Annotated in this window: 52 protein-coding genes and 2 tRNA genes; 41 read left to right on the top strand and 13 right to left on the bottom strand. The window is 73.3% G+C overall.

What is annotated here, in order from left to right; translation table 11 throughout:
- Positions 1-144: 144 nt before the first annotated feature.
- The 16 genes from EDD54_RS20535 (at position 145) to EDD54_RS20460 (ending at position 13,683) form a co-directional block, all read left to right on the top strand.
- On the top strand, positions 145-582 hold the full coding sequence (locus EDD54_RS20535) for a hypothetical protein (protein WP_126540460.1): 438 nt from the start codon (positions 145-147) through the stop codon (positions 580-582).
- A 293-nt stretch (positions 583-875) separates the two neighbouring features.
- Positions 876-1,190: a 50S ribosomal protein L21 gene (gene rplU / locus EDD54_RS20530; protein WP_126540459.1), complete on the top strand. Its 315-nt coding sequence runs from the start codon at positions 876-878 to the stop codon at positions 1,188-1,190.
- A gap of 128 nt (positions 1,191-1,318) precedes the next feature.
- Positions 1,319-1,597 (top strand): 50S ribosomal protein L27, encoded by a 279-nt coding sequence (rpmA, locus tag EDD54_RS20525; RefSeq protein WP_126540458.1) that lies wholly within the window; start codon positions 1,319-1,321, stop codon positions 1,595-1,597.
- A gap of 142 nt (positions 1,598-1,739) precedes the next feature.
- Positions 1,740-2,438, top strand: a complete 699-nt coding sequence (locus tag EDD54_RS20520; protein ID WP_165644694.1) for a GNAT family N-acetyltransferase — start codon at positions 1,740-1,742, stop codon at positions 2,436-2,438.
- A gap of 26 nt (positions 2,439-2,464) precedes the next feature.
- Entirely contained in the window at positions 2,465-3,067 is a 603-nt protein-coding gene (locus tag EDD54_RS20515) for a GNAT family N-acetyltransferase (RefSeq protein WP_165644695.1), read from the top strand.
- A gap of 145 nt (positions 3,068-3,212) precedes the next feature.
- Positions 3,213-4,256 carry a GTPase ObgE gene (gene obgE / locus EDD54_RS20510; RefSeq protein WP_126540455.1) on the top strand — a complete coding sequence of 348 codons (1,044 nt, stop codon included), beginning with the start codon at positions 3,213-3,215 and terminating at the stop codon, positions 4,254-4,256.
- On the top strand, positions 4,253-5,422 hold the full coding sequence (proB, locus tag EDD54_RS20505) for a glutamate 5-kinase (RefSeq protein ID WP_126540454.1): 1,170 nt from the start codon (positions 4,253-4,255) through the stop codon (positions 5,420-5,422). Before obgE ends, proB begins: the two co-directional genes overlap by 4 nt.
- Before the next feature lie 43 nt (positions 5,423-5,465).
- On the top strand, positions 5,466-6,752 hold the full coding sequence (locus EDD54_RS20500; RefSeq protein WP_126540453.1) for a glutamate-5-semialdehyde dehydrogenase: 1,287 nt from the start codon (positions 5,466-5,468) through the stop codon (positions 6,750-6,752).
- Positions 6,749-7,387, top strand: a complete 639-nt coding sequence (locus tag EDD54_RS20495; protein ID WP_126540452.1) for a nicotinate-nucleotide adenylyltransferase — start codon at positions 6,749-6,751, stop codon at positions 7,385-7,387. Before EDD54_RS20500 ends, EDD54_RS20495 begins: the two co-directional genes overlap by 4 nt.
- A 146-nt stretch (positions 7,388-7,533) precedes the next feature.
- A complete protein-coding gene (gene rsfS / locus EDD54_RS20490; protein ID WP_126540451.1) occupies positions 7,534-7,959 on the top strand; it encodes a ribosome silencing factor in 426 nt (141 codons plus the stop codon).
- 81 nt (positions 7,960-8,040) lie between these two features.
- Positions 8,041-8,523 (top strand): 23S rRNA (pseudouridine(1915)-N(3))-methyltransferase RlmH, encoded by a 483-nt coding sequence (gene rlmH, locus EDD54_RS20485; protein WP_126540450.1) that lies wholly within the window; start codon positions 8,041-8,043, stop codon positions 8,521-8,523.
- 62 nt (positions 8,524-8,585) lie between these two features.
- Entirely contained in the window at positions 8,586-9,965 is a 1,380-nt protein-coding gene (locus EDD54_RS23705; protein WP_126540449.1) for a murein hydrolase activator EnvC family protein, read from the top strand.
- The gene (locus EDD54_RS20475; RefSeq protein WP_207620413.1) at positions 9,962-11,299 is read left to right on the top strand and encodes a S41 family peptidase; all 1,338 of its coding nucleotides are present in this window, start codon (positions 9,962-9,964) and stop codon (positions 11,297-11,299) included. Before EDD54_RS23705 ends, EDD54_RS20475 begins: the two co-directional genes overlap by 4 nt.
- A gap of 131 nt (positions 11,300-11,430) precedes the next feature.
- Positions 11,431-12,576 carry a divergent polysaccharide deacetylase family protein gene (locus tag EDD54_RS20470; RefSeq protein ID WP_126540448.1) on the top strand — a complete coding sequence of 382 codons (1,146 nt, stop codon included), beginning with the start codon at positions 11,431-11,433 and terminating at the stop codon, positions 12,574-12,576.
- Between the two features lie 31 nt (positions 12,577-12,607).
- The gene (locus EDD54_RS20465) at positions 12,608-13,114 is read left to right on the top strand and encodes an RNA pyrophosphohydrolase (RefSeq protein WP_126540447.1); all 507 of its coding nucleotides are present in this window, start codon (positions 12,608-12,610) and stop codon (positions 13,112-13,114) included.
- A complete protein-coding gene (locus EDD54_RS20460; protein ID WP_245515835.1) occupies positions 13,111-13,683 on the top strand; it encodes an RNA pyrophosphohydrolase in 573 nt (190 codons plus the stop codon). The genes EDD54_RS20465 and EDD54_RS20460 overlap by 4 nt, the downstream gene beginning before the upstream one ends.
- 28 nt (positions 13,684-13,711) lie before the next feature.
- Here EDD54_RS20460 and EDD54_RS20455 read toward each other — a convergent pair whose 3' ends face one another.
- The 7 genes from EDD54_RS20455 to EDD54_RS20425 form a co-directional block, all read right to left on the bottom strand.
- Positions 13,712-14,161, bottom strand: a complete 450-nt coding sequence (locus tag EDD54_RS20455; RefSeq protein ID WP_126540446.1) for a hypothetical protein — start codon at positions 14,159-14,161, stop codon at positions 13,712-13,714.
- A 286-nt stretch (positions 14,162-14,447) separates the two neighbouring features.
- Complete coding sequence (locus EDD54_RS20450; RefSeq protein WP_126540445.1) at positions 14,448-14,843, bottom strand: F0F1 ATP synthase subunit epsilon; 396 nt, start codon at positions 14,841-14,843, stop codon at positions 14,448-14,450.
- A 130-nt stretch (positions 14,844-14,973) separates the two neighbouring features.
- Positions 14,974-16,407: a F0F1 ATP synthase subunit beta gene (atpD, locus tag EDD54_RS20445; RefSeq protein ID WP_126540444.1), complete on the bottom strand. Its 1,434-nt coding sequence runs from the start codon at positions 16,405-16,407 to the stop codon at positions 14,974-14,976.
- Positions 16,408-16,437: 30 nt separating this feature from the next.
- On the bottom strand, positions 16,438-17,313 hold the full coding sequence (locus tag EDD54_RS20440; protein ID WP_126540443.1) for a F0F1 ATP synthase subunit gamma: 876 nt from the start codon (positions 17,311-17,313) through the stop codon (positions 16,438-16,440).
- 138 nt (positions 17,314-17,451) lie between these two features.
- Positions 17,452-18,981, bottom strand: coding sequence for a F0F1 ATP synthase subunit alpha (gene atpA, locus EDD54_RS20435; protein ID WP_126540442.1), 1,530 nt, complete (start codon positions 18,979-18,981; stop codon positions 17,452-17,454).
- On the bottom strand, positions 18,981-19,541 hold the full coding sequence (locus tag EDD54_RS20430; RefSeq protein WP_126540441.1) for a F0F1 ATP synthase subunit delta: 561 nt from the start codon (positions 19,539-19,541) through the stop codon (positions 18,981-18,983). Before EDD54_RS20430 ends, atpA begins: the two co-directional genes overlap by 1 nt.
- Positions 19,542-19,885: 344 nt before the next feature.
- Positions 19,886-22,123 carry a primosomal protein N' gene (locus EDD54_RS20425; protein ID WP_126540440.1) on the bottom strand — a complete coding sequence of 746 codons (2,238 nt, stop codon included), beginning with the start codon at positions 22,121-22,123 and terminating at the stop codon, positions 19,886-19,888.
- Positions 22,124-22,222: 99 nt separating this feature from the next.
- Between EDD54_RS20425 and pdxY the strand changes: the two genes are divergently transcribed.
- The 4 genes from pdxY (at position 22,223) to leuB (ending at position 25,862) form a co-directional block, all read left to right on the top strand.
- Complete coding sequence (gene pdxY / locus EDD54_RS20420) at positions 22,223-23,089, top strand: pyridoxal kinase (RefSeq protein ID WP_126540439.1); 867 nt, start codon at positions 22,223-22,225, stop codon at positions 23,087-23,089.
- Complete coding sequence (locus EDD54_RS20415; protein ID WP_126540438.1) at positions 23,086-23,805, top strand: DUF429 domain-containing protein; 720 nt, start codon at positions 23,086-23,088, stop codon at positions 23,803-23,805. Before pdxY ends, EDD54_RS20415 begins: the two co-directional genes overlap by 4 nt.
- A gap of 115 nt (positions 23,806-23,920) precedes the next feature.
- The gene (locus tag EDD54_RS20410) at positions 23,921-24,625 is read left to right on the top strand and encodes a carbonic anhydrase (protein WP_126540437.1); all 705 of its coding nucleotides are present in this window, start codon (positions 23,921-23,923) and stop codon (positions 24,623-24,625) included.
- Positions 24,626-24,749: 124 nt separating this feature from the next.
- Positions 24,750-25,862 carry a 3-isopropylmalate dehydrogenase gene (gene leuB, locus EDD54_RS20405; RefSeq protein WP_126540436.1) on the top strand — a complete coding sequence of 371 codons (1,113 nt, stop codon included), beginning with the start codon at positions 24,750-24,752 and terminating at the stop codon, positions 25,860-25,862.
- A gap of 385 nt (positions 25,863-26,247) precedes the next feature.
- On the opposite strand, the gene EDD54_RS20395 is transcribed toward leuB, so the two are convergent.
- Positions 26,248-26,817, bottom strand: a complete 570-nt coding sequence (locus tag EDD54_RS20395) for a Uma2 family endonuclease (RefSeq protein ID WP_126540435.1) — start codon at positions 26,815-26,817, stop codon at positions 26,248-26,250.
- An 84-nt stretch (positions 26,818-26,901) separates the two neighbouring features.
- On the opposite strand from EDD54_RS20395, the gene EDD54_RS23700 reads away from it, so the two are divergent.
- The 6 genes from EDD54_RS23700 to EDD54_RS20370 all read left to right on the top strand — a co-directional run bounded on the left by EDD54_RS23700 (position 26,902) and on the right by EDD54_RS20370 (position 36,338).
- Positions 26,902-27,027, top strand: a complete 126-nt coding sequence (locus tag EDD54_RS23700) for a hypothetical protein (protein WP_281010218.1) — start codon at positions 26,902-26,904, stop codon at positions 27,025-27,027.
- 102 nt (positions 27,028-27,129) lie between these two features.
- On the top strand, positions 27,130-28,539 hold the full coding sequence (leuC, locus tag EDD54_RS20390; protein WP_126540434.1) for a 3-isopropylmalate dehydratase large subunit: 1,410 nt from the start codon (positions 27,130-27,132) through the stop codon (positions 28,537-28,539).
- A 157-nt stretch (positions 28,540-28,696) separates the two neighbouring features.
- Positions 28,697-29,170 (top strand): GNAT family N-acetyltransferase, encoded by a 474-nt coding sequence (locus EDD54_RS20385; RefSeq protein ID WP_126540433.1) that lies wholly within the window; start codon positions 28,697-28,699, stop codon positions 29,168-29,170.
- 139 nt (positions 29,171-29,309) lie between these two features.
- Positions 29,310-32,621 carry a transglutaminase family protein gene (locus tag EDD54_RS20380; RefSeq protein WP_126540432.1) on the top strand — a complete coding sequence of 1,104 codons (3,312 nt, stop codon included), beginning with the start codon at positions 29,310-29,312 and terminating at the stop codon, positions 32,619-32,621.
- 163 nt (positions 32,622-32,784) lie between these two features.
- Positions 32,785-35,328: a circularly permuted type 2 ATP-grasp protein gene (locus EDD54_RS20375; RefSeq protein ID WP_126540431.1), complete on the top strand. Its 2,544-nt coding sequence runs from the start codon at positions 32,785-32,787 to the stop codon at positions 35,326-35,328.
- Complete coding sequence (locus EDD54_RS20370; RefSeq protein WP_126540430.1) at positions 35,325-36,338, top strand: transglutaminase family protein; 1,014 nt, start codon at positions 35,325-35,327, stop codon at positions 36,336-36,338. The genes EDD54_RS20375 and EDD54_RS20370 overlap by 4 nt, the downstream gene beginning before the upstream one ends.
- A gap of 125 nt (positions 36,339-36,463) precedes the next feature.
- On the opposite strand, the gene EDD54_RS20365 is transcribed toward EDD54_RS20370, so the two are convergent.
- On the bottom strand, positions 36,464-37,459 hold the full coding sequence (locus tag EDD54_RS20365; protein WP_126540429.1) for an NAD(P)H-dependent glycerol-3-phosphate dehydrogenase: 996 nt from the start codon (positions 37,457-37,459) through the stop codon (positions 36,464-36,466).
- A 47-nt stretch (positions 37,460-37,506) separates the two neighbouring features.
- Entirely contained in the window at positions 37,507-38,592 is a 1,086-nt protein-coding gene (tsaD, locus tag EDD54_RS20360; protein ID WP_126540428.1) for a tRNA (adenosine(37)-N6)-threonylcarbamoyltransferase complex transferase subunit TsaD, read from the bottom strand.
- Between the two features lie 103 nt (positions 38,593-38,695).
- Here tsaD and hemC point away from each other — a divergent pair, with 103 nt between their 5' ends.
- The 5 genes from hemC (at position 38,696) to EDD54_RS20335 (ending at position 44,230) form a co-directional block, all read left to right on the top strand.
- Complete coding sequence (hemC, locus tag EDD54_RS20355; RefSeq protein WP_126540427.1) at positions 38,696-39,622, top strand: hydroxymethylbilane synthase; 927 nt, start codon at positions 38,696-38,698, stop codon at positions 39,620-39,622.
- Between the two features lie 7 nt (positions 39,623-39,629).
- Positions 39,630-40,370 carry a uroporphyrinogen-III synthase gene (locus tag EDD54_RS20350; RefSeq protein ID WP_126540426.1) on the top strand — a complete coding sequence of 247 codons (741 nt, stop codon included), beginning with the start codon at positions 39,630-39,632 and terminating at the stop codon, positions 40,368-40,370.
- Between the two features lie 88 nt (positions 40,371-40,458).
- On the top strand, positions 40,459-42,342 hold the full coding sequence (locus EDD54_RS20345; protein WP_126540425.1) for a COG4223 family protein: 1,884 nt from the start codon (positions 40,459-40,461) through the stop codon (positions 42,340-42,342).
- 46 nt (positions 42,343-42,388) lie between these two features.
- Positions 42,389-44,011, top strand: a complete 1,623-nt coding sequence (locus EDD54_RS20340; RefSeq protein WP_126540424.1) for a heme biosynthesis protein HemY — start codon at positions 42,389-42,391, stop codon at positions 44,009-44,011.
- A gap of 143 nt (positions 44,012-44,154) precedes the next feature.
- Positions 44,155-44,230 (top strand) — tRNA-Thr (locus EDD54_RS20335).
- A 73-nt stretch (positions 44,231-44,303) separates the two neighbouring features.
- On the opposite strand, the gene EDD54_RS20330 is transcribed toward EDD54_RS20335, so the two are convergent.
- From EDD54_RS20330 to EDD54_RS20320, 3 genes are all read right to left on the bottom strand, one after another.
- Positions 44,304-45,221 (bottom strand): N-carbamoyl-D-amino-acid hydrolase, encoded by a 918-nt coding sequence (locus EDD54_RS20330; RefSeq protein WP_126540423.1) that lies wholly within the window; start codon positions 45,219-45,221, stop codon positions 44,304-44,306.
- The gene (locus EDD54_RS20325) at positions 45,218-46,483 is read right to left on the bottom strand and encodes a diaminopropionate ammonia-lyase (protein ID WP_208112247.1); all 1,266 of its coding nucleotides are present in this window, start codon (positions 46,481-46,483) and stop codon (positions 45,218-45,220) included. Before EDD54_RS20325 ends, EDD54_RS20330 begins: the two co-directional genes overlap by 4 nt.
- 98 nt (positions 46,484-46,581) lie before the next feature.
- A complete protein-coding gene (locus EDD54_RS20320; protein WP_207620416.1) occupies positions 46,582-47,523 on the bottom strand; it encodes a LysR family transcriptional regulator in 942 nt (313 codons plus the stop codon).
- A 119-nt stretch (positions 47,524-47,642) separates the two neighbouring features.
- On the opposite strand from EDD54_RS20320, the gene EDD54_RS20315 reads away from it, so the two are divergent.
- From EDD54_RS20315 to EDD54_RS20270, 10 genes are all read left to right on the top strand, one after another.
- Positions 47,643-48,518 carry a dimethylarginine dimethylaminohydrolase family protein gene (locus EDD54_RS20315; RefSeq protein ID WP_126541879.1) on the top strand — a complete coding sequence of 292 codons (876 nt, stop codon included), beginning with the start codon at positions 47,643-47,645 and terminating at the stop codon, positions 48,516-48,518.
- An 82-nt stretch (positions 48,519-48,600) separates the two neighbouring features.
- Positions 48,601-49,764 carry an aminotransferase gene (locus EDD54_RS20310; RefSeq protein ID WP_207620418.1) on the top strand — a complete coding sequence of 388 codons (1,164 nt, stop codon included), beginning with the start codon at positions 48,601-48,603 and terminating at the stop codon, positions 49,762-49,764.
- 45 nt (positions 49,765-49,809) lie between these two features.
- Positions 49,810-50,895: an ABC transporter substrate-binding protein gene (locus EDD54_RS20305; RefSeq protein ID WP_126540422.1), complete on the top strand. Its 1,086-nt coding sequence runs from the start codon at positions 49,810-49,812 to the stop codon at positions 50,893-50,895.
- 104 nt (positions 50,896-50,999) lie between these two features.
- Positions 51,000-52,028 carry an ABC transporter ATP-binding protein gene (locus tag EDD54_RS20300; protein WP_126540421.1) on the top strand — a complete coding sequence of 343 codons (1,029 nt, stop codon included), beginning with the start codon at positions 51,000-51,002 and terminating at the stop codon, positions 52,026-52,028.
- The gene (locus EDD54_RS20295; protein WP_126540420.1) at positions 52,025-52,882 is read left to right on the top strand and encodes an ABC transporter permease; all 858 of its coding nucleotides are present in this window, start codon (positions 52,025-52,027) and stop codon (positions 52,880-52,882) included. The genes EDD54_RS20300 and EDD54_RS20295 overlap by 4 nt, the downstream gene beginning before the upstream one ends.
- Entirely contained in the window at positions 52,879-53,691 is an 813-nt protein-coding gene (locus EDD54_RS20290) for an ABC transporter permease (protein ID WP_126540419.1), read from the top strand. Before EDD54_RS20295 ends, EDD54_RS20290 begins: the two co-directional genes overlap by 4 nt.
- 11 nt (positions 53,692-53,702) lie before the next feature.
- Positions 53,703-54,494, top strand: coding sequence for a nitrilase-related carbon-nitrogen hydrolase (locus EDD54_RS20285; protein ID WP_126540418.1), 792 nt, complete (start codon positions 53,703-53,705; stop codon positions 54,492-54,494).
- 144 nt (positions 54,495-54,638) lie between these two features.
- Positions 54,639-54,713, top strand: a tRNA-Gly gene (locus tag EDD54_RS20280).
- Between the two features lie 131 nt (positions 54,714-54,844).
- Positions 54,845-55,690: a 3-deoxy-8-phosphooctulonate synthase gene (kdsA, locus tag EDD54_RS20275; RefSeq protein ID WP_126540417.1), complete on the top strand. Its 846-nt coding sequence runs from the start codon at positions 54,845-54,847 to the stop codon at positions 55,688-55,690.
- 231 nt (positions 55,691-55,921) lie between these two features.
- The coding region (locus EDD54_RS20270; RefSeq protein ID WP_483466550.1) for a KpsE/RkpR family capsule polysaccharide export protein at positions 55,922-57,042 on the top strand (1,121 nt) is incomplete at its 3' end.

Genomic DNA, 57,042 nt, shown 5'->3' with positions numbered 1-57,042 from the left:
GCGGGCAGGGCCGTCGCTCGCTGACGAAATGCTGACCAAGGAGAACAGTCTGGCGTCACCGGCATCCGGGTAGACCCGTATGCGGCGGCGGAGAGGGTCCGTCGCCGACCCGGCCGACGGCCGCACCACACCGAGGAGACGACCATGATCGCCAAGACCATCCGCGCCGCCGGCCTCTCCGGCGCCCTCGCCGCCGGCCTCGCGCTCGCGGCCGTTCCTGCCGAGGCCGCCGGCACCGCGCGCACGCTGACCTGTGCCGGCGCCGACGGCCTCTTCACCATCGCCTCCCGCTACGTCGAGCGGACCAAGAAGACGGGCGTCCGCCGGCAGTTCAAGGCCGAGTTCGAGGTCGATCACGCCGTCGCCGGCTTCGGCGTCGGCCGCACCGTGGTGTTCGAGGTCGCCGACGTGGTGGTCGCCCGCCGGGCGCTGAAGCGGCAGGCCGACGGCTCGCTCGCCGCCGAGGTCCAGTTCGACGACGAGCGTGGCGCCCTGCCCGCCACCTTCCCGGCGATCGCCAAGGGGACCACGGTGGAGGCCGTCGTCGGCGGCCGGACCGTGCTCGCCTGCGCCCTGCGCTGACCGCGCTCCGCGACCGCGCCGGCCCGCCCCGGAACGGGGGCGCGCCGGCGGCGAAAATCCGCCGGCCGGGCGCGATCCTTCGTTGACTTCGCCCCGCCCGCGCGTGTATCCAACGCCCTGTCGTGCGAGAGAGGCTCACTCTCTCTTCGCGCGGGAGGGCGTTTTGTTTCGCGGATCCGTCTCCGACGGCCGCGCCGAGCACCCACAACCCCACGCGACCAACGACCACGACCCGCTGCGACGGCTCGATCCGTACGCGGCCAAGAACGAACCGAAGAAGGACTGGCGAGACCATGTTCGCAGTGATCAAGACGGGCGGCAAGCAGTACAAGGTCGCCGCCGACGACGTGCTGGAAATCGAGAAGCTCGACGCCGAAGCCGGCGCGACCGTCACCTTCGAGGAGGTGCTCATGGTCGGTGGCGAGGCGGGCGTGACGGTCGGCACCCCCGTGGTGAACGGCGCCGTCGTGACCGCCGAGGTTGTCGAGCAGACCCGTGGCCCGAAGGTGATCTCCTTCAAGAAGCGCCGCCGGCAGAACTCGAAGCGCAAGCGCGGTCATCGGCAGCTCCTGACGGTGGTGAAGATCACCGGCATCACCGCGGCCTGACACGAATTCGAAGGGTCGCCGGACGGGTTCCCCGGCGGCGGCCCACCCCAGGAACGCAATCCGCGGTCCGTCGCGTCAGAGCGTCTCGAAGCCGCTCCGCGGGACTGCTGACAGGAAGGAGTAATCCCATGGCTCACAAGAAGGCAGGCGGTTCGTCCCGCAACGGCCGCGATTCCGACGGCCGTCGCCTCGGCGTCAAGAAGTTCGGCGGCGAAGCCGTCATTCCCGGCAACATCATCGTGCGCCAGCGCGGCACCAAGTGGCATCCCGGCACCAACGTAGGCCTCGGTGTCGACCACACGATCTATGCGCTCACCGAAGGCAAGGTGGCCTTCGCGACCAAGGCGAACGGCAAGGTCTACGTGTCCGTTCGACCGACGACGATGACGGCGGAAGCAGCAGAGTAAGCCGGATGGTCCCTGTTGCGACTGCCGGCGTCCCACGGACCCTGGCAGATCGCTCCGAAGACCGGACGAGCGCTTGCGAGGGGAGGTGGGTCGCCACCTCCCCTCTTCGCTTTTCCGGACCGAGGAAACGACCATGCCCCCCGTGGAAAGATCGGAACGCGAGCTGCTCGAGAGCATAATCGGCGAGGCCGGAGACCGGGGGCACGCACGCCCCGGCGAAGGCCTCGCCATCGAGACGCGGCGCCTGCTGCTCCGGGCGCCGACGGCGGCCGACGCCGCCGTGATCGCCGAACTCGCGGACAATCCCCGCGTCGCCCAGAACCTGCTCGGCATGCCCCACCCCTACCGCATCGGCGACGCCCTCGCCTGGATCGCGGAGCCGGCGCCGGCCAACGGCCAGAAGCACCTCGTCTGCGTCCGCGCCCGCGACGCCGCGCCGGTGCCGATCGGCGCCGTCACCCTCGACCATCGCCGCGGCGCCCGCCTGCCGACGCTCGGCTGCTGGCTCGGCGAGGCCTTCTGGGGGCGCGGCTATTCGACAGAGGCGTGCCACGCCGTGATCGACTACGCTTTCCTGCACCAGGGCCACGAGCGCCTGTCGTTCCACTGCCGCGTCACCAACGCGGCGGGCCGGCGGGTGATCGAGAAATGCGGCTTCCAGTGGGCCGGCCAGGAACTCCAGGCCTCCGTCTTCCACGGCACCGTGGTGGCGGTGGACCGGTTCCAGATCGACCGGCGCACCTGGGAGAGCCTGAGGCGCTGGGAGCCGCTGCGCTTCGTCGAGGACGACGGCGACGCGGCCTGGCCGCTGCAGGGTGGACGGCGGCCCGCGGAGGTGTGATCCTCCCGGGCGGCGAGGGTACGGGGATGACGATGCCTCTCGGCTCCACGCGACGAACCGTCGTGGCGATCCGGCCACTGGACGAGGTCCGGCTGACGACGGCGCGGCTCGCGCTGCGTCCGCTGACGTCGGCCGACGCGCCGGCGCTGCAGCGCCACCTGTCCGACCATCAGGTGTCGCGCTGGCTGGCCCGGGTGCCCTACCCCTACGGCCTCGCCGACGCCTTCGCCTTCGTCGACCACGTCCGCCTCGCCGCGATCGCCGGCTCGGCGGTGACGCTCGGCGTGACCCGGCGCGCCGCCGGCGACGACGTCGTCGGCGTCGTCGCCCTGCACGGGCTCGACGGCCTGCCGGAGTTCGGCTACTGGCTCGGCCGCGCCCACTGGGGCCAGGGGCTGATGACGGAGGCGGCCGGCGCCCTGCTCGCCCACGCCTACGGCACGCTGCCGATCGACGAGATCGTCTCCGGCGCCTTCGCCGGCAACGACGCCTCGCTGGCGATCCAGGCCCGCTACGGCTTCGTCCACGAGGGCCGCAGCCGCCGGCAGTGCCTCGCCCGCGGCGGGTTGGTCGACCACGTCGACACCCGCCTCGACCGCGCCGGCTTCCGACCACCGCCGGCCGGCTGAACCCGGCGCCCCGAACCCGGCACACGCGCGGCGTTCCGCCGTTGCACCCGCGGCCGTTCTGCCCCATAGCTCACGGCCACGAAGAACCCGCGATCGACAGACGAGAAACGGCGCTCCAGAGCGGGTGCCGACGAAGAGTTTTCCCATGAAGTTCCTGGATCAGGCGAAGGTGTACGTGCGGTCCGGCGACGGTGGCGCCGGCAGCGTCTCCTTCCGCCGCGAGAAATTCATCGAATTCGGCGGCCCCGACGGCGGCGACGGCGGCCGCGGCGGCGACGTCTGGATCGAGTGCGTCGACGGTCTCAACACGCTGATCGACTATCGCTACCAGCAGCATTTCAAGGCCCGCACCGGCGGCCACGGCATGGGCCGCAACCGGGCCGGCGGCAAGGGCGAGGACGTCACGCTGCGCGTGCCCGAGGGCACCGAGATCCTCGAGGAGGACGGCGAGACCCTGATCGCCGACCTGACCGAGGTCGGCCAGCGCGTGCTGCTTTGCAAGGGCGGCAACGGCGGCTTCGGCAATGCCTATTTCAAGACCTCCACCAACCAGGCGCCGCGCCGGGCCAACCCGGGCCTGCCCGGCGAGGAGAAGTGGATCTGGCTGCGGCTGAAGCTGATCGCCGACGCCGGCCTCGTCGGCCTGCCCAACGCCGGCAAGTCGACCTTCCTCGCCCGCACCACCGCGGCCAAGCCGAAGATCGCCGACTATCCCTTCACCACGCTGCACCCCGGCCTCGGCGTCGTGCGCGTCGGCACCCGCGAATTCGTGCTCGCCGACATCCCCGGCCTGATCGAGGGCGCCCACGAGGGCACCGGTCTCGGCGACCGCTTCCTCGGCCACGTCGAGCGCTGCGGCGTGCTGCTGCACCTCGTCGACGCCTCCAACGAGGACGTGGTCGAGGCCTACCGCATCGTCCGCGGCGAGCTCGAGGCCTACGGCGGCGGCCTCGACGAGAAGCCGGAGATCGTGGCGCTCTCCAAGTGCGAGCTGGTGCCCGAGGACGAGCTGAAGAAGAAGCTGCAGAAGCTGAAGCGCGCAGCCAAGAAAACGCCGATCGTGCTCTCGGCGGCCACCGGCCAAGGCGTCGACGACGCGCTGAAGCTGATGTGGCGCACCGTCGAGGACAGCCGCGCCGAGGACGACGAGGTCCACCCGAAGGACGCCGAGGAGGACTGGCGGCCATGACCGCGCTCGAACGCCCCGCCGCCGCGGCCCCCTTCGCCGGCCGGCTCGCCGGCTATCGCCGCATCGTCGTCAAGATCGGCTCGGCGCTGCTCGTCGAGGGCCGCTCCGGCGTGCTCCGGCGCGCCTGGATGGAGGCGGTCGCCACCGACGTCGCCCGTCTCGCCGCCGGCGGCGCCGACGTGCTGCTGGTCTCCTCCGGCGCCATCGCCATGGGCCGCGGCGTGCTCGGCCTCCCAGCCGGCAAGCTCCGCCTCGAGGAGAGCCAGGCCGCCGCCGCGGTCGGGCAGATCGCGCTGGCGCGCGCCTGGGCCGAGGTGCTCGGCACCCACGGCATCACCGCCGGACAGATCCTGCTCACCCTCGGCGACACCGAGGAGCGCCGCCGCTACCTCAACGGCCGCGCCACCATCGGCACCCTGCTCGAGAAGCGCGCCGTGCCGGTCATCAACGAGAACGACACCGTCGCCACCACCGAGATCCGCTACGGCGACAACGACCGCCTCGCCGCCCGCGTCGCCACCATGATGGGTGCCGACCTGCTGGTCCTGCTCTCCGACATCGACGGCCTCTACACCGCCCCGCCGAAGGACGACCCGAACGCCACGCTGATCCCGGTGGTCGAGCGCATCACCCCAGAGATCGAGGCGATGGCCGGCGCCGCCGGCTCGGAGCTGTCGCGCGGCGGCATGAAGACCAAGATCGAGGCCGGCAAGATGGCGACCGTCGCCGGCACCGCCATGATCATCGCCTCCGGCAAGGTGGCGAGCCCGCTGGCCCTGATCGACGCCGGCGGCACCCACACCCTGTTCCGCGCCGAGGCCAACCCGGTCACCGCCCGCAAGGCGTGGATCGCCGGCCACCTCGAGCCGCGCGGCACGCTGACCGTCGACGCCGGCGCCGTCCGCGCCCTCGGTCAGGGCCGCAGCCTGCTGCCGGCCGGCGTCACCGCGGTTTCGGGTCGCTTCGGCCGCGGCGACGCCGTACGGGTGGTCGACGCCGCCGGCATCGAGGTCGCGCGCGGCCTCGTCGCCTACGACGACGGCGACGCCGACCGCATCCGCGGCCGCAACTCCGCGGCGATCGAGGACATCCTCGGCATCGCCGGCCGCACCGAGATGATCCACCGCGACGACCTCGTCCTGAAGGGCGAGGTCGGCGGGACCTGACGGCCCCGCCGGGCTGCCCCCGACCACACCGGACCGACGCGCCATGCTGCACACCGCCGCCCCCACCGCCGACGACCTCGCGCACGAGATGCTCGCCCTCGGCCGGCGCGCCCGCGCCGCCGCCCGGCGGCTCGCGACGGCGACCGCCGCCGAGAAGCGCGCCGCGCTCGCCGCCATGGCCGCCGCGGTGCGCGCCCACGTCGCCGAGATCCTCGCCGCCAACGCCATCGACGTCGCCGAGATGAAGGTCAACGGCCAGACCGCCGCCTTCCTCGACCGCGGCACCCTGACCGAGCCGCGCGTCGAGGCGATCGCCGCCGCCCTCGACGAGATCGCCGCCCTGCCCGATCCGGTCGGCAAGGTGCTCGCCGCCTGGGACCGCCCCAACGGCCTGCACATCGAGCGGGTGGCGACGCCGCTCGGCGTGATCGGCATCATCTACGAGAGCCGGCCCAACGTGACCGCCGACGCCGGCGCGCTCGCGCTGATGGCCGGCAACGCCGCGATCCTGCGCTGCGGCTCCGACAGCTACGCCTCCTCCGAGGCGATCCTGACCGCGCTGCGCGAAGGTCTCTCCGCCGCCGGCCTGCCCGAGGACGCGATCCAGCTGGTGCCGACCCGCGACCGCGCCGCCGTCGGCATGCTGCTCGGCGGCCTCGGCGGCACCGTCGACGTGATCGTGCCGCGCGGCGGCAAGAGCCTGGTCGCGCGCGTGCAGGCCGAGGCGCGGGTGCCGGTGTTCGCCCATCTCGAGGGCATCTGCCACGTCTACGTCGACAAGGCCGCCGACCTCGACATGGCGATCGCCATCGCCGTCAACGCCAAGCTGCGCCGCACCGGCGTCTGCGGCTCGGCCGAGACGCTGCTGGTCGACCGCGCGGTCGCCGCCACCCACCTCGCACCGATCCTCGACGCCCTCGCCGCCCGCGGTTGCGCCATCCGCGGCAGCGACGAGGTGGTCGCGCTCTGGCCCGCCGCGACGCCGGCGAGCGAGGAGGACTGGCGCACCGAGTATCTCGACGCGATCATCTCGGTGACGCTGGTCGACGGTGTCGAGGCGGCGATCGAACACGTCGAGACCTACGGCTCGCACCACACCGAGGCGATCGTCACCGCCGACCCCGACACCGCCGAGCGCTTCCTGAACGGCATCGATTCGGCGATCGTGCTCCACAACGCCTCGACCCAGTTCGCCGACGGCGGCGAGTTCGGCATGGGCGCCGAGATCGGCATCGCCACCGGCAAGATGCACGCGCGCGGGCCGGTCGGCGTCGAGCAACTGACCTCGTTCAAGTACCGCGTCCGCGGCAACGGCCAGCTGCGTCCGTGACGTCGGCCCGTCCGCGACTGCCGCCGGCCTTCCCCGGCGAGACGGTCGGACTGTTCGGCGGATCCTTCGACCCGCCGCACGCCGGCCACCGCCACGCGGCCGACATGGCGCTCGCCCGGCTCGGGCTCGACCGGATCTGGTGGTTGGTCACCCCCGGCAACCCGCTGAAGGACACCGGCGCGCTGCCGCCGATCGCCGAGCGGCTCGCCGCCGTCGTCAAGGTCGCCGGCCGCGGCCGCGCCGTCGTCACCGACCTCGAGGCCCGTCTCGGCACCCGCTACACCGTCGACCTCCTGCGCCGGCTGACCCGGCTCTATCCCGCCGTCCGCTTCGTGCTGGTGATCGGTGCCGACAACTGGGCCGGCTTCCACCGCTGGGGCGGCTGGCGCGAGATCGCCGCCCTGGTGCCGGTGGCGGTGATCGACCGGCCCGGCTCGACCTTCCGGGCGCTGTCGGGCCGGGCGGCGCGCAGCTTCGCCGCCGCCCGCCTGCGCGAACGCGACGCCGCCCGGCTCGCCCGGCACGCGCCGCCGGCCTGGGTGTTCCTCACCGGAGCACGCGTGCCGCTGTCCTCGACCATGCTGCGTGCACGCCTTGCGCGATTCGCGGCCCTCCCGCGCGAGGACGCGTCTTGAAAACGTCGCCCGACGGGCCCAATGTAGTCTGGCGGGGCGAAGTCCCCGCGGCATCGGGGACGCTGCAGGATTCCACCGCCGGCTACCGGCACCCGGAAGCGCATGACGACCGACACCGGACCGAACACGAGGTATTCCCCCTGAACATGGCACTCTCTTCCGAGGGCGCGGCCTTCCGCGCTCCTCAGTCCCCGGCCGTGACCGGCGTCGACGCCGCCGCGGCGGGTGATCCGGCCGCCCGGCTCGCCGCGGTGCTCGCGAGCCTGGACAACGCCAAGGCCGAGGACGTCGTCTCGATCGACATCGCCGGCAAGACGCCCATCGCCGACTACATGGTGGTCTGCGCCGGTCGCTCGCAGCGGCACGTCGGCGCCATCGCGGACCATCTGCTGAAGGACCTCAAGGACGCCGGCTTCGGCACGGCCGCCACCGAGGGCCAGCCGGCTTGCGACTGGGTGCTGATCGACGCCGGCGACGTGATCGTCCACGTCTTCCGCCCCGAGGTCCGGCAGTTCTACAACATCGAGAAGATGTGGTCGGTGGACGCCGTCCCGGTGCGCGTCAACGGCTGACGGCGGCCGGGTCCTCCACCGGGCCGTCGGCGTCCGTGCACGGCCTTGCGGCGCAGCCGCGGGCCGGTGCACAAGGTTCGGATGCAGATCGCCATCCACGCCGTCGGCCGCCTGAAGGCCGGTCCCGAGCGCGAGCTCGCCGACCGTTACATCGACCGTGCCCGCAAGGCCGGACCCGCCATCGGGATCACCGGGGTCGCGGTGCGCGAGATCGTCGAGAGCCGCGCCCGCGAGGCCGCGGCACGCAAGGACGAGGAGGCGGCGGCGCTCGTCGCCGACCTGCCGCTCGGCGCCCTGCTGATCGCGCTCGACGAACGCGGCGACCTGCCGACCAGCGAGCGATTCGCCGCCATGATCGGCGAGGCGCGCGACCGCGGCACGCCCTCGGCGATCCTGCTGATCGGCGGTCCCGACGGCCACGGCCCGGCGGTGCTGTCGCGGGCGGGCCACCGGATCTCCTTCGGCCGGCTGACGTGGCCGCACCAGCTCGTCCGCATTCTCGCCGCAGAACAGGTCTATCGGGCGGTGACCATCCTGTCCGGCCACCCCTACCACCGGTCCTGATCCGGCCGGACGAATCGACGGCCCCGAGGCGGGAACCGAACCTGGGCGCGAACGAACCCGAGATGCCGCCGACCCGCTCCCGGACCCCGACCGCCGCCGCGCTCGCCGCGGCCGCCGCCGTCGTCGCCGGATGCTGGGCCGGGTGCTGGGCGGCCGGCGCGGCCCGTGCCGAGGAGCCCGGTGCCACGGCCTACGCCCCCGCCACCGTGCCGGACCTCGCCGCCGGTGCCGGCCGCGACCCCGCCGCCCTTGAGGCCGAGCGGGCGCTGAAGGAGGCCGAACTCGACAAGGTCCGCGGCGACCTCGCCGTCTCCTCCGACCGTCAGGCCGAGATCGCCGCCGAGATCGCCGCCCTCGACAAGGATCAGGCGACGCTGAACGACCGCCTGCTCGCCGCCACCGCCCGCGCCGGCGACCTCGAACAGGCGATCGCCGACAGCGAACGCCGGCTCGTCCGCCACGCCGATAACGAGAAGGCGATCCGCGTCTCGCTCGACGGTCGGCGCGCCGTGTTGATCGACGTGCTCGCCGCCGCCCAGCGGATCGGCCGCCGGCCGCCGCCGGCGCTGGTGGTCGAGCCGGCGGACGCCCTCGGCGCGGTGCGCTCCGCGATCCTGCTCGGCGCGGTGCTGCCCGAGGTCCGCGTCGAGGCCGACGCGCTCGCCTCCGACCTCGCCGCGCTGGTCGCCGTGCGCCGCGACGCCGAGGCCGAGCGCGACCGCCTGCGCGCCGACGCCAAGGCGCTCGGCGAGGAGGAGACCCGGGTCACCCTCCTGATCGCCGAGAAGAGGAAGACCGCGGCGACCCGTGCCGACGACCTCGCCGCCGAGAAGGTCCGCGCCGCCGAACTCGCCGCCAAGGCGAAGTCGCTCGAGGAACTGATGGCGGCGATGGAGCGCGAACTCGGCTCCGTGCGCGGCGCCGCCGCGGCCGCGGCCGCCGCCGAGGCGGCCCGCCGCCCCGCGCCCGGCGACGCCGGCCGTCTCGCCCCGGCGATCGCCTTCACCGCCGCCAAGGGCCTCTTGCAACTCCCCGTCCGCGGCGTCGCGATCCAGGGCTTCGGCGACGACAACGGCCTCGGCGGCATCGCCCAGGGCCTCTCGGTCGCCACCCGCGCCGGCGCCCGCGTGGTCGCCCCCGCCGACGGCTGGGTCGTCTACGCCGGGCCGTTCCGCTCCTACGGCCAACTCTTGATCCTGAACGTCGGCGACGGGTATCATGTTGTCCTCGCCGGTATGGAGAGGATCGACGTGGAGCTCGGCAGGTTCGTGCTCACGGGTGAGCCGGTCGGCGCGATGGGGAGTCGGCGGCTGGCCAGTGCCACCGCACCGGGTGCGAGCCTTTCGCAACCCGTGCTCTATATCGAATTCCGCAAGGATGGCGCTTCGATCGACCCGGCTCCCTGGTGGGTCGCGTCGCAGGATCGGAAGGTTCGAGGATGATCAGGAAACTTTCGCTACTCGCGGCCGGAGCCTCTCTCGGCGCCGTCCTCACCTTCGTCGGCATGGGTGGGCAGATCCCCGGCCTCAGCCCCGCGATCGCCGCGGGCGCGGACACCTATCGCCAGCTCAACCTGTTCGGCGACGTGTTCGAGCGCATCCGCGCCGACTACGTCGAGGAGCCGGACGAGGGCGCCCTGATCGAGGCCGCCGTCAACGGCATGCTGACCTCGCTCGACCCGCACTCGAGCTACATGAACGCCAAGTCCTTCCAGGACATGCAGGTCCAGACCCGCGGCGAGTTCGGCGGCCTCGGCATCGAGGTGACGCTGGAGGACGGCCTCGTCAAGGTCGTGACCCCGATCGACGACACCCCGGCGTCCAAGGCCGGCGTGCTCGCCGGCGACCTGATCGTCGCCCTCGACGGCGTCCAGGTCCAGGGCCTCAGCCTGCAGGAGGCCGTCGACAAGATGCGCGGCCCGGTCAACACGCCGATCGTGCTGACGGTCCAGCGCAAGGGCCAGGAGAAGCCGGTCGACATCAAGGTGACGCGCGACGTCATCAAGATCCAGTCGGTGCGCAGCCGCGTCGAGGGCGACGTCGGCTACATCCGAATCACCCAGTTCACCGAGCAGACCTTCGAGGGTCTGAAGAACGCGATCGCCAAGATCGAGAAGGACGTGCCGGCCGACAAGCTCAAGGGCTTCGTCGTCGACCTGCGCAACAACCCGGGCGGCCTGCTCGATCAGGCGATCTCGGTGTCCGACGCCTTCCTCGACAAGGGCGAGATCGTCTCGACCCGCGGCCGCCACGAGAGCGAGACCCGGCGCTACTCCGCCAAGGACGGCGACCTCTCCGACCACAAGCCGGTGATCGTGCTGATCAACGGCGGCTCGGCCTCGGCCTCGGAGATCGTCTCGGGCGCCCTGCAGGACCACCGCCGGGCCACCATCGTCGGCACCCGGTCCTTCGGCAAGGGCTCGGTCCAGACCATCATCCCGCTCGGCTCGAACGGGGCGATCCGCCTGACGACGGCGCGCTACTACACCCCGTCCGGCACCTCGATCCAGGCCAAGGGCATCACCCCGGACATCGAGGTCAAGCAGGACCTGCCGCCGGAGCTGCAGCCGGACCAGGTCGAGACCAAGGGCGAGGCGAGCCTGAAGGGCCACCTCGTCAACAGCGGCATCGACAAGGAGGAGTCCGGTTCGCAGGCCTACGTGCCGCCGGATCCGAAGGACGACAAGCAGCTCAACTACGCGCTCGACCTCTTGCGCGGCCTCCAGGCCAACGCCGCCTTCCCGCCCAAGCAGGACGCCGCCCCGGTTCCCAACTGACCGGGCCGCGAACGCCGACGCCCCGGACGGCCGGACCCTCGCGGGTCCGGCCGTTCGCGTTTCCGCCGTGCCCGCCGAGGGCGTAGAATCGCCGGCGCGAATCAGGCGATCCCGCCTGCCGGAACCGATCGATGAGCGATCTGACGACGCCGCTCGGCTTCAAGCCGCCCGGAGAAGAGCGCCGGAAGATCCCGGTCGGCTTCCTGCTCGGCCTCGGCGCCGTCACCGTCGCGGCGCTCCTGACCCTCTGGCTCGTGATGGTCGACGACCCGCTCGGCGGCGAACCGGTGGCGCGGTCCAGGATCGCCACCACGCAGGAGACGGTCGACCGCGGCGAGATCGCGACGGTGGGCGTCAAGTCCGGCACCGGCGCGCTGCTGCCGCCGCCCAAGGCCGACGACGGCGCCGGCGACGCCGACGCGATCGCCGCCGTCGGCACTCCGGAACAGGCCGCCGATCCCGCCGCCGAGACGAAGAAGATGCCGGTCGGCGCCGATCCCGGTCTGCTGGTCGACGGCCCCTACGGCCGACTGCCGCGCATCGCCGAGGACGGCCGCCGCCCGCTCGACGTCTACGCCCGCCCGACGCCGGGCATGGTGGCGAGCGCCCCGAAGATCGCCGTGATCGTCGGCGGCATCGGCCTCAGCCAGACCGGCACCCAGGAGGCGCTGCGCCAGCTGCCGCCCGACGTCACGCTCGCCTTCGCGCCCTACGGGTCCGACCTCGGGCGCTGGGTGACCAAGGCCCGCCAGGACGGCCACGAACTGCTGCTGCAGGTGCCGTTGGAGCCCTTCGACTACCCCGACAACGACCCCGGCCCGCACACGCTGCTGACCAGCCTCGACGCCGACAAGAACATCGACCGGTTGCACTGGCTGATGACCCGTGTCGAGGCCTATGTCGGCGTGATGACCTACATGGGCGCGCGCTTCACCGCCGACGGTCAGGCGCTCGACCCGGTGCTCGCCGACGTCGCGGGGCGCGGGCTGCTGTTCGTGGACGAGGGCACCTCGTCGCGCTCGCTGGTCGGCGACGGTGCCAAGACCCGACAGGCGCCCTACGCCCGCGGCGACGTGCTGATCGACGCGGTCGCCACCGAACAGGAGATCGACAGCCGGCTCGCGCAGCTGGAGCAGATCGCCCGCAGCCGCGGCATCGCCGTCGGCACCGCCAGCGCGCTGCCGATCTCGGTGCGCCGCATCGCCGCCTGGGCCGCCGCCCTCGAGGCGCGCGGCATCACGTTGGTGCCGATCTCCGCCACGCAGCGCGCCCGCTGACGCCCTTGCCACCCAGGAATCCGCCCGCCCGATGTCCCACGACCGCGACGACCTGCCCTACCGCCCCTGTGTCGGCGTCATGCTCTTCAACGCCGCCGGCCTCGTCTTCGTCGGCAACCGCCGCGACCGTGCCGGCGACGGCGACGATGCTTGGCAGATGCCGCAGGGCGGTCTCGACGACGGCGAGGATCCGCTGACGGCGGCCCGCCGCGAGCTCGCCGAGGAGACCAACGTCACCTCCGCGGCGCTGATCGCCGAAGCGCCGGACTGGTATTCCTACGACGTGCCGGACGACCTCGCCTCGGGCCGCTTCAGGCGCAAGTGGCGCGGCCAGACCCAGAAGTGGTTCGCGATGCGCTTCACCGGCGACGACGCCGAGATCGACATCGAGCGCCCGCTCGGCGGCGCCCATCCGCCCGAGTTCGACGCGTGGCGCTGGGAGCGGCTCGACCGCCTCGCCGGCCTGATCGTACCGTTCAAGCGGCCGGTCTACGAGAAGGTCTGCGCCGCCTTCGCCCATCTGGCGGCGACGCCGTGAGCGGCCGTGCGCCGGTCTCGTCCGTTCCGCCCGCGCCCGGCGAGCGCGAGGCGCTCGACCCGGCCCTGCCCTACCGGCCCAACGTCGGGATCTGCCTGTTCGACAGCCGGGGCCTCGTCTTCGCGGGGCGCGTCTTCCCCAATCCGCACGGCTGGCCCGATCCGGAGATCTTCGACGTCGGCGCCGATTGGGGCCTGCCCCAGGGCGGCATCGATCCCGGCGAGGACGTCGAAGCCGCGGCGCGGCGCGAACTCTGGGAGGAGACCGGCGTCCGCTCGGCCGACCTCCTGGCGGTAACCCCGGACTGGTGGGCCTACGACTTCCCGGTCCGCGGTGCGCCGGGCCACAAGCTGCACCCCTTCCGCGGCCAGCGCCAGCGCTGGGCCGCCTTCCGCTTCACAGGCGGGGACGACGAGATCACGCTGAGCGCCGACCATACCCACGAACCCGCCGAGTTCGCCGAATGGGGCTGGCGACCGCTCGCCGATCTGGTCGACTGCGGCGCGCTGCACCGCCGTGCGACCTACGCGCGCGTGCTGGCCTGGGCGCGGGAGATGGGGTTCGGCTGACCGATCCCGGGAGCGGCGACGTCTTCGTTCAAGCCGCCACCGTCACGGCCGCCGGACGGCGGCGGCTGCGGGCGACCCGGGCGAGTTCGCCGCATTCGCGCTCGAGATCGGCGAGCGCGCCGGCGGCGTCGGCCGACAGCGGCCGATCGGGTTCGGGCGGCCAGGATTCCGGAACCGGGTCGTGCTCCATCGACGCCCGCGGCTGCGACGCGGCCGACACAGGCGGCGGACGCAACCGCGTCGGGCGGGCGCGCAGGGCGGGCGCCGGCAGGGTGGCGTGGACGGCGAGGCCGCCGAACAGCACCGCGGTCGCCGCGACACCGGACGCCAGGACACCGTGGGCGCCGACACCGCCCGCCATCGCGAAGAAGCCAGAGGCACCCGCGAGGAGGGCACATGCCCAGGAGGAAGCCACCGCGGACGCCCTGCTGGCGCGTGCGGATCCGTAGCCGCCGACGATCGCTCTGGCCCGACGCATCGCGCACCTCCGTTCCGAGGGGAGTTGCCTGGATCCGGCTCCTGCCTGTTCCCTCGCCGTGCCCATCCGTGCGGCATCGGCGTAAGTGACATTACGGTCTGCCGCGGGCGACTTGTAAAGCCCGCATGCTGCCCGACGTGTAACTTCGCCGCGAGGATTCCGATCCCTCCCTTGCGCGACCGGCGCGCGAAGCGCCGCGAGCGCCCCGCGCCGGCAGGCCGAAACGGCGAGGGCCCCGGACGTCGCCGTCCGGGGCCCTCGCAAGAACGGGATCGGGCCGGCCGGCTCAGGTGAGCGCGGCGGCGACCTCGCGCAGCTGCGCCAGCTTGGTCTCGGCGGCGTGACGGGCGTCGGCGGTCTTGGCGTCCGCGACGTCCTCTTCGGCGTCGCGGATCTCGCCGGCGATCTCGTCGGGCTTCAGCTCGGCCACCGGCACCGCCTTCTCGGCGAGCACGGTGAGGCCGGAGACGTTGACGTCGGCGAAGCCGCCACGCACGAAGATCTTCGTGCGCGCGCCGCCGGCGGTCACGGTGACGACACCGGGGCGCAGGGTCGACAGGAAGGGCGCGTGGCCGGCGCCGACGCCGAAGTCGCCCTCGCTGCCGGGCAGGTCGACCTGATCGGCTTCCGTGGAGAGCACCAGACGCTCGGGGCTGACCAGTTCGAACTTGAAGGTTGCCATCTCGGGGGCTCCGGGGCGGCGCCGTGCGGCGCGGCCGTTCGATCGAATGGGACCGGGCGGACGCCTGCCGCCCCGTCGGGTCTCGGAAGCACCCGGGCGCGCGGGACGCGCCCGGGAACCGGCGCGCGGATCAGGCCGCGGCGGCGAGCTTCTGGGCCTTCTCGATCGCCTCTTCGATGGTGCCGACCATGTAGAAGGCGGCCTCCGGGAGGTGGTCGTACTTGCCCTCGACCAGACCCTTGAAGCCCTTGATCGTGTCCTCGAGGGCGACGAGCTTGCCCGGCGAACCGGTGAAGACCTCGGCCACGAAGAAGGGCTGCGACAGGAAGCGCTCGATCTTGCGGGCGCGGGCCACGGCCAGACGATCCTCTTCCGAGAGCTCGTCCATGCCGAGGATCGCGATGATGTCCTGGAGCGCCTTGTAGCGCTGCAGCACTTCCTGGACCCGGCGCGCGACGGCGTAGTGCTCCTCGCCGATGATGGCGGCGTCGAGCATGCGCGAGGTCGAGTCGAGCGGGTCCACCGCCGGGTAGATGCCCTTCTCGGCGATCGAGCGCGACAGCACGGTGGTGGCGTCGAGGTGGGCGAACGAGGCGGCCGGCGCCGGGTCGGTCAGGTCGTCGGCCGGCACGTAGATCGCCTGCACCGAGGTGATCGAGCCCTTGGTGGTGGTGGTGATGCGCTCCTGCAGGGCGCCCATGTCGGTCGCCAGCGTCGGCTGGTAGCCCACCGCCGACGGGATGCGGCCGAGCAGCGCCGACACTTCCGAACCCGCCTGGGTGAAGCGGAAGATGTTGTCGACGAAGAACAGCACGTCCTGGCCCTTGTCGCGGAAGTGCTCGGCGACGGTGAGGCCGGTCAGCGCGACGCGGGCGCGGGCCCCCGGCGGCTCGTTCATCTGGCCGTAGACGAGGGCGCACTTGGAACCGTCGGTGGAGCCGTGCTCCTTCGGGTTCCGGTTCACGCCGGACTCGATCATCTCGTGGTAGAGGTCGTTGCCCTCTCGGGTCCGCTCACCGACGCCGGCGAACACGGAATAGCCGCCGTGCGCCTTGGCGATGTTGTTGATGAGCTCCATGATCAGCACGGTCTTGCCGACGCCGGCGCCGCCGAACAGGCCGATCTTGCCGCCCTTGGCGTAAGGCGCCAGGAGGTCGACGACCTTGATGCCGGTGACCAGGATCTCGGCCTCGGTCGACTGCTCGACGTAGGACGGCGCCTGCTGGTGGATCGCGCGGGTGGTCTCGCCGACGACCGGACCGGCCTCGTCGACCGGCTCGCCGATCACGTTGATGATGCGGCCGAGGCAGGCGTCGCCCACGGGCACGGAGATCGGGGCGCCGCTGTCGACCACCTGCTGGCCGCGGACGAGGCCCTCGGAGGTGTCCATGGCGATGGTGCGGACCGTGTTCTCGCCGAGGTGCTGGGCGACCTCGAGCACCAGGCGGGTGCCGCCGTTGGTGGTCTCGAGGGCGTTCAGGATCGCCGGCAGGTGATCGTCGAACTTGACGTCGACGACGGCGCCGATGACCTGGGTGATGCGTCCGACCTTGTTGTCAGCCATCGTTCTCGTCCTTGCCTACCCGTGTGTCGGTCAGAGCGCCTCGGCGCCCGAAATGATCTCGATGAGTTCCTTGGTGATCATCGCCTGCCGCGAGCGGTTGTACTGCAGCGACAGCCTGTTGATCATGTCGCCGGCGTTCCGCGTCGCGTTGTCCATCGCGGACATGCGCGCGCCCTGCTCCGACGCGGCGTTCTCGAGGAGCGCCGTGTAGATCTCCATGGTGATCGCCCGCGGCAGCAGATCCTCGAGGATCGCGGCCTCGTCAGGCTCGTATTCGTAGACGGCGTCCGACGCCGCGGCAGCACCGCCCTCGACCACCACCGGCAGGATCTGACGGGCGGTCGGGATCTGCGCGATCACCGAGCGGAAGCGCGAGTAGAACAGCGTGCAGACGTCGAACTCGCCCGCCTCGAACAGCGCCATGATCTTCGCCTGGATCACCGCCGCGTTGACGAAGCCGATCGTCTTGACGCTGCGCAGCTCGACGCGGTCGATGATCCGGGCGCCGTAGTCGCGGCGGAGCGCGTCGGCGCCCTTCTTGCCCACGGTCAGGATCTTGACCTCCTTGCCCTCGGCGAGGAGACGGTTGGCGTGCTCGCGGGCGAGGCGGACGATCTGGGCGTTGAAGCCGCCGCACAGGCCGCGCTCGGCCGTGCAGACGACGAGCAGGTGGACCTTGTCGCGGCCAGTACCGGTCATCAGCAGCGGCGCGTCGTCGCGGCCGGCGAAGCCGGCGGCGAGGTTGCCGAGCACCTGGGCGAGCCGGGTCGCGTAGGGACGCGCGGCCTCGGCGGCCTCCTGGGCACGGCGCAGCTTCGCCGCGGCGACCATCTGCATCGCCTTGGTGATCTTCTGCGTCGCCTTCACCGAGGCGATGCGGTTCTTGAGGTCCTTCAAGCTCGGCATGGCGGCTCGCTCACTGGGGTCCCGGCCGTTCGACCGGGAGGATCGCAAGGTTCGTGACGAAGACGGCGCGCCGGATGGGCCGGCGCACCGCGGGCGACGCCGGCGGCACTGGGCCGCCGGCGCCGGCTACCGCCGAACTCAGGCGAAGGACTTGGCGAAGGCCGCGATCGCGTCCTTCAGCTTGGCGCGCAGGCCGTCGGTCAGCGCCTTCTCGGCCCAGATGCCGTCGAGGATGTCGGCGTGCTTCTCGCGCAGGAAGCGCAGCAGCCCCGCCTCGAAGGCACGCACCTTGCCGACCGGCAGCGGATCCAGGTAGCCGTTCACGCCGGCGAAGATCACCGCGACCTGCTCCTGGGTCTTCAGGGGCGAGAACTGCGGCTGCTTCAGCAGCTCGACGAGGCGGGCGCCGCGGTTGAGCAGCTTCTGCGTGGCGGCGTCGAGGTCCGAACCGAACTGCGCGAAGGCGGCCATCTCGCGATACTGCGCGAGCTCGCCCTTGATCGTGCCGGCGACCTGCTTCATCGCCTTGATCTGGGCGGCCGAGCCGACGCGCGACACCGAGAGACCGACGTTCACCGCCGGGCGGATGCCCTGGTAGAACAGGTTGGTCTCGAGGAAGATCTGGCCGTCGGTGATCGAGATCACGTTGGTCGGGATGTAGGCCGAGACGTCGTTGGCCTGCGTCTCGATCACCGGCAGGGCGGTCAGCGAGCCGGCGCCGTTGGCGTCGTTCAGCTTGGCCGCGCGCTCCAGGAGACGGGAGTGCAGGTAGAACACGTCGCCCGGGTAGGCCTCGCGGCCCGGCGGACGGCGCAGCAGCAGCGACATCTGACGGTAGGCGACGGCCTGCTTGGAGAGGTCGTCGTAGGCGATCAGGGCGTGCATGCCGTTGTCGCGGAAGTACTCGCCCATGGCGCAGCCGGTGAACGGCGCCAGGAACTGCATCGGCGCCGCGTCCGAGGCGGTGGCGGCGATGACGATCGAGTACGGCAGCGCGCCGGCGTCCTCGAGCTTCTTGACGAACTGCGCGACGGTCGAGCGCTTCTGGCCGATCGCGACGTAGACGCAGTAGAGCTTGATCTTCTCGTCGGTGCCCTCGTTCAGCGGCTTCTGATTGAGGAACGTGTCGAGGATGATCGCGGTCTTGCCGGTCTGGCGGTCGCCGATGACGAGCTCGCGCTGGCCGCGGCCGACGGGGATCATCGCGTCGATGGCCTTGAGGCCGGTCGACATCGGCTCGTGCACCGACTTGCGCGGGATGATGCCCGGCGCCTTGACGTCGACGCGACGACGCTCGGTGTACTCGATCGGGCCCTTGCCGTCGATCGGGTTGCCGAGCGCGTCGACGACGCGGCCGAGCAGACCCTTGCCGACCGGCACGTCCACGATCGAGCCCGTGCGCTTGACGACGTCGCCTTCCTTGATGTCGCGGTCGGAGCCGAAGATCACGACGCCGACGTTGTCGGACTCGAGGTTCAGCGCCATGCCGCGGATGCCGCCCGGGAACTCGACCATCTCGCCCGCCTGGACGTTGTCGAGACCGTGGACGCGGGCGATGCCGTCACCGACGGAGAGAACCTGGCCGACTTCGGAGACCTCGGCCTCCTGGCCGAAGTTCTTGATCTGCTCCTTGAGGATTGCGGAAATTTCCGCGGCGCGGATGTCCATCAGCCGACCTCTTTCAGGGCTATCTTGAGCGCGTTGAGCTTCGTCTTGAGCGACGTGTCGATCATGCGGGAGCCGAGCTTGACCACCAGCCCGCCGATCAGCGAGGGGTCGACCGCGGCGTTGACGCGGATGTCGCGGCCGGTCACCGACGTCAGCGCCGCCTTCAGGTCCCCTACCTGGGCGGCCGACAGCGTCTCGGCCGAGACGACGTCGGCGGTGGTCTCGCCACGGTGGTGCGCGAGCAGCTTGCGGTAGGCGCGGAACATCTCCGGCACCGCGAAGAGCCGGCGGTTGCGCGCCGCGAGCTTGACGAAATTGGCGGCGAGCCCGCCGATGCCGGCGCGGAACATCACCTCGGAGACGGCCCTGAGCTGGTCGTCCGGCGTGAACACCGGCGAGCGGATCAGGCGGACGAGGTCCGCGCTCTCGGCGAGCAGGGCGTCGAAGCGGTCGATGTCGGCGGCGATGCCGTCGAGCTGGCCGGTTTCGACGCCGAGCTCGAACAGCGCGTTGGCGTAGCGTTCCGCGACGCCGGAGACGACCGTTGCCGTTTCGCTCACCCGGGGCTCCCCCTCTGTCACGCCGGGACCCTGGCCCTTCCTGTGGAAAGCCTTGGAACCCCTGCCGTTTTCGCTGGATCGACGGGGGCCGCGCATGTCGACCCGTCGGAAAATCCGGCCCCGTCTATCATATGGCTTCGGCCCGCGCAACCGGACCGGCCGATTCGAAAAACCGCGGAATTCCGCGTCTTTCGTCCGTCGCAAAGGCCGGTTCCGGGGCGGTCGGGGCGATTCGCCGCCGCCCCGGCGGACTTGATCGTTTTAGGCGGCGGATCCGCGAGCGGAGTCTTTCGTCTTAGTTCTCCCGTTGGCCACCGCCACAGCTGCCCGGCCCGCGCATGGCGTCAGAGGAAGCTCTGCGGATCGACGTCGACCTGGACCTCGACCCCGGCCGGCGGCTTGCCGGCGGCGGCGAGCCAGGCCCTGAGCCAGGCCGAGAGGTCGTGGTCGCGCGGGGCGGCGGCGAGGAGGCGGAGCCGGTGCCGGCCGCGGATCAGGGCGAGCGGCGCCTCCGCCGGCCCCAGTACTTCGACCGGCCCGCCGGCCGGCGCGGCACGGGCGAGCGCGCGGGCGTGGTCCTCGGCGCGCTCGCGCTGCGGCGCCGACACGATCACCGCCGCGAGCCGGCCGAACGGCGGCATCCGCCCGCGTTCGCGCTCGGCGATTTCGACCGCGTAGAAGCGCTCGGGATCGCCGGAGACCAGCGCGGCGATCACCGGGCTCTCCGGCGCGTAGGTCTGCATGACGCCGATGCCGCGCCCGCACAGCCGACCGGCACGGCCGGTCACCTGGGCGAGCAGCTGGAAGGTGCGCTCGGCCGCCCGCGGATCGCCCGAGCCGAGGCCGAGGTCGGCGTCGACCACGCCGACCAGGGTTAGCTTGGGGAAGGTGTGGCCCTTGGCGACCAGCTGGGTGCCGACCACGATGTCGCACTCGCCGCGCGCCACCGCGTCGAACTCGGCCCGCATGCGCTGGACGGAGCCGAGCACGTCCGACGACAGCACCACGGTGCGCCGCTCCGGCAGCAGCGTCGCCAGTTCCTCGGCGATGCGCTCGACGCCGGGGCCGCAGGGCACCAGCGCGTCTAGGGTGCCGCAGGACGGGCACGCCTCGGGCCGCGGTTCGGTATGGCCGCAGTGGTGGCAGGCGAGCCGGCCGCGGAAGCGGTGGTCGACCAGCCAGGACGAGCAGTTCGGGCACTGGAAGCGGTGGCCGCAGGCCCGGCACAGCGTCAGCGGCGCGTAGCCGCGCCGGTTCAGGAACAGGAGCGCCTGCTCGCCGCGCGCGGTCGTCTCGGCGATCGCCGAGACGAGCCCCGGCGCCAGGAAACGGCCGCGCGGCGGGCCGGCCCGGCGCATGTCGATCGCCATCAGCGTCGGCATCGCCGCGCCCGTGGCGCGCTCGGAGAGCACCACGTGCCGGTAGCGGCCGCGGTCGGCGTTGACACGGCTCTCGATCGAGGGCGTCGCCGAGGCGAGCACCACCGGGATCCGCTCGATCCGCCCGCGCACCACCGCCATGTCGCGGGCGTGGTAGGTCGCCCACTCCTCCTGCTTGTAGGCGGGATCGTGCTCCTCGTCGACGACGATCAGCCCGAGGTCGCGGAACGGCAGGAACAGCGCCGAGCGCGCGCCGACCACGACGCCGACGCCGCCCTCCGCGACGCCGCGCCACACCCGCGCCCGCGTCTTCGGTCCGACGTCGGAGTGCCATTCCGCCGGCAGGGCGCCGAAGCGGGCGGCGAAGCGGTCGAGGAAGGCCTTGGTGAGCGCGATCTCCGGCACCAGCACCAGCGCCTGCCGGCCCTGGCGCAGCGCCTCGGCGACCGCCTCCAGGTAGACCTCGGTCTTGCCCGAGCCGGTGACGCCGTCGAGGAGCGTCACGCTCGCCCCGGCGCCGACGCGGCCGACGAGTTCGTCGGCGGCGCGGCGCTGCTCGCCGGTGAGATCGCGCGGATCGAAGTCCGGTTCGGCGCGGCGGAACGGCGGGCCGGCGGGCACCTCGACCTCGGCGAGCGTGCCGGCGGCGATCAGACCGTCGACGACGCCCGGCGACACGCCGGCGGCGTGGGCGAGGCCGGAGCGCGTCCACGCCATGCCCTCGTTCTCGGCGGTGAGGGCGAGCACGCGGCGCCGCGCGTCGGTCAGGCGCTCCGGCGGCTCGCCGGCGCGCACGACGGCGCGCACCGGCGGCTCGGGGTCGAGCGCCTCGGGGGCACGGAGCAGCATGCGCACCACCATGCCGCGCGGCGTCAGGGTGTAGCGGGCCACCCAGTCGGCGAAGGCCACGAGGTCGGCCGAGAGCGGGGGGACGTCGAAAACCTTTTCGATCGCGCGCAGCCGGTTCGACGAGGCGGCGAGCGTCGGCGTCTCCGCGGTGACGACGCCGACCACCTTGCGCGGGCCGAGCGGCACCTGGACGATCGACCCCGGCACCACCACGCCGTCGTCGGGCAGGCGGTAGGTCCAGCTGTCGTCGAGCGCCACCGGCGTCAGCACCTGCACGACGCCGCCGGCGCGCGGACCCTCGGCCGGCGGCGAGCCGAACAGGTCGGAGGCGGAGGGCGCGGCACGACGGGTCATCGAAAGCGGACACGGGCTGTGGTAGCGGTGGCGAACCGCGGGAATCGACGGGCGAGCCTACCCCCTCCCGCGCCCGGAACGCGAGGCCGCAGGTCACCGATGTCCCTTCCCGAGGTGCTGGTCGTCTCTTCCCACGTGGTGCGCGGCTCGGTCGGCTCGCGCGCCGGCTTCGCGCTGGAGCGCCTCGGCCACCGGACCTGGACGCTGCCGACCGTCGTGCTGCCCTGGCATCCCGGCCACGGCCGCGCCCACCGTCTGGTGCCCGCCGCCGCCGACTTCGCCGCCCTCTGCGACGACCTCTGCCGCGCCCCCTGGCTCGGGCGGATCGGCGCGGTGATGACCGGCTACCTCGGCGCCGCCGACCAGGCCGAGCCGCTGGCGCGGCTGATCCGCGCCGTCAAGGCCGCCAACCCCGCCGCGCTGGCGGTGATCGACCCGGTCTCGGGCGACGACGGCGCCACCTACGTGCCGGCCGACGTGGTCCTCGCCAACCGCGACGTGCTGATGCCGCTCTCCGACCTGACGACGCCGAACTACTTCGAGCTCGCCCTGCTCACCGGCCGCAAGGTCGAGACCATGGCCGACGTGGTCGAGGCCGCGCGCGCCCTGTCCACGGGCACCGTGGTGGTGACCTCGGTGCCGGCGATGATGCGCGGCAAGATCGCCACCGTCGCGGTCACCGCCGACGACGTGCTGGTCGCCGAGAACCAGCGCGTGCCCGGTGCCCACGCCGGCACCGGCGACCTGTTCGCCGCCACGCTGGTGTCGCGCCTGCTGTCGGGTGCCGGCATGGAGGCCGCGCTCGCCGGCGCCGCCGCGACCACCTTCGAGATGGTCGCCCGCACCGTGAAGGCCGACGCCGACGAACTCCTCCTCGCCGAGGAGCAGGCCGCGATCCAGCGCCCGACCGCCATGGTCGACGTCCGCCGCTGGGCCGCGCCACGCCGCCCCGCCGGGACGCCGTGACCGTCGTCGCCGGCGTCGACGGCTGCCCGGCCGGCTGGATCGCCGTGCTTCGCGACCTCGCCGATGGCACCGCGACGGTCCGCGTCGTCGCCCGCCTCGCCGACCTGATCGCGACCGACGACCCGGCGATGATCGCGGTCGACATGCCGATCGGCCTGCCCGACGTCGTCGGCCCCGGCGGCCGGGCGCCGGAGCGCCTCGTGCGGCCGAAGCTCGGAATGCGGCAGTCGAGCGTGTTCTCGGTGCCGGCCCGGGCGGCCGTCTACGCCGAGGATTACCCGGCCGCCTGCGCCGCCGCGCTCGCCCGATCCGACCCGCCGCGGCGGGTCTCCAAGCAGTGCTTCCATCTCTTCCCGAAGATGCGCGAGCTCGACGGGCTGCTGCGCGCCCGCCCGGACCTCGTCGAGCGCGTCCGCGAGAGCCACCCGGAGGTCGCCTTCGCGGTGCTCGCCGGCGCGCCGGTGACGCTGCCGAAGAAGGTGAAGAGCCGGCCGAACCCCGACGGTCTCGACGAGCGGCGCCGCTTCCTCGCCGGCCGCGGCTACGCCTGGGACTTCCTCGCCGCGCCGCCGCCGCGCGGGGCCGGGCCGGACGACCTCCTCGACGCCGCCGTGTGCGCCCTCGTCGCCGAACGCGTCCTCGCGGGCGACGCGGTGTCGCATCCCGCCCCGCCCGAGCGCGACGGCGCCGGACTGCCGATCGCCATCTGGACCTGACGCCGGGCCCGCCCGGCCGCTACGACCTTGGTCCTTGCGGCGCTCCGCCGCTTGTTTTGCGGTGCAACACGGCCTAATTCGTCGGCTGATGTACCCGGACACATGGGGATCGCCGATGACCGACGCCTCCGTTTCCGCCGATCCGCGCCCGCCGCTGCCGGACGCCTTTCCCGAGCGCCTCGTCGAGGGCTACCGCGCCTTCCGCTCCGGCCGCTACCCGACCGAGGAGGAGCGCTACCGCCGCCTCGCCGAGGCCGGGCAGAAGCCGCAGATCATGATCATCGGCTGCTGCGACAGCCGGGTCGCGCCGGAGGTGATCTTCGACGCCGGCCCGGGCGAGATCTTCGTCGTCCGCAACGTCGCCAACCTCGTGCCGCCCTACACGCCCGACGGCGAGCTGCACGGCACCTCGGCCGCGCTCGAATTCGCGGTCGTCGCCCTCAAGGTCAAGCACATCGTGGTGATGGGCCACGGCCGCTGCGGCGGCATCGCGGCCGCCCTCGCCGAAGAGGGCGAGCCGCTGACCCCCGGCGACTTCATCGGCCGCTGGATGGCGCAGATCGACCCGATCGCCGCCAAGGTCCGCGGCGATGGCGCCGTGCCGCACGAGCACAAGCAGCGCGCCCTCGAGCACGAGGGCGTCCGGCTGTCGATCCACAACCTGACGACCTTCCCCTGCGTCGCCCAGCGCGTCGCCAAGGGCTCGCTGCGCCTGCACGGCGCCTGGTTCGACGTCTCCGAGGGCGAGCTCCACATGCTCGATCCGACCACCCGCCGCTTCGGCGTGGTGCGCGACGGCGGGTCCTTCGTCTGCGACTGAGCGCGCGGAACGGGCGATCCGCGGCTTGAAAGCCGGCCTTGCGGTCTGTACTGCGGTGTCGCTCCCTTCGAGGAGGCCGCGGGCGGTCCCGCGCGGCCGCCTCCCCACCTGCCCCGAGGATCCCATGGCCACGAACACGCTCCTCCTCCTGCCCGGCGACGGCATCGGTCCCGAGATCATGGCGGAAGTGAAGGAGATCATCGCCCTCCTCAACGGCCGCGGCCTGACCGACTTCGCCACCGACGAGGGCCTCGTCGGCGGCTCGGCCTACGACGCCCACGGCGCGGCGATCTCCGAAGCCGACATGGCGAAGGCGCTTTCCGCCGACGCGGTGCTGTTCGGCGCCGTCGGCGGCCCGAAGTGGGACGGCGTGCCCTACGACGTCCGCCCCGAGGCGGGCCTGCTGCGCCTGCGCAAGGACCTCGGCCTGTTCGCCAATCTGCGTCCGGCGATCTGCTACCCGGCGCTCGCCGACGCCTCCAGCCTCAAGCGCGAGGTGGTCGAGGGTCTCGACATCCTGATCGTCCGCGAGCTCACCGGCGGCGTCTACTTCGGCGAGCCGAAGGAGATCGTGACGCTGGAGAACGGCCAGAAGCGCGCCGTCGACACCCAGCTCTACACCACCTCGGAGATCGAGCGGATCGCCCGCGTCGCCTTCGACCTCGCCCGGGCCCGCGGCCGCAAGGTCGCCTCGGCCGAGAAGCGCAACGTCATGAAGTCCGGCGTGCTCTGGAACCAGGTCGTGACGAAGATCGGCAAGGAGGAATACGCCGACGTCGCGCTCGAGCACGTGCTCGCCGACAACTGCGCCATGCAGCTCGTCCGCTGGCCCAAGCAGTACGACGTCATCGTCTGCGACAACCTGTTCGGCGACATCCTCTCCGACGTCGCGGCCATGCTGACCGGCTCGCTCGGCATGCTGCCGTCGGCCTCGCTCGGCGCCCCCGACGCCGCCACCGGCAAGCGCAAGGCGCTCTACGAGCCGGTGCACGGCTCGGCCCCCGACATCGCCGGCAAGGGCATCGCCAACCCGATCGCCATGATCGCGTCCTTCGCCATGGCGCTGCGCTACTCCTTCGGCCTGATCGACCTCTCCGACAAGCTCGACGCCGCCATCGCCGCGGTGCTCGGCAAGGGTCTGCGCACCCGCGACATCGGCAAGGACGGCGACACGCTGGTCTCCACGAAGGAGATGGGCGCGGCGATCCGCGAGGAATTCGCGGCGCTGCTCGGGTGATCGGGTAGGCAGTGGGCAGTCGGCAGTCGGCAGTCGGCAGTCGGCAGTCGGCAGTCGGCAGTCGGAAGGTCGCGCGTCCACGGCCGGCCGGCAAGGCGCCGGGCGAGCGACTTCCACCGCCCCGACTGCCGACTGCCGAAGCCCGACTGCCTCTCCCCTCACTTTCCGCTCACGCGATCGTCAACGCCCGCGTTCTTGCGGCCCGCCGCGGCCTTCCCATCTCTCGGTCATGGCGGCGCCGCCCTTCTTCGGTAGTGCCCCCCGTCTTGCCGACGGCGGCCCCGCCCGCTGGCGATCCCTCCCAGCGACGCGTCCTGACCGACGCCGCGCCCCAGTCTCCCCCGGGACTGGGGCGCTTCTTTTTCGGGCGTGACGTTCTGCTGTGTCAGGGTGCGCCGGGAGCCGGAATGTTCGCGTCGTAGACGACGGCGAGCGGCAGCGTCAGGCCGACCTCGGGCAGGTCCACCACGTCCTCCGCACCCTCGAGGACGGCCTCGAGTTCGAGGAGATCGCCGACGCGTCGGAGCACGGTGACCTGGCGGTCCTCCTGCGAGACGATCAGGTAGGTGGTGATCGAGGGCACCGTGCCGTAGTCGCGCACCTTGGCCATGTAGTCGGTGGCGCGCGAGGACGGCGACACCACCTCGACGACCACGGTCGGGCGTGATGCCCGGACGTCCCTGGGCAGGGTCGGGCCGCAGTCGATCTGGACGTCGGGATAGCGGACGTTGGCGTTGCCGCAGACGACCTTGAGGTCGAGATGCGCACGGCAGGGCCGCCCGCGCAGGCCCTGCTTGAAGTGGGCGCAGATGTTGAAGCGCAGGTCGCCGTGGGCGGCCGTGCCGCCGGTCATCATGACGGGGCGGCCGTCGACGAGCTCGTATTTCGGCTCCTGACGGTCCTCCCAGTGGAGGAATTCCTCGACCGTCATGCGCTGGAACGCCGTATCGCTCATGGCGGAACCCCGTTGGGCGGCGAGCCCGATGCTACCACGACGCCGAGATTGCCTGAAACCCCGGCTTTCCGTATATGGAGCGCCATGACGATCCGCTCACGAGGCCCGCGCACGCCGACCACGGAGGAGTTCTCCCCCGTGAGCGACCACGCGCGGCTGCCCTGGCGCTTCTTCGCGCGGCTGACCGCCGACGGCCGACTCGTCGGCTGACGTCTCCGCCGGCGGACAGGCCGGCCTTCGCTCGAGGACCACACGGACCATCCGGCCCGCACCCCCGCGACGGGGCGGCCACAGACACCGGGGCATCCCGCCATGACCACCAAGCCGCGCACCCTCTACGACAAGATCTGGGACGACCACCTCGTCGACATCCAGCCCGACGGCACCGCCCTGCTCTACATCGACCGCCACCTCGTGCACGAGGTGACCAGCCCGCAGGCCTTCGAGGGCCTGCGCGCCACCGGTCGCAAGGTGCACCAGCCGGCGAAGACGCTGGCCGTGGTCGACCACAACGTGCCGACGACCGACCGCAGCCTCGGCATCGAGGATCCCGAGAGCCGCGAGCAGGTCGCCCAGCTGGCGATCAACGCCGCCGAGTTCGGCGTCGAGTATTTCAACGAGCTCGACCGCCGCCAAGGCATCGTCCACGTGGTCGGCCCCGAGCAGGGCTTCACCCTGCCCGGCATGACCATCGTCTGCGGTGACAGCCACACCTCGACCCACGGCGCCTTCGGCGCGCTCGCCCACGGCATCGGCACCTCGGAGGTCGAGCACGTGCTCGCCACCCAGACGCTGATCCAGAAGAAGGCGAAGAACATGCGGATCACCGTCGACGGGCAGCTGCCCGAAGGCGTGACCGCCAAAGACATCATCCTCGCCATCATCGGCGAGATCGGCACCGCCGGCGGCACCGGCTACGTCATGGAATACGCCGGCGAGGCGATCCGCTCGCTGTCGATGGAAGGCCGCATGACGGTCTGCAACATGTCGATCGAGGGCGGCGCCCGCGCCGGCCTGATCGCGCCGGACGAGAAGACCTTCGCCTACGTCCAGGGCCGCCCGCGCGCGCCGAAGGGCGAGGCCCTCGAGGCCGCGCTCGCCTACTGGAAGACGCTGTTCTCCGACGAGGGCGCCCATTTCGACCGCGAGGTCCGTCTCGACGCCGCCAACCTGCCGCCGATCGTCTCTTGGGGCTCCTCGCCCGAGGACGTCGTCTCGGTGACCGGCGTGGTGCCGAACCCCGACGACATCGCCGACGAGACCAAGCGCACCTCCAAGTGGCGCGCGCTCGAGTACATGGGCCTCGTGCCGGGCACGAAGATCACCGACATCGCCCTCGACAAGGTGTTCATCGGCTCCTGCACCAACGGCCGCATCGAGGACCTGCGCGCCGCCGCCGCCGTGGTGAAGGACCGCAAGATCGCCCCGACCGTGTCGGCGATGGTGGTGCCGGGCTCCGGCCTCGTGAAGATGCAGGCCGAGGCCGAAGGCCTCGACAAGGTCTTCCTCGAGGCGGGCTTCGAGTGGCGCGAGCCGGGCTGCTCCATGTGCCTCGCCATGAACGCCGACAAGCTGAAGCCGGGCGAGCGCTGCGCCTCGACCTCGAACCGCAACTTCGAAGGCCGCCAGGGCTTCAAGGGCCGCACGCACCTCGTCTCGCCGGCCATGGCCGGCGCCGCCGCGATCGCCGGCCGCTTCGTCGACATCCGCGACTGGAAGTGACCCCGCGCCCGGGGCGGGCCGGCCCTGCGGGGTCGGCCCGCCCCGGGTCGGGAGCGCTACGGAGGGGCGGCGTATCCTCCCTCCGTACGCTTGTCCTCGGCTCCCGGCTGGTGCATATCCCGAACGGAACCGTCGTTTCCCGGGGGAACACACCAGGATGACCGTCACCGTCAAGGCGCTCGGCCAGAAGGACGCCCACAAGCTCGCGCCGCTGATCGCGGCCTACGCCCAGGCGATGAGGCGCGGCGCGCCGCGGCGGCCCGACGAATATTATGCCGAACTCCTCACCACCGACCGCACCGCCGAGGTGATCGGCGCGTTCGAGGAGGAAGAGCTCGTCGGCTTCGCGGTCTTCTTCGACCTGCCCGAGACGATCACCGGCTTCCGCGCCGGCCAGCTCGAGGACATCTACGTCCTGCCGGCGCACCGCAACCGCGGCATCGGCCGGCGCTTCGTCGAGACGCTGCGCATCGAGGGCCAGAGCCGCGGCTGGAGCCGGATCCGCTGGATCATCCCGCGCCCGGTCGACAGCGCCGCCACCGGCCTGCCAGAGGAGGCCGCGCTCTACGAGGAACTCGCCCGCCCGTCGGTGCAGCGCCTCTACGAGATCGTGATCGACCCTCTCGCCTGACCCCCGCGGCGCCCTTCGCATGGGCGCCGCCACCGCCTGCCCAATCCTTCGCCAGGGATGCCCGTTCCTCGGGCTTTGCCGGCGGGCCGATCTGCCCTTAAATGCGGCAGTCATTTGCCGCCCGCCGCACGGAGTCCCGATGGCGATCCTGACGAAGCTCGTCCACGTCACCCGCTACCGCTACGACCGGCCGGTGCAGCTGTCGCCGCAGGTGATCCGGCTCCGGCCCGCGCCGCACAGCCGCACCAAGGTGCCGGCCTACGCGCTGAAGGTCGAGCCGGCGAACCACTTCGTCAACTGGCAGCAGGACCCCCACGGCAACTGGCTCGCCCGCTACGTCTTCCCGGAGCCGACCACCGAATTCGCGGTGTCGGTCGACCTCCTCGCCGAGCACGCGGTCTACAATCCGTTCGACTTTTTCGTCGAGGACTACGCCCGCGAGTTCCCTTTCGCCTACACGCCCGAACTCGGCATCGAGCTCGAGCCCTATCTCCAGCGCGAGCACGAGGGCGCGCTGTTCGAGGCCTACCTGAAGGGCATCGACCGGGCGCTGACCGGCACGGTCGACTTCGTCGTCGGCCTCAACCGCCAGCTCCAACAGGACATCGCCTACGAGATCCGCATGGAGCCCGGCGTGCAGACGCCGGACGAGACGCTGTCGCGCCGGGCGGGCTCCTGCCGCGATTCGGGTTGGCTGCTGGTCCAGCTGCTGCGCCACCTCGGCCTCGCCGCCCGCTTCGTCTCCGGCTACCTGATCCAGCTCCGCCCCGACGTGAAGAGCCTCGACGGCCCGTCGGGCACCGACGTCGACTTCACCGACCTGCACGCCTGGTGCGAGGTCTACCTGCCGGGCGCCGGCTGGATCGGCCTCGACCCGACCTCGGGCCTGCTCTGCGGCGAGGGCCACGTGCCGCTGGCGGCGACGCCGCACTACCGCTCGGCTGCGCCGATCACCGGCTCCTTCGCCGGCCATCCCGAGACGAAGACCGAATTCGAGTTCGAGATGCGCGTCGAGCGTATCGACGAGCGCCCGCGCGTCACGCTGCCCTTCTCCGACGAGGCCTGGGACCGCCTCGTCGCCCTCGGCGACAAGGTCGACGCCGAGCTCGCCGCCGGCGACGTCCGCCTGACCATGGGCGGCGAGCCGACCTTCGTCTCGATCGACGACTATCAGGCCGCCGAGTGGAACACCGCCGCGGTCGGCCCGACCAAGCGCGGCCTCGCCGACGACCTGATCCGCCGTCTCGCCGCCCGCTTCGCCCCCGGCGGCTTCCTGCACTACGGCCAGGGCAAGTGGTATCCCGGCGAGAGCCTGCCGCGCTGGACCTTCTCGCTCTACTGGCGCAAGGACGGCAAGCCGATCTGGCGCAACCTCGACTCCGTCGCTCGCGAGGGCGTCAGGACCCCCGCCGACCACGTCACCGCCGGCGCCCTCGTCGCCGGCGTCGCCCGCCGGCTGACCATCCCGGCCGAGTTCGCCGTCCCCGCCTACGAGGATCCCGGCCACTGGATCCTCAAGGAGCAGGGGCTGCCGGAGAACGTCACCACCGACGACAGCAAGCTCGAGAGCGCCGAGGAGCGCAGCCGTATCGCCCGGGTGTTCGACCGCGGCCTCGGCGCGCCGACCGGCTGGGTGCTGCCGGTGCAGCGCTGGAACAGCCGCGCCGGCACCGGCTGGGTCTCGGAGAAGTGGAGCTTCCGCCGCGGTCGGCTCTACCTGATCCCCGGCGATTCGCCGGTCGGATACCGCCTGCCGCTCGCGGCCCTGCCCTGGATCGCGCCGTCCGCCTATCCCTTCGTGATGGAGCGCGACACCTTCCTGCAGCACGCCCCGCTGCCGGACCCGGACGAGTTCCACACCGTCCACGCTCGCTCGGTCGAGGTGACGCCGGACGATCCCCGCGTGCAGCAGTGGGTCACCGGCGGCGGCGCGGTCCGCACGGCGCTGTCGGTCGAGCCGCGCGACGGCCGGCTCTGCGTGTTCATGCCGCCGGTCGAGGCGATCGAGGACTATCTCGAGCTGCTCGCCGCGGTCGAGAACACCGCCGAGGAGCTGTCGCTGCCCGTCCACATCGAGGGTTACGCGCCGCCGTTCGACCCGCGCATCGGCGTGATCCGCGTCGCCCCGGACCCGGGCGTGATCGAGGTCAACGTCCATCCCGCCGCGAACTGGCGCGAGGCGGTGGAGATCACCACCGCCGTCTACCACGAGGCCCGGCTGTCGCGGCTCGGCACCGACAAGTTCATGATCGACGGCCGCCACACCGGCACGGGCGGCGGCAACCACGTCGTCATGGGCGGCATGACCCCGTCGGACAGCCCGTTCCTGCGCCGGCCCGACCTCCTGAAGAGCCTCGTGCTCTACTGGCAGCGCCACCCGTCGCTGTCCTACCTGTTCTCCGGCCTCTTCATCGGCCCGACCTCGCAGGCCCCGCGCGTCGACGAGGCCCGCCACGACGGGCTCTACGAGCTCGAGATCGCGCTCGCCCAGGTGCCCGCGCCGGGCGAGGGCCTGCCGCCGCTGCCCTGGCTGACCGACCGCCTGTTCCGCAACCTGCTGGTCGACGTCTCCGGCAACACCCACCGCTCCGAGATCTGCATCGACAAGCTGTTCTCGCCGGACGGACCGACCGGCCGGCTCGGCCTCGTCGAGTTCCGCTCCTTCGAGATGCCGCCGGACGCGCGGATGTCGCTCGCCCAGCAGCTGCTCCTGCGCGCGCTGATCGCGTGGTTCTGGAAGGAGCCGCAGTCCGGCGGCTTCACCCGCTGGGGCACCGACCTCCACGACCGCTTCATGCTGGAGCATTTCGTCTGGGCCGACTTCCTCGACGTGCTCGCCGACCTCCGCCGCGCCGGCTTCGACGTCGACCCGATCTGGTTCGAGGCCCAGCGCGAATTCCGCTTCCCCTACTACGGCACCGTCGAGCACGCCGGGGTGCGCCTCGAGCTGCGGCAGGCGCTGGAACCCTGGCACGTCACCGGCGAGGAGGGCTCCGTCGGCGGCACGGTGCGCTACGTCGACAGCTCGGTCGAGCGCCTGCAGGTCAAGGTCGAGGGCTTCGACCCCGCCCGCCACGTGGTCGCCTGCAACGGCCGGCGCGTGCCGATGCTCTCCACCGGCGTGCGCGGCCGCTTCGTCGGCGGCGTCCGCTTCAAGGCTTGGCACCCGGCGAGCGGCATCCACCCGGTGCTGCCGACGCACGCGCCGCTGACCTTCGATCTCGTCGACGGCTGGTCGAAGCGCGCGCTCGGCGGCTGCGTCTACCACGTCGCCCATCCGGGCGGGCGCAACTACGACACCTACCCGGTCAACGCCTACGAGGCCGAGGCGCGCCGGCTGGCGCGCTTCCAGGACCACGGCCACACCGTCGGCCCGGCCTATCCGCCGCCGGAAGAGCGGCCGGGCGAATTCCCCGCCACCCTCGACCTGCGCCGCCCCGCCTGGATCTGACGATCCCCCGCGAGGCTCCGCCGCTCGGCCGGAGTCTCGCCCGGCGGCGGCGCCCGACCCGGGCGCCGGCCGAACGGCCGAAACAGCGCGAAGTCCCGACGTGCCGGGGCTTCGCGAGCGCGCTACGATAGAGCCTCACGGAAGGAAGCACCGGTCCGCCGCCATGGTCCAGACCCAGAGCCAGACCCCGTCGCCCCCGCGCCCCGGCGCGGGCGCCGGCAGTCCTGGAGCAGCGCCCGGCTGGACGGGGGCGCTGCTCCAGGGCTACCGGCCGCTCGCCGGCGTCCACGACGAGATGATGCGGCCGGACGGTTCGATCCGGCCGGCGTGGCAGCGCTTCCTCGGCGAATTGTCGCGGCTCGAGCCGGCGCAGTTCGCCGAGAGCCTGACGGCGGCCGACCGGCACCTGCGCGAGAGCGGGGTGTTCTACCGCGTCTACGACGACCCCACCGGCTCCGAACGCCCCTGGCCGCTGGCGCCGATGCCGCTGATCGTCGACGCCGGCGAATGGGCGCGGCTGTCGCGCGGTGTCGTCCAGCGCGCCCGCCTCGCCGAGGCGGTGCTGCGCGACGTCTACGGCGCCGGCCGGCTGGTGCGCGAGGGCGTGCTGCCCGCCGCCGTGGTCGCCGGCAGCCCGGACTTCCTGCGTCCGCTGGTCGGCGTCGCCCCGGTCGGCGGCCGCCACCTCCGGATCTACGCCGTCGACATCGGCCGCGGCCCCGACGGCACGTGGTGGGTGCTGTCCGACCGCACCCAGGCCCCCTCCGGCGCCGGCTACGCGCTCGAGAACCGCCTCGCGCTGTCGCGGGCGCTGCCGGAGGTGGCGCGCGCCCTCAACGTCGAACGGCTCGCCTCCTTCTTCCAGGCCTTCCGGGACGAGCTCGCCCAGCTCAACGTCCGCGCCGAGGCCCGGGTGGCGCTCCTGACGCCCGGCCCGCTCAACGAGACCTATTTCGAGCACGCCTATCTCGCCCGCTACCTCGGCTTCCTGCTCACCGAGGGCGCCGACCTGACCGTCCGCGACGGGGCCACCTACGTGCGCACGGTCTCCGGCCTGAAGCGGGTCGACGTGATCTGGCGCCGCCTCGACGGCGACTTCGCCGACCCGCTCGAGCTGCGCACGTCGTCCCGGCTCGGCGTGCCCGGCCTCGTCCAGGCGATCCGCGAGGGCGGCGTCGTCGCCGCCAACGCGCTCGGCTCCGGCATGATGGAGGCGCGGGCGCTGATGGGCTTCATGCCCGCCCTCGCCCGCCGCGTCCTCGGCGAGGACCTCGAACTGCCGAACATGGCGACGTGGTGGTGCGGCCAGCCGCGCGAGCGCGCCTTCGTCGCCGAGAATCTCGAGCGCCTCGCCCTCGCCCCGGCCTTCGAGCCCAAGCTCGCGGCCCTCGGCGGCGCCCGCACCGTGGTCGGCGCCGAGCTCGCCGCGGCCGAGCGCGCCCGCCTCGCCGCCGTGCTCGCCCGCCGCGGCATGGACCTCGTCGGCCAGGAGCTGGTCAAGCTCTCGACGACGCCGGTGTGGTCGGACGGCCGGCTGGAGCCGCGCCCCTTCGTGCTGCGCCTCTTCCTCGCCGCCGTCGGCGAGGACGACTGGGTGGTGATGCCCGGCGGCTTCTGCCGCATCTCCGGCTCGTCCGATCCGCGCTTCGTGTCGCTGCAGGAGGGCGCCAGCGTCTCCGACGTCTGGGTGCTCTCCGATGCGCCGGTGCCCGAGACCTCGCTCTTGCCCCGGCCCGACAAGGTGCGTCTGCGCCGCACCACCGGCACGTTGCCGAGCCGGGCCGCCGACAACCTGTTCTGGCTCGCCCGCTACCTCGAGCGCAGCGAGGGCACGCTGCGCCTCGTCCGCGCCCTGCTCGGCCGCGCCATCGACCAGAGCGCCGGCGCCGAGCCCATCGTCGGCATCCTGGTCGACAAGCTGGTCGTCGCCGGCGCGCTGCCGCCGGCCAAGGGTGCGCGCCCGGCCCCGGCCCAGCTCGCCGTCCAGGTCCTGACCGATCCGCGCGCGATCGGCGCCCTGCCGACGCTGACCGCGATGGCGCGCAACGCCGCCGCCGTGATCCGCGACCGCATGGCCCCCGACGCCTTCCAGACCGTCGGCCAGATCGCCCGCGACTTCGAGGCGTTGTCCGGCCGCCGCCTCGCCCCCACCGCCGCGCTCGACGCCGCCAACGCGGCGCTGCGCCACCTCGCCGCCTTCGCCGGCCTCGCCTCGGAGAACATGAACCGGGCGATGGGCTGGCGCTTCCTCGAGCTCGGCCGCCGCATCGAGCGCGGCGTCGCCATGGCGCGGCTGGTCCGCCGCCTCGCCGACGAGCACGCCCCGCCGGGCGCGCTCGACCTGCTGCTCGAGCTCGGCGACAGCCAGATCACCTACCGCAGCCGCTACGTCATGACCGCGGCGCGCCTGCCGGTGGTCGATCTGCTCGCCCTCGACGAGGGCAACCCACGCTCGGTCGCCTTCCAGGTCGCGCGGATCGCCGACCACCTCGAGACGCTGCCCGCCGTGGTCGTCGACGGCCGGCCCGGCCCGCTGCTGCGCGCCTCGCGCCGGCTGATCGGCTCGCTCGCGACGACGCCGGTCGAGGACCTGCCACTGTCGCGGCTCGACGAGGTCGCGGGCGAGCTGCTGTCGCTGTCCGAGGCGATCGGCCAGCGCTTCTTCACGCAAGGGGTGGACGCTGACCTGCCGGAGGACTTCGCGTGATCTACGACGTCCGCCAGCTCACCACCTACGCCTACGGCAGCACGATCCCGTTCTCGCGCCACCTCGCGCGTCTGACGCCGGTGGACCGGGCCGGCCAGCGCGTGCTCGCCGCCGACCTCTCGATCGAGCCCGAGCCCGCCGAGCGCAGCGAGACCGACGACTTCTTCGGCAACCGCGTCACCGCCTTCGCGCTCGACGTGCCGCACCGCACGCTGGTGGTCGAACTGGTGGCGCGGGTGGTGGTGGCGCCGCCCGAACCGCTGCTCGCCGGCCTGACCCCGGCCTGGGAGAGCGTGCGCGAGCGCGCCGCCGGCTCCGGCGATCCCGGCCCGGATTCCCCCGCCCACGCGCTGTTCCCTTCGCGCGCCATCGTCGTCGACGAGCGCATGACGGCCTATGCCGCGCTGTCCTTCACCGCGGAGCGCCCGGTGCTCGAGGCCGGGCTCGACCTCACCCGCCGCATCAAGGCCGACTTCCGCTACCGCCCCGGCACCACCGACGCGGCGACGCCGCCGATCGAGGCCTTCATGGCCCGCCGCGGCGTCTGCCAGGACTTCGCCCAGGTGATGATCGCGGGCCTGCGCGGGCTCGGCCTGCCGGCGCGCTACGTCTCGGGCTACCTGCGCACCGAGCCGCCGCCCGGCCGGCCGCGGCTCGAGGGCGCCGACGCCACCCACGCCTGGGTCGAACTCTGGTGCGGCCCCGAGACCGGCTGGATCGGCCTCGACCCCACCAACGGCATTCCGGCCGGCGAGGACCACCTGGTGCTGGCGCTCGGCCGCGACTACGCCGACGTCTCGCCGCTCGACGGCGTCATCGTCGCCTCGGCCGCGCACACCCTGGAGGTCAAGGTCGACGTCGTGCCCGTCGCCCCGACGCGCGAGCGCCGGCCCGCCGCGGCGGCACCGCCGGCGCCGCCCGCGGAGGCCGCCGCCGCGGTGCCTGAAGAGCCGGATGCGGAGGCCGACGTGGAGGCCGACGGGGCGCGCGAGGACGTCCCGCCGGCGTGAGGCCGAGCTCGAACAGTCCGACATCCGGTCGGAGTTCGTGCGCGCCAGAAGCGCCCGACCGGGCGCCGGCTGAAAGGCCGAAACCTCGTAAAGTCCCGACGAGTCGGGACTTTACGAGACAGATGTCACAGCACGTCCTCGCGCTTCAGCGGGCGGGCGAGCAGGCGGTCGACGGCGGCGTCGACGGCGAGGCCGCCGGAAAGGACGGCGGCGACGGCCGCCATGATCGGCACGTCGACGCCGAAGGCCTCGGCCCGGGCCACCGCGATCGCCGCGGTCGCCGCCCCCTCGGCGAGCCGGCCGAAGCCGCGGGGATCGCCGCCCTCGCCGAGCGCGACGCCGAGCGCGAAGTTGCGCGACTGGGTCGACCGGCAGGTCAGAACGAGGTCGCCGAGGCCCGAGAGGCCCATCAGCGTGTCGGCCTGCGCGCCCCAGGCGGCGGCGAGCCGGCGCATCTCGACGAAACCGCGGGTGATCACCGCCGCCTCGGCGCTCGCCCCGAGCCGGCGCCCGGCGACCACGCCGGCGGCGATCGCCAGCACGTTCTTCAGCGCGCCGCCGAGCTGGACGCCGACGACGTCGCCGGCGGCGTAGGGCCGGAAGCCGGGGCCGGCCAGGATGCGGGCGAGCCGCTCGGCGAGATCGAGATCGGCGGCGGCGACGGTGACGGCCGTCGGCAGGCCACGGGCGACGTCGTCGGAGAAGCCCGGCCCCGACAGCACCCCGACCGGACCGGCCCAGGCCTCCGCGATCACTTCGGAGATCAGCCGTCCGGTCGCCTGCTCGATGCCCTTGGCGCAGGACACCACCACCGCATCCGCGCCGAGCACCGGCGCCAACTCGCGGACGACGGGACGGGTCACCTGTGCCGGCGTGGCGAGCAGGAGGACATCGGCGCCCGCCACGGCCTCGGGTCCGAGCGCGGCGGAGAGGTTCACCGGCAGGTCGATCCCGGGCAGGCGCGGCGTGCGCCGCTCGTCGCGGATCGCGGCGAAGACGGCCGGATCGCGGCCGGCCAGCACCACCGGATGGCCGGCGCGCGCGGCCACCAGCGCCAGAGCCGAGCCCCAGGCGCCGGCGCCGTAGACGGCGATCGAGGCGAGGTCGGGACGGTCGGTCATCGCGGGATCCTCCACCGGCGCCGCTCGGAGAGCGGACGGGCGCGGTCTCAAACCTTGGCGCCGAGCCGGCCGCGGCCGACCATCGGCGCCGAGCGGGAATCGAGCGGCCAGCGCGCCCGCGCCGGCACGTCGAGCGGATCGGCGATCCCGAGCGCCAACCGCTCGGCGCCGGCCCAGGCGATCATCGCGCCGTTGTCGGTGCAGAGCACCCCCGGGGGAACCACGAGGCGCACACCCTCGGCCGCGGCGAGACCGGCGAGCCGCGCCCGGATCGCCGCGTTGGCGGCGACGCCGCCGGCGACGACGAGCGTCGGGACGACGCCGGGCGCGTCGGCGCGGAAGCGGCCGAGCGCCACGGCGACCCGGTCCGCCACCACGTCGGCGGCGGCGGCCTGGAAGGCGGCACAGAGGTCGGCGACGGCACGCGCGTCGAGCGGGGCCGCGGCGGCGGCCTCGTTGCGCACGGCGGTCTTGAGGCCGGAGAAGGAGAAGTCCGGATCGGGCCGGCCGAGCATCGGCCGCGGCAGCGCGAAGCGGGTCGGATCGCCCGACGCGGCGGCGGCCTCGACCTTCGGCCCACCGGGATAGCCGAGGCCGAGCAGCTTGGCGGTCTTGTCGAAGGCCTCGCCGAGGGCGTCGTCGATGGTGGTGCCGAGCCGGACGTAGGCGCCGACGCCGTCGACCCGGACGATCTGGGTGTGGCCGCCGGACACCAGCAGCAGCAGGTAGGGAAAGGCGATGCCGTCGGTGAGCCGCGCCGTCAGCGCGTGACCCTCGAGGTGGTTGACCGCCACCAGCGGCTTGCCCGCCGCATAGGCGATCGCCTTGGCGGTGGTGAGGCCGACGAGGACGCCGCCGATCAGCCCCGGCCCGGCGGTGGCGGCGACGGCGTCGAGGTCGGACAGGCCGACGCCGGCGTCGGCGAGGGCGGCCCGGATCACGCCGTCGAGCGCCTCGACATGGGCGCGGGCGGCGATCTCGGGCACGACGCCGCCGAAGGCCGCGTGCTCGGCGACCTGGGACAGCACCACGTTGGAGAGGATGCGGCCGGCGCCGTCGGACCCGCGCGCCACCACCGCCGCGGCGGTCTCGTCGCAGCTGGTCTCGATGCCGAGGACGAGGGTGTCCGTCATGGTGCCGCCGGTCCGATCCCTGGTCGAGCGAGGGTTCCAACGCCCGCCGGGGCGTCGTATACCCGGCGGCGACGATCCGCCCCCTAGCACCGGGACCCGGCCCTTGCAAACGAATCCCGTCCGCCTCGGCACCCGCGGCAGCCCGCTCGCCCTCGCGCAGGCCCACGAGGTGCGCGACCGGCTCGCCGCCGCCTGGGGCGCCGACGCCCCCGCGATCGAGATCGTGGTGATCCGCACCAGCGGCGACCGCATCCTCGACCGTCCGCTCTCCGAGGTCGGCGGCAAGGGCCTGTTCACCAAGGAGATCGAGGACGCCCTCCTCGCCGGCGACATCGACCTCGCCGTGCACTCCTCCAAGGACATGCCGACGGTGCTGCCCGACGGCCTGGTGCTCGATCACTTCCTGCCGCGCGAGGACGTCCGCGACGTCTTCGTCTCGCGCCGCTACGCCTCGCTGGCCGAGATGCCCGCGGGCGCCGTGGTCGGCACCGCCTCGCTGCGCCGGCAGGCGCTGGTCAAGCGCCTGCGGCCGGATCTCGAGGTCGTCACCTACCGCGGCAACGTCCAGACCCGTCTGCGCAAGCTCGACGAGGGCGAGGCCGACGCCACCCTGCTCGCCCTTGCCGGCCTGAAGCGGCTCGGCATGGTCGACGTCGCCACCGACGTGCTGCCGCTGTCCGACTTCCCGCCCGCCGTCGGCCAGGGCGCCATCGGCATCGAGACCCGCGCCGGCGACGCCCGCGTCGCCGGCCTGCTCGCCCCGATCCACGACGCCGACACCGCGGTGGCGCTCGCCGCCGAGCGCGCGCTGCTCGCCGCGCTCGACGGCTCCTGCCGCACCCCGATCGCCGGCCACGCCAAGGTGTCGGCCGCCACCGTGCACCTCTCCGGCCTGATCCTGACGCCGGACGGCGCGGTCGAGCACGTCGCCTCCGGCACCGCGGCGCGCGCCAACGCCGCCGACCTCGGCCGCCATGTCGGCGAACGGCTGAAGGCGCTCGGCGGACCGGACTTCTTCGCCGGGCTCTGAGGCGGCGATGCGGGTCCTGATCCTGCGACCGGAAGCCCAGGCCCGCGCCATGGCGGACGCCCTCGCCGCCGTCGGCGTCCCGGCGACGATCGCCCCGATGCTGGCGGTGGTGCCGGAACCGGACGTGGTCGGATCCGTGGTCGACGGGCAGGTATCGCCGCAGGCGCTGGTGTTCACCTCGGTCGCCGGCGTCGAGGCGTTCGCCGCCGATCCGCGCCGCGGCGAACTCGCGGCCATTGCCGCGGTCGCCGTCGGCCCCGCCACCGCGGCCACCGCCCGCGCGGCCGGGTTCGCGACCGTGATCGACGCCGCCGGCGACGGCGAGGCCGTGGTCCGCGCGGTGGTCGCGGCCTTCGATCCCGCGTCGGGGCCGGTGGTCCACGTCGGGGCGCGCGAGCGCGCGGTCGACGTCGCCGACCGGCTCGCAGAGGCGGGCTTTTCCGCCCGTACCGTGGTCGCCTACCGCACCGAGACGGTCGCCGCGGTCGATCCGGCGGTCGCCGCCGATGTCGCGGCGGGCGAATTCGCCGCGGTCGTCGTCGCCTCGGCGCGAACCGCCGAGGCGTTCGGGCGTTGGCTGGAACGGGCGGGGATCGCGGTTCCCGCGACGACGGCGCTCGCGGCGATCTCGGCCAAGGCCGCGGCCCCGCTTCGGCCGTTTTTCGCACGTCTGGTCATCGCCCGGGAACCTTCCGGCGAGAGCCTGACCAAAGCGGTGGTTGCGCTTCGGGCCCCGGAACGCGAATGATCGCGGCCGGAGACCGGTCGCGACCGGCACGGCGGGCATCCGGACCGAGGACCGGCGGCCCGCGGCGAGGGAGGATGGGAACGAAGCCATGACGTCCGACAGCGATCCCACGGGGCGCGGTCCCGACCATCGCCGGCGCAAGGGCCGCCCGACCACGATCGACCTGACCGCCACCCCGGTGCGGGTGCCGCCGGCCGTCGAGCCGTCGTCCGAGCCCGCTCCCGATCCGGCGCCGTCGGTGCCCCCCGACCAGCCGCTCGCGACCGCCGAGACCGCGGCGCCCGTGGGCGAGGACATCTTCGTCGCCGATCCCCCGGCGCCCGCCGCCGAGGCCGCGACCGAAGCCGCGGCGCCCGCCGCCGTCGAGGGGGCGCCGGTGGACGGCGAAGCGGCCGCGTCCGCCGGCGAGGCCTCGGCGACCGAGTCGCCGGCCGTCGAGACTGCCGCCACCGAACCTGTCGTCACGGAAACCGCCGCCGCCGAGCCGACGGCCGCCGAGGCTGCTCCCGCCGAACCGATCGCAGCGGACGTCGGGTCGAACGGCCCCGACACCGCGGAACCGAGCGAAGCCGCCGGCGCCGCATCCGCCGAATCCGAACCGTCCCCCGCAGCGGCCACGGCCGTCCCGACCCCGCCCGCGGCCGAGCCGACGGCGCGCACCGGCACCGCCGGCCTGATCGCGGCCGCGCTGATCGGCGGCCTCGTCGCCCTCGGCGGCGGCGCCGCGCTGATCGCCGGCGGCGTCTTCCGCCCGCCGCTGCCCGAGGGCGTCGCCACCACCACGGTGGTCGCGGACATCGACCGCCGCCTCGCCGAGGTCGGCGACCGGCTCGGCCGGATCGAGCAGGCGCCGCCTGCGACCGCCGCCCCCGACACCGCGCTCGCCGGCCGGGTCGACGCGCTGGAACGGTCCGTCGCCGCGGTGCAGCCGGCCGACCCCGCGCTCGCCCAGCGCCTCGCCGACGTCGAGGCCACCGTGAAGACGCTGCCGTCCGGCGGCGGCACGGGCACCGCCGATCCCGCCCTCGCGCCCCGCGTCGACGACCTCGGCAAGCGCCTCGAGGACGTCGCGCCGCGGCTCGACACGCTCGCCGCCGACGTCGCGGCGCTCCGCGAGGCCGGCGCGGCCGACCGCGCCGCGCTGGAAAAGCTCGCCGCCGCACCCGCCCCCGTCGATCCCGCCCGGATCGACGCGCTCGAGAAGGGCGCGAGCGACCTCGGCGCCCGCCTCGACGCCGTCGACGCCGCGCTCGCCGACATCCGCCGCTCGCTCGACGACCGCATCGGCGGCCTCGACCGCACCCTCGCCGACGGCCTCGCCGGCGTGAAGCAGTCGGTCGGCTCCGACATGGCCGCGCTGACCGCCCGTGTCGACGACGGCGCCGCGGCGCTGACGGCCGCGACCGGCCGGCTCGACGACGTCGAGAAGCGCCTCGACGCCGGCCCGAAGGGCGGCGAGATCGCGGCGCTGTCGCTCGCGGTCACCACGCTGTCGAGCCGGATCGCCGAGGGCGCGCCCTTCGCCGCCGACCTCGGCGTCGTCGCGGCCGTCGCGCCCGACCTCCCGGAACTCGCCGCGCTGCAGCCGCTCGCCGAGCACGGCGTCGACACCATCGACGCCCTCGCCGCCGGCCTGCCCTACGGCGCCGTCGCGGCGGCCCGCCCGGTGACCGACGGTGCCGGCGCGGTCGACCGCCTGCTCGCCGGCGCCAAGAGCCTCGTCAACTACCGCGAGACCGGCGCGGACGCCGCCGATCCGGCCTCGCGCGCCCTCGAGGGCATCCGCGCCGGCCTCGCCTCGGGCGACGCCGCGGCAGCGCGTGCCGCCGCCGACGGCCTGCCCGACTGGGCGAAGGCCGCCACCGCCGACTGGCTCGCCCGGCTCGACCGCCGCGTCGCCGCCGACGCCGCGGTGAAGGCGCTGACCGCCAAGGTGCTTGCCCGCCTCGAGGCCCCCGCGGAGGGCCGCTGATGTCCCCCGCCCGAGTTGAAGCCCCGACCGTGAAAGGGATCCGCCGATGATCCGCCTGTTCGTCGCGATCGCGCTGCTGTTCGCCGCCGTCATCGGCCTCGACTGGCTCGGCGGCGTCCCCGTGTCCGTGGCGGTGGAGTGGCCGGGCGGCGCGGTGGCGCCGCCGCTGCGCGTCGTCGTCGTCGGCCTCGTCGTGTTCGCCGTCGTGGCGGTGATCGGCTGGCGGATCCTCTCCGGCATCCTGCACGGCCCCGACGCGGTGCGCGGCTTCTTCCGCAACCGCCGCCGCGACCGCGGCTACCGGGCGCTGTCGCGCGGCATGATCGCCGTCGGCGCCGGCGACGCCCGCCTCGCCCGCCGCTTCGCAGACGAGGCGACGCGCCTCCTGCCGAAGGAGCCGCTGGTGCTGCTCCTGTCGGCCCAGACCGCCCAGGTCGAGGGCCGCGGCGACGACGCCCGCCGCGCCTTCGACCGCATGCTCGAGACCGACGACACCCGCCTGCTCGGCCTGCGCGGCCTCTACATCGAGGCGAGCCGGGCCGGCGAGGCAGAGGCGGCCCGGCACTACGCCGCCGAGGCGCAGCGGCTGGCGCCCGGCGTCGCCTGGGCCGGCACCGCCATGATGGAGTACCAGTCCGCCGACGAGGACTGGACCGGCGCCCTCGCCACCCTCGACGCCGGCGCCGCCGCGCGCCTCGTCGACAAGGCCGAGGCCAAGCGCCTGCGCGCCGTGCTGCTCACCGCCCGCGCCCTCCAGGCCGAGGACGGCGATCCCGATCACGCCCGCGCCTACGCCCTCGAGGCGCACCGGCTGGCGCCGGAGCTGGTGCCGGCCGCCGTGGTCGCCGCCCGCCTGCTGACCCGCCAGCTCGACGCCCGCAAGGCCGCCAAGGTCGTGGAGACCACCTGGAAGATCGCCCCGCATCCCGAGCTCGCCGAGGTCTATCTCCACGTCCGCACCGGCGATTCGGCGCGCGACCGCCTGAAGCGGGCGCAGACGCTGGAGCAGCTGAAGCCCTACGCCGCCGAGGGTGCCATCGCCGTCGCCCGGGCAGCCGTCGACGCCCGCGACTTCCCGCTCGCCCGCGCCTCGCTCGCCCGGGCGCTGCGGCAGGCGCCGACCCGGCGGGTCTGCCTGATGATGGCCGACCTCGAGGAGGTCGAGACCGGCGACGCCGGCCGCGTCCGCGAGTGGCTCGGCCGCGCCATCCGCGCCCCGCGCGACGCCGCCTGGACCGCCGACGGCGTCGTCGCCGAGGCCTGGGCCCCGGTCTCGCCGGTGACCGGCCGGCTCGACGCCTTCGAGTGGAAGGTTCCGGTGGAAGGCGATTCGGGCCCGGCCGAGCTCGACGGCCCGGACCTCGCCGAGCGCGCCGTCCGCCCGATCGCCCCGCCCACGCCGCCCGACGAGCCGCCGTCCGCCGGCGGCACCGTCGCCCCGGTCGCCGCCGAGCCCGAGCCGAAGCCGGCCGTCCGCGAACCGGAGACCGTCGCGGCGGCGAAGCCCGCCGAACCGGTGGCGGCCGCGATGGCCACCGCCGCCACCGTGGCGCCGGCCGCGCGGCCCGCCTTCGTGCAGTTCCCGGAGATCACCCGGCCGGACGACCCGGGCGCCGTCCCCGAGCGGCCCCGGCATCCCGGCCCGGTCGCCGGACCCGCCTACGTCTGAACGGGCCGGCGCGGTCCGCGCTCGCCGGGCCCGCGCTTTTCCGATCGACCCGACTTGAAATCCGCGGGCGTTGCCGCTATCAACCCCGCGTCCGCCGGGCCGATCGCCCGGCCTCCGGGCGTTCGCGCCGGGACGAAACGGACGCCGCAGTAGCTCAGCTGGTAGAGCACGTCATTCGTAATGATGGGGTCGGGGGTTCGAGTCCCTTCTGCGGCACCAGATCTCGGGAGCGACGCTCCCACCGAAAGGCCCGGCCGTCGCGCCGGGCCTTTGCGTTTACGGGTGCCGGCACTCACCCCACCTTGGTCAGGAGGCCGTAAGCGTCGGGCTGGCGGTGCAGGGCGAAGTTGAAGATGTTGGCCTTGATCTCGCGGCAGCGGTCGAGGTCGACCTCGGCGGCGACCAGTTCGTCGCCGCGCGTCGCCGCCACCGCCAGGATCTCGCCGGTGGGCGCGACGACGCAGCTGCCGCCGATCAGCTCGCAGCCGCCCTCGAAGCCGGCCTTGGCGGCGCCGATCACGTAGGTGCCGTTCTGGTAGGCGCCGGCCTGCAGCGACAGGTGGTTGTGGAAGTCCTGCAGCCGGTCGTGCTCGGGTGCGCGCGGATAGTGCTGCGGCGTGTTGTAGCCGACCGCCACCATCTCGGCGCCCTGGAGCCCGAGCGAACGGAACGCCTCCGGCCAACGCCGGTCGTTGCAGATCAGGATCCCGGCCTTGCCGCCCATGAAGTCCGCCACAGGGAAGCCGAGGTCGCCACGGACGAAATAGCGCTTCTCGAGATGCTGGAACGGCAGCGCCGGCTCGTGTTCGCGATGCCCCGGCAAGTGGATCTTGCGGTACTTGAGACCGATCCGCCCCTCGCCGTCGACCAGGATCGCGGTGTTGTGGCGGATCTTGCCGGCCGCGGTCTCGGTCAGCTCGGCATAGCCGAGGTGGAAGCCGATGCCGCCGGCGCGGGCGGCGGCGAACAGCGGCGCGACGTCGGCGTTCGGCATCGCGCGCTCGTAGAAGCGGTCGAGTTCGGCCTCGTCGGCGATCCACCAGCGCGGAAAGAAGGTGGTGAGCGCCAGCTCCGGGAAGACGACGAAGCGGACGTCGCGCCGGCGTGCGGTCTCGAGCAACGCCAGCAGGCGCGCAACCACCGAGGCGCGCGGCTCGTCGCGCTCGATCGGTCCGAGTTGGGCGGCGGCGGCGACGAAGCGACGGCTCATGGGGCGGGTCTCCAGCTGGCGGCGGCGGCGCGGACCTCGTCGCCGGTCCGGCCGACGAGACGGGCGTAGAGTTCGGGATCGGTGTCGCCCTCGGTGCCGAAGACGAGGACGCGGGACGTCGGGCCGAGCCCGAGCGCCGCGCACGCGGCGGGATCGCGCGACAGCGCCGCCAGCGCGGCGAGCCCGGCCACCGCCGATTCGCCGGCGACGATCGGACGGTCGCCGGCGACGCCGGCCGCGAGCGCGCGCATCGTGGCCACCGCGGCGTCGTCGGGCACGCGCACCACCGCGTCGGCGCCGGTGGCGAGGATCTCCCAGGCGAGTTCGGACACCTCGCCGCAGGCGAGGCCCGCCTGCAGGGTGTCGAGCGCCCCGCCGGCCGCGACCGGCCGTCCGGCGGCGAGACTGTCCCACCAGCAGGCCGCCTTCTCCGGATCGGCGAGCACGACCACCGGCCGCTCGGCGCCGAGACGGCGCCAGGCGAGCGCCGCCACCGCCGCGGCCATGCCGCCGACGCCGGTCTGCAGGAAGACGTGGGTCGGCGGCGCGTCGAGGGCGTCGAGGGCCTCGGCGGCCATCAGCTCGTAACCCTGCATCACGTCCTTCGGCACCTCGCGGTAGCCGGGATAGGAGGTGTCGGACACCACCTGCCAGCCCTCGCGCGCGGCGGTCGCCTCGGCCTCGCGGACGCTGTCGTCGTAGGTGCCGGCGGTGCGCACGACCCGGGCGCCGAAGCGCTCGATCGCGGCGCGGCGGCCCTCGCTGACGCCGGCGTGGATGAAGATCACCGCCGGGCAGCCGAACAGGCCGGCGCCCCAGGCGACCGAGCGGCCGTGGTTGCCGTCGGTGGCGCAGGTGACGGTGATGGTGGCGGCCATGTCGCGGTGGGCGCCGGCGGCGACCGCGGCGGGGTCGGGCACCACGCCGGTGGCGCGCTCGATCGCGGCGGCGAGGAGACGCCAGACCGCGTAGGCGCCGCCGAGCGCCTTGAAGCTGCCGAGACCGAAGCGGCCGCCCTCGTCCTTGTAGGCGAGCACACCGACGCCGAGGGCACGGGCGAGCCCGGGCAGCGGTACCAGCGGCGTCGGCGCGTAGCCGGGCCAACCGGTGACGACGGCGCGGGCGCGGGCGTGGGCGGCGTCGTTCAGGATCGCGTCCATCGCCGCCGTCCAGCCGCCGCCGCGCGCCGGATTGACCAGCACCGCGGCCCCTGTGGTGTCGATCGGACCCGCCGGTCCAGCCGCGTCCTCGCCTGCCGTCATGATCCCGTTCCGTCCCCCGACGCCCGGGCGACGCCGGGTGGCGCCACCTTTTCGGGCACGCCCGATCCTTAAGCGGATGGGCGGTCCGACGCAACGCGTCAGGAGTCGCGGTCGCGCTCGGCCGTCGTCGCCACGGCGCGGCGCCGTCCCGCGAAGACGCGGCCGACCGTATCGACGAACAGGCGGGCGATCGGCTCCTTCGCCTTCTCCGGCCGGTGCGCCAGTTGGAACGGCGCGGCGTAGTCGAAGAGGTCCGGCCGCAGCGCCCGCATCCGCCCGGCGGCGACGAAGCCGGTGGCGTAGTGCTCCGGGAGGTAGCCGAGGAAGGCGCCGGACAGGATCAGCCGCGCTTCCGATTCCATGTCGCCGACCAGCGCCTTGGGGCCGCCGATCGCGAAGATCTTGAGGTCGCGCTGGCCCCAGTAGCTGCGCCCGACGATCCGGTGCCGACGCACCGCGTCGATGGTGATCTCGGCCTCCGGCACCGCGAACAGCGGATGCCCGACGCCGCAGTAGAAGCGCTGGCGCTCCTCGTAGAGGTCGACGTAGGCGAGGCCGAGCGCGACGCGCGGGAAGCTGGCGACGGCGACGTCGAGCGCGCCGGCGATGACGTCGCGCAAAAGTTCGTTCGGCGGCCGGCAGGCGACCGTCAGCATGACGTCGGGCGCGGCGGCGGCGAAGGCGGCGAACACCCGCTCGAGCGGCGCCGACGGGTCGGTGACGGTGTTGTCGACGAGCCCGACCGCGAATTGCCCGGTGAGATGGCCGCGCAGGCTTCGCACGCGCCCCTCGAAGGTCTCGATCGAGGCGGTCAGCCGCCGCGCCTCCTCGTAGACCTGCCGACCCTCGTCGGTGAGCGCGAAGCCGGACCGGCCGCGCCGGCACAGCCGCACCCCGAGCCGGGTCTCGAGCGTCGTGACATGGGCCGAGATCGTCGACAGCGACAGGCCGAGCTCGCCCTGCGCCGCCGCGAAGCCGCCCTGTTCGACGATGGTCATGAACAGGCGCAGCAGCCTGACGTCGGTGCCCTCCAGCGCCACGGCGCCCTCCCTCCAATCGTTTCAGTTCGAGGATACCCGAAGTGAACTCCCGTCATTCGTGATTTTACACCGATGATGCCTGCGCTTTGATCATGCCACCGCGATGACCGGAGCCGATGATGACCGAAGCCCCGCGCTGGCGCGTGGACAGCGAGACCGGCGTCCTCAGGGACGTGCTGCTCTGCCCGCCGGACCACTACGCCTGGATCCCCACCAACGACATCGTGCGGCGGACGCTGGCGCGCACCGGCCGCCAGCCGGACGCCCAGGGGCTGCAGGCGCAGTTCCGCGAGCTGGTCGACGCCCTCGAAGGTGCCGGCGTCGGCTGCCATTATCTCGAGCCGGAGCCGCAGTTGCCCTATCAGGTCTACACCCGCGACAGTTCGCAGGTGACGCCGTGGGGCCCGATGGTGACCCAGCTGTTCCGGCCGCAGCGCCGCGGCGAGGTGGCGTCGGTGGTGAAGTTCTACGAGCGCACCGGCTGCCCGATTTGGCGCTTCGCCTCCTCCGGCGCGATCGAGGGCGGCGACATCCACATCGTCAGGCCGGGCGTGATGGCGATCGGTTACACTGGCGAGCGCACCACCGCCGAGGGCGCCGAGCAGTTCGCCGGCTGGTTCCGCGACGCCGGCTGGGACACCCGGGTGATCGCCTTCCCCGAGCACTTCCTGCATCTCGACGTCATCTTCTCGATGGTCGCCGACGGCCTCGCCATCGCCGTCGCCGACGTGATCGACGACGAGCACCTCGACTGGTTCGCCGCCCACGGCATCCGCATCCTGCCGGTCACCTACAAGGAGGCGGTCGGCGCCATGGGCTGCAACGTGCTGGCGCTCGGCCGCGACCGGGTGGTCAGCCCGGCGCATTCGCGGCGCATCAACGCGATGCTGCGCGCCGAGGGCCTGACCGTGCTCGACCCCGCGCTAGACCTCTTCGCCGCCGGCGGCGGCAGCGTCCACTGCATGACCATGCCGCTCCGCCGCGATCCGATCTGACGCCGCGACCGCGGCGCCCCCTTCCAACCGGGCGGGCGCCGCGTCACCATGGACCTTTCCACCCGATGCCCGGGGCCCGCCCTTGATCGCCGCCAACCCGCTCCTCGTCGCCACCGACGTGCCGCCCATTCCGGCGGCGCAAGCGTGGGCGCGCGCCTACGACGGCCGGCTCGGACCGCTGGTCAACCTCGCCCAGGCGGTGCCCGGCACGGCGCCGCCGCGGGAACTGCTCGACCGCCTCGCCGCCGCCGCCGCGACGCCGGCCGCCGCCACATACGGCGCCATCACCGGCGACGCCGCCCTGCGCGAGGCCCTCGCCGCCGACGTCAACGCGCTCTACGGCGCCGACGTCGAGCCGGGCGAGGTCGCGATCACCGCCGGCTGCAACCAGGCCTTCTTCGTCACCATGATGGCGCTCGCCCGCGCCGGCGACGCGGTCATGCTGCCGACGCCGTGGTACTTCAACCACAAGATGACGCTCGACATGCTCGGCATCCGTGCCGTGCCGCTGCCGGCACGGGCGCAGAACGGCTTCGTACCCGACGTCGAGGACGCCCGCGCCCTCCTCGCCGACGACGTCCGCGCCATCGTCCTCGTCACGCCGAACAACCCGACCGGCGCGACCTATCCGGCCGCGACGCTGGAAGCCTTCCGCCGCCTCGCCGCCGAGCGCGGCATCGCCCTCGTCGTCGACGAGACCTACCGCGACTTCCTGCCCGAGGGCGCCGGCCGCCCGCACGCCCTGTTCGAGGACGCGTCCTGGCGCGAGAGCGTGGTCCAGCTCTATTCCTTCTCGAAGAGCTACGCCGTGCCCGGCCACCGGCTCGGCTCGGTGATCGCCGGCGCCGGCCTCGTCGGCGAGATCGCCAAGGTGCTCGACTGCGTCCAGATCTGCCCGCCGCGGGCGGCGCAGGCGGCGATCGCCTGGGCGGTCGGCGCCACCGCCGACTGGCGCGCGGCGACGCGGAGCGCGATCAACCGCCGGATCGTCGTGTTCCGCGACGTCGTCGCCGCCGCGCCCGGCTGGGAGATCTCGGCGATCGGCGCGTATTTCGCCTATGTCCGCCACCCCTTCGACGCCACCGGCGAGGCGGTCGCCGAGCGCCTCGCCCGCGAGGCCGGGGTCGTGACCCTGCCGGGCGCCTTCTTCGGCCCCGGCCAGGACCGCCACATCCGCTTCGCCTTCGCCAACGTCGACGACGCCGCGCTCGCGGTCGTCGCCGAGCGGCTCCGCCACATCGCCTGAGGACAACGGACCCGGGAACCGGGCCGAACGAGAGGGGACCAACCGATGACCGACAAGAGCTTCGCGTTCACCCGGCGCGGCCTGATGCGCGCCGGCGTCGCCGCCGGCGCCGTGCTGGCGATGCCGTCGATCCTGCGCGCCGAGGAGAAGTCGCTGAAGGTCGGCGTCTACGGCGGCTACTTCAAGGACAGCTTCGACAAGCACGTCTTCCCCGAGTTCACCAAGGCGACCGGCATCGCGATCGAATCGGTCGCCGAGCCGACCGGCGAGGCCTGGCTGGTGCAGCTCGACCAGGCCGCCCGCGCCGGCGAGGCGCCGGCCGACGTCTCGATGATGTCGCAGGTCTCGATGATCAAGGGCCGGTCCACCGAGCTGTGGGCGCCGATCGACCTCGGCGCGCTGAAGAACGCCGGCAACCTCGAGGAGCGGTTCGTCAACAAGTACGACGACGGCCGCGTCGCCGGCATCGGCGCGGTGTCGTGGTACATCACGCTCGTCACCAACACCGAGGTCTACAAGGAGGCGCCGACCTCCTGGGCCGCGCTGTGGGACCCGGCCAACGCCGACAAGCTCGGCCTGCTGGCGCTGGTCTCCAACTCCTTCCTGCTCGAGGTGACCGCCGCCACCTTCTTCGGCGGCACCGCCGCGCTCGACACCGACGAGGGCCTCGAGAAGGCCTTCGCCAAGCTCGCCGAGGTCAAGCCGAACGTGAAGCTGTGGTACCGCGACGAGGCGCAGTTCGAGCAGGCGCTGAAGTCCGGCGAGATCCCGATGGGCCAGTACTACCACGACGTCACCGGCCTCGCCGCGGCCGACGGCGCGCCGGTGCGCTCGACCTTCCCCAAGGAGGGCGGCATCAACGATTCCGGCTGCTGGGCGATCTCGCGCGCCTCGACCAAGACCGCCGAGGCGCACGCCTTCATCGACTTCTGCTCGCAGCCCTCGATCCAGGCGCTGATGTCGCGCAAGGTCGGGACGTCGCCGACGGTGAAGCGCGAGATGCTCGACCTCACCCCCGAGGAGTTCGCCTCCGTGTCCACCGACATCCCGCCGATCGTGCCGCGCTACGACCTGCAGACCGGCAAGGCCGACTGGCTGAACGAGAAGTGGACCGAGATGATCGCCGGCTGACGCCCGCGAATCGCCCCGCTCCCGGCGGTCCGGCCGCCTCCCCGCGGCCGGGCCGCCCGCCGCCCGCACCATCCGCCAACCCCCAGGGATCCAACCCGCACCCCATGGCCGATCTCGTCCTCGACGGCGTCACCAAGGCCTTCGGCTCCGCCCGCGCCGTCGACGGCGTGTCGCTGCACGTGCCCGCCGGCACCTTCGTCTGCCTGCTCGGGCCCTCGGGCTGCGGCAAGACCACGCTCCTGCGCATGATCGCCGGCCTCGAGACGCCGACGGCCGGCGCCGTCACCGTTGGCGGCCGCGACCTCACCGCCGTGCCGGCGCACGCCCGCGGCTTCGGCATGGTGTTCCAGTCGCTGGCGCTGTTCCCGCACCTCACCGTCGCCGAGAACATCACCTATCCGCTGCGCATCCGCGGCGTCGATCGCGCCAAGACCGCCGCCCGGGTCGCCGAACTGCTCGACCTCGTCCGCCTGCCGGGCTTCGGCGACCGCGCGGTGACGCGGCTGTCCGGCGGCCAGCGCCAGCGCGTCGCGATCGCCCGCGCCCTCGCCGTCGATCCCGGCCTGTTCCTGCTCGACGAGCCCTTGTCGGCGCTCGACGCCAAGCTGCGCGAGCAGATGCAGGTGGAACTGCGCCAGCTGCAGCGCCGGCTCGGCATCACCACCATCGTCGTCACCCACGACCAGCGCGAGGCCATGACCATGGCCGACCTCGTCGTGGTGATGAGCGGCGGCCGGATCCGTCAGGCCGCCCCGCCGGCCGAGGTCTACCGCCGCCCGGCCGACGCCTTCGTCGCCGACTTCATCGGCTCGTCCAACATCCTCGACGCCCGGCCCGCCCCGGGCGGCCTCGCCGTCGCCGGCGGCCTCCTGCCCGGTCTCGCCCTGCCCGCGGGCGCGACCGCGGCCAAGGTTTCGGTCCGCCCGGAGGATCTCGCCCCCGTGCCGCCCGGCACCGGCCATCTCGAGGGCGTCGTCCGCTTCGTCCGCGACCTCGGCGCCAGCGTCGAGACCTTCGTCGAGGCCGACGGCGTCACCCTGGTCGCCGCCGGGCCGGGCACCGCGCCGCATCTCGCCATCGGCGCGCCGACCGGTCTCGCCGTGACGCTCGACCGCGTCGTGGTGCTGCCGTGAGGCGCGAGCCGCCCCGCCGCCCGGCGGACTACCTGCCGATCGCCGTGCCGGCCGCGGTGCTCGCCGTGTTCTTCCTGGTGCCCTTCGGCATTATGGTGGCGGTCAGCTTCTTCCGCCGCGTCCAGGGCGGCTTCTACGAGCCCGACTTCGTGCTCGCCAACTACGCCCGCTTCCTGACGCCCTTCTTCGGCCGGGTGCTCGGCTTCTCGATGCTGCTCGCGCTGCTCGTCGCCGTGCTCGCGGTGGCACTCGCCCTGCCCTTCGCGCGCCGGCTCGCCCGCCATTCGCACCGCGCCCAGGTAGTCTGGCTGGTCGGCCTGCTGTCGGTGCTGTCGCTGTCGGAGGTGCTGATCGGTTTCGCCTGGTCGACGCTCTTGTCGAAGACGGCGGGGATCACCAACGTCCTGGTCGCGCTCGGGCTGATGGCCGAGCCGATGTCGCTGGCGCCGTCCTTCGGCGCGGTGCTCGCCGGCATGGTCTATCAGGCCTTCCCCTACGCGGCGCTGGTGCTCTACCCCTCGCTGGTCCGCCTCGACCCCTCGCTCGAGGAGGCCGCGCGCACCCTCGGGGCGCCTCCGCTGAAGGCCTTCCTCACCGTGGCGGTGCCGGCGCTGCGCGGACCGATCGCCTCGACGACCATCCTCGTCTTCGTCTTCGCGCTCGGCTCCTACCTGATCCCGCAGATGCTGGGCCGGCCGCAGCACTGGACGCTGTCGGTGCTCGTCACCGATCAGGCGATCTACCAGTCCAACATGCCCTTCGCCGCGGCGATGGCGGTGTTCATGGTGCTCGCCTGTCTGTCGCTGATCGCCCTGTCCGGCTTCCTCGCCCGCCGCACCGGAGACCGCCCGTGACCGCGCCCGCTCCCGGCCGCCTCGCCGGTCGCCTGTTCGAGGCGGCGATCGCCGTCCTGCTGGCGGCGCCCGTCGCCGTGCTCGCCGGCGTTTCGCTCAACGCCAAGAAGACGCTGGTCTTTCCGCCGCAGGGGCTGTCGCTGTCCTGGTACGCAGACATCCTGCTCGACGACGGCTGGCGCCGGGCGCTCGTCGCCTCACTGGTGGTCGCCGCCTCGAGCGCGGCGGTGGCGGTGGCGATCGCGCTGCCGATCTCGTGGTTCCTGTGGCGGCGGGTGGCACCCTGGGCCGAACTGGTGCGCCTCGCCGGCCTGTCGCCCTTCGTGCTGCCGCCGGTGATCACCGCCCTCGGCTTCCTCGCCTTCTGGGCCTCCGCCGGCGCCTACGGCCAGCCGTTCACCGTGGTGGTGAGCCACGGCGTCTTCCTGGTGGCGCTGCCGCTGGTGACGCTGTCGCTCGGCTTCTCCGCGATCGACCGCGAGATCCTGGAGGCGGCCGCGACCATGGGCGCCGACGACCGCACCATCCTGCGCACGGTCGTGCTGCCGCTGATGACGCCCTACGTGCTCTCCGGCTACGCCTTCGCCTTCGTGCTCTCGCTCAACGAGTACATCATAGCCTATATGACCGCCGGCTTCACCCTGGAGACGCTGCCGATCAAGGTGTTCAACGCCCTGCGCTACGGCTACACGCCGACCATGGCGGCGGTGGCGGTGGTGTTCGTGGCGCTGTCGGCGCTGTTGTTCTCGCTCGTGGCCCGCTTCGGCGACCTCCGCCGCCTGATGGGCGCCCTCGACCGCGCGGAGTGACGAGGACCGCCATGGCCCCCCGCGTCGCCCTCCTGCAGCTCGACGCCGCCGTGCCCGACCGGCTCGGCGCCATCGAGGACGCGCTCGACCGCGCCGCCGCCGACGGTGCCGCGCTTCTGGTCGCGCCCGAACTCGCCACCTCCGGCTACGGCGCCGGCGACCGTTTCGCCGCCGAATCGGACGCATTCGCCGCAGTCCAGCTGCCGCGGCTCGCCGCCGCCGTCGCGGCGACGGGCGTCGCCCTCGTGGTCGGCCATCCCCGCCGCGACGGCGCCGGCGTCGTCAACGCCGCCACGGTGCTCCGGCCCGGCCTGCCGCCGGTCGGCTACGGCAAGGCCCAGCTCTACGGCGCCTACGAGCGTGACCATTTCGCCGTCGCCCCGGTCGAGACCGTGGTTGTCGACGTCGCCGGCCTGAAGGTCGGCGTGCTGATCTGCTTCGACGTCGAGTTCCCCGAGCACGTCCGCCGCCTCGCCCGCGAGGGCGCCGACCTCGTCGCCGTGCCGACCGCGCTGCCCGACCAGCCCGGCTCCGACTTCGTCGCCGAACGGGTGGTGCCGGTGCGCGCCTTCGAGAATCAGCTGTTCGTCGCCTACGCCGGCTGGAGCGGCCGCGATTCGCGATTCGCCTATGCCGGACGGTCCGCGCTGGTCGCACCCGACGGCCGCGACCTCCTGCGCGCGCCCGCCGACCGCGGATTCCTGGGCATCGCCACGGTCGACCCGGCGGCGTTCGCCGAGAGCCGCGCGCTCAACCCCTATCTCGCCGAGCTTCGGCCGGCCCGACCGCCCGCGGGGCGGTGACCGCGGCGCAGCCCCGGGTTTCCGCGGCTTTTCCGCAGCCGGCGAAAAACCTCTCTCGGACCTGTTTTTTGGCTGTTGCATTCCCGATCGGATTGGTCCATATAGCCCTCGCTCCGGCGACGGAGCACCTCGGAAACGGGGCGTGCGGGTGTAGCTCAGGGGTAGAGCACAACCTTGCCAAGGTTGGGGTCGTGGGTTCGAATCCCATCGCCCGCTCCAGTTTCCAAGGGTCCGACGAGGCGTTCGCGCCTCTCGAAGAAGCCGCCGAAAGGCGGCTTTTTTCGTTTCGAGTGCCCGCCGGGTCCATCTCGTCCGCGACCCCGCCGGCTCCAGCACGGAGACGATCGAGCGTGCAGTCCAAGCCCGTCACCGTCGGCGACGTCACCTTCGCCAACGACCGCCCCTTCGTCCTGATCTCCGGCCCCTGCCAGATCGAGAGCCGCGAGCACGCGCTCTCCGTGGCGGCCGCGCTCGCCGCGGCGACCCGGGCGGCAGGCGTCCCCTTCGTGTTCAAGGCCTCCTACGACAAGGCCAACCGGACCTCGCTGAAGGGTGCGCGCGGCGTCGGCATCGAGGCCGGCCTCGCGATCCTCGCCGAGGTCCGCGCCACCTTCGGCTGCCCCGTGCTGACCGACGTCCACGACGTCGAGCAGACCCGTCGCGCCGGCGCGGTCGTCGACATCCTGCAGATCCCCGCGTTCCTCTGCCGCCAGACCGACCTGCTGATCGCCGCCGGCGAGACCGGTGCCTGCGTCAACGTCAAGAAGGGCCAGTTCCTGGCGCCCTGGGACATGGCCAACGTCGCCGACAAGATCGCCTCGACCGGCAACGAGCGCATCCTGCTCTGCGACCGCGGCACCTCCTTCGGCTACGGCGCCCTGGTCACCGACTTCCGCGGCCTGCCGACCATGGCCGAGACCGGCTATCCCGTGGTGTTCGACGCCACCCATTCGGTGCAGGAGCCCGGCGGGCGCGGCACCTCGACCGGCGGCAAGCGCGCCTTCGCTCCGGCGCTCGCCCGCGCCGCCCTCGCCGTCGGCTGTGCCGCGGTGTTCGCCGAGGCCCACGACGACCCGGATTCCGCGCCGTCCGACGGCCCGAACATGCTGCCGCTCGCCTGGATCCCGGACTTCCTCGCCGACCTCGTCGCCGCCGACCGCGTCGGCAAGGGCCGGCATCTCGCCGCGGCCTTCTGAAGGCCCGCCGCGCGAAGCGCCGGCCGTCCGCGCGATGCGCACCGGCCGGAATTGCGGCTGTTCCGCCGCGTTCGCCACAGGAAGGCCCGGTTTCGCCGCTAGCGGCGACCGTTCGTCGTGCCGGGCCCGCCCGCGGGAACCCGGCGAGCGCACACCGGCGGTCGGGCCGGACCGGATGACGACATCTCTGGAGGCAGGCGCGTGAGCGGAACGGGCGAAGGCGAAGGCGCGATGCTTGTGCGGCTGAACCGGGTTCGGCCCGGCGGCGAGCGTGCCGCGGGTCCGGCGGCCGGCGGGGCCGCGGCCGGGGCGGCACCCGCACGCGGCGCCGGCCAGGGTTCCGGCCCCGCCCGCCGGCCCGCCGCCGCCGTTCCCGCCGTCGCCCCCGAGGCTCCCGGCGTCCCGGGTCCGGCGAGCCCCACCGCCCCGGCCGCGCCGTCCCGCCGCGTCCCCCTGCCCCAGAAGCAGACCGGTCGCGGCGGCCTGCGCATCGCCGGCCGCAACCCCTCCCTCGACCGCCTCCTCGCCGCCAGCCGCCCCCGCGTCTCCGGCTCCGCCCTCTCCTTCCTCCTGATGGTCGCCCTCCCGACCGTCGTCGCCGCCCTCTACTTCGCCTTCGTCGCCTCCCCGCAATACGTCTCCGAGTTCCGCTTCGCCGTCCGCGCCCAGGACGCCATCCCCCAGGACTCCCTCTCCGCCGCAACCGCCGTCAGCCCGATCTCCGTCCTCGCCGACAACTTCGTCGTCGCCGACTTCGCCAGGAGCCGCGACGTCGTCGACCGCCTCGAGGCCGAGGTCGGCCTGCGCCGCGTCTACGGCGACCCGGACGTCGACGCCCTCTCCCGCTTCGACCCCACCGCCAGCGTCGAGCACCTCGTCAAGTACTGGGAGGGCAAGGTCGACGCCCACTTCGACATGACCACCGGCATCAACTCCATCCAGGTCCGCGCCTTCTCCCCCGACGACGCCCACACCCTCGCCGTCTCCCTCCAGAAGCTCTGCGAGGAGCTCGTCAACTCCATCTCCGAGAAGGCCCGCCAGACCCAGGTCCAGTATGCCGAGGACCAGGTCGCCCGCGCCGAGCGCAAGCTCGCCGACGTCCGCGCCCGCGAGACCGAGTTCCGCGCCCGCGTCCAGACCGTCGACGCCGCCCAGAGCGCCTCCACCCAGATCGCCCTCGCCGCCAAGGTCGAGGGCGACCTCACCTCCATGCGCGCCGAATACGAGACCGTCCGCCGCTACCTCGACGACACCTCACCGCGCATCAAGGTCCTCAAGGACCAGATCGCCTCCACCGAGGCCCAGCTCGCCGCCATCAAGGAGCGCGTCAAGGTCGGCGGCGACGCCAACCC

The sequence above is a fragment of the Oharaeibacter diazotrophicus genome (assembly GCF_004362745.1).
GTDB classification, from domain to species: domain Bacteria; phylum Pseudomonadota; class Alphaproteobacteria; order Rhizobiales; family Pleomorphomonadaceae; genus Oharaeibacter; species Oharaeibacter diazotrophicus.
Note: the sequence above shows the minus strand (reverse complement) of the source record. Positions and strands in the feature narration are given on the sequence as shown.

Coding starts and splice junctions, on each gene's coding strand:
- EDD54_RS20535 (WP_126540460.1), top strand. CDS start 145: ATGATCGCCAAGACCATCCGCGCCGCCGGCCTCTCCGGCGCCCTCGCC.
- rplU (WP_126540459.1), top strand. CDS start 876: ATGTTCGCAGTGATCAAGACGGGCGGCAAGCAGTACAAGGTCGCCGCC.
- rpmA (WP_126540458.1), top strand. CDS start 1,319: ATGGCTCACAAGAAGGCAGGCGGTTCGTCCCGCAACGGCCGCGATTCC.
- EDD54_RS20515 (WP_165644695.1), top strand. CDS start 2,465: ATGACGATGCCTCTCGGCTCCACGCGACGAACCGTCGTGGCGATCCGG.
- obgE (WP_126540455.1), top strand. CDS start 3,213: ATGAAGTTCCTGGATCAGGCGAAGGTGTACGTGCGGTCCGGCGACGGT.
- proB (WP_126540454.1), top strand. CDS start 4,253: ATGACCGCGCTCGAACGCCCCGCCGCCGCGGCCCCCTTCGCCGGCCGG.
- EDD54_RS20500 (WP_126540453.1), top strand. CDS start 5,466: ATGCTGCACACCGCCGCCCCCACCGCCGACGACCTCGCGCACGAGATG.
- rsfS (WP_126540451.1), top strand. CDS start 7,534: ATGGCACTCTCTTCCGAGGGCGCGGCCTTCCGCGCTCCTCAGTCCCCG.
- rlmH (WP_126540450.1), top strand. CDS start 8,041: ATGCAGATCGCCATCCACGCCGTCGGCCGCCTGAAGGCCGGTCCCGAG.
- EDD54_RS23705 (WP_126540449.1), top strand. CDS start 8,586: ATGCCGCCGACCCGCTCCCGGACCCCGACCGCCGCCGCGCTCGCCGCG.
- EDD54_RS20475 (WP_207620413.1), top strand. CDS start 9,962: ATGATCAGGAAACTTTCGCTACTCGCGGCCGGAGCCTCTCTCGGCGCC.
- EDD54_RS20470 (WP_126540448.1), top strand. CDS start 11,431: ATGAGCGATCTGACGACGCCGCTCGGCTTCAAGCCGCCCGGAGAAGAG.
- EDD54_RS20465 (WP_126540447.1), top strand. CDS start 12,608: ATGTCCCACGACCGCGACGACCTGCCCTACCGCCCCTGTGTCGGCGTC.
- EDD54_RS20455 (WP_126540446.1), bottom strand. CDS start 14,161: ATGCGTCGGGCCAGAGCGATCGTCGGCGGCTACGGATCCGCACGCGCC.
- EDD54_RS20450 (WP_126540445.1), bottom strand. CDS start 14,843: ATGGCAACCTTCAAGTTCGAACTGGTCAGCCCCGAGCGTCTGGTGCTC.
- atpD (WP_126540444.1), bottom strand. CDS start 16,407: ATGGCTGACAACAAGGTCGGACGCATCACCCAGGTCATCGGCGCCGTC.
- EDD54_RS20440 (WP_126540443.1), bottom strand. CDS start 17,313: ATGCCGAGCTTGAAGGACCTCAAGAACCGCATCGCCTCGGTGAAGGCG.
- atpA (WP_126540442.1), bottom strand. CDS start 18,981: ATGGACATCCGCGCCGCGGAAATTTCCGCAATCCTCAAGGAGCAGATC.
- EDD54_RS20425 (WP_126540440.1), bottom strand. CDS start 22,123: ATGACCCGTCGTGCCGCGCCCTCCGCCTCCGACCTGTTCGGCTCGCCG.
- pdxY (WP_126540439.1), top strand. CDS start 22,223: ATGTCCCTTCCCGAGGTGCTGGTCGTCTCTTCCCACGTGGTGCGCGGC.
- EDD54_RS20410 (WP_126540437.1), top strand. CDS start 23,921: ATGACCGACGCCTCCGTTTCCGCCGATCCGCGCCCGCCGCTGCCGGAC.
- leuB (WP_126540436.1), top strand. CDS start 24,750: ATGGCCACGAACACGCTCCTCCTCCTGCCCGGCGACGGCATCGGTCCC.
- EDD54_RS20395 (WP_126540435.1), bottom strand. CDS start 26,817: ATGAGCGATACGGCGTTCCAGCGCATGACGGTCGAGGAATTCCTCCAC.
- EDD54_RS23700 (WP_281010218.1), top strand. CDS start 26,902: ATGACGATCCGCTCACGAGGCCCGCGCACGCCGACCACGGAGGAGTTC.
- leuC (WP_126540434.1), top strand. CDS start 27,130: ATGACCACCAAGCCGCGCACCCTCTACGACAAGATCTGGGACGACCAC.
- EDD54_RS20385 (WP_126540433.1), top strand. CDS start 28,697: ATGACCGTCACCGTCAAGGCGCTCGGCCAGAAGGACGCCCACAAGCTC.
- EDD54_RS20380 (WP_126540432.1), top strand. CDS start 29,310: ATGGCGATCCTGACGAAGCTCGTCCACGTCACCCGCTACCGCTACGAC.
- EDD54_RS20375 (WP_126540431.1), top strand. CDS start 32,785: ATGGTCCAGACCCAGAGCCAGACCCCGTCGCCCCCGCGCCCCGGCGCG.
- EDD54_RS20365 (WP_126540429.1), bottom strand. CDS start 37,459: ATGACCGACCGTCCCGACCTCGCCTCGATCGCCGTCTACGGCGCCGGC.
- tsaD (WP_126540428.1), bottom strand. CDS start 38,592: ATGACGGACACCCTCGTCCTCGGCATCGAGACCAGCTGCGACGAGACC.
- EDD54_RS20350 (WP_126540426.1), top strand. CDS start 39,630: ATGCGGGTCCTGATCCTGCGACCGGAAGCCCAGGCCCGCGCCATGGCG.
- EDD54_RS20345 (WP_126540425.1), top strand. CDS start 40,459: ATGACGTCCGACAGCGATCCCACGGGGCGCGGTCCCGACCATCGCCGG.
- EDD54_RS20340 (WP_126540424.1), top strand. CDS start 42,389: ATGATCCGCCTGTTCGTCGCGATCGCGCTGCTGTTCGCCGCCGTCATC.
- EDD54_RS20330 (WP_126540423.1), bottom strand. CDS start 45,221: ATGAGCCGTCGCTTCGTCGCCGCCGCCGCCCAACTCGGACCGATCGAG.
- EDD54_RS20325 (WP_208112247.1), bottom strand. CDS start 46,483: ATGACGGCAGGCGAGGACGCGGCTGGACCGGCGGGTCCGATCGACACC.
- EDD54_RS20315 (WP_126541879.1), top strand. CDS start 47,643: ATGACCGAAGCCCCGCGCTGGCGCGTGGACAGCGAGACCGGCGTCCTC.
- EDD54_RS20305 (WP_126540422.1), top strand. CDS start 49,810: ATGACCGACAAGAGCTTCGCGTTCACCCGGCGCGGCCTGATGCGCGCC.
- EDD54_RS20300 (WP_126540421.1), top strand. CDS start 51,000: ATGGCCGATCTCGTCCTCGACGGCGTCACCAAGGCCTTCGGCTCCGCC.
- EDD54_RS20285 (WP_126540418.1), top strand. CDS start 53,703: ATGGCCCCCCGCGTCGCCCTCCTGCAGCTCGACGCCGCCGTGCCCGAC.